At 69.6% G+C, this 57,099-nt stretch carries 49 protein-coding genes and 2 tRNA genes (1 of these 51 running past the window's edge); 12 read left to right on the top strand and 39 right to left on the bottom strand.

The genetic code is table 11. From position 1 onward, the window contains the following. The first annotated feature begins 253 nt into the window (after nucleotides 1–253). Together IEZ11_RS05925 and IEZ11_RS05920 are read left to right on the top strand one after the other, a co-directional pair. Complete coding sequence (locus IEZ11_RS05925) at nucleotides 254–1,522, top strand: ferric reductase-like transmembrane domain-containing protein (RefSeq protein WP_189261495.1); 1,269 nt, start codon at nucleotides 254–256, stop codon at nucleotides 1,520–1,522. Next, nucleotides 1,519–3,132 carry an NADH-quinone oxidoreductase subunit NuoF family protein gene (locus IEZ11_RS05920; protein WP_189261494.1) on the top strand — a complete coding sequence of 538 codons (1,614 nt, stop codon included), beginning with the start codon at nucleotides 1,519–1,521 and terminating at the stop codon, nucleotides 3,130–3,132. Before IEZ11_RS05925 ends, IEZ11_RS05920 begins: the two co-directional genes overlap by 4 nt. Before the next feature lie 190 nt (nucleotides 3,133–3,322). Here IEZ11_RS05920 and IEZ11_RS05915 read toward each other — a convergent pair. Further along, a tRNA-Ala gene (locus IEZ11_RS05915) sits at nucleotides 3,323–3,395 on the bottom strand. A 113-nt stretch (nucleotides 3,396–3,508) separates the two neighbouring features. On the opposite strand from IEZ11_RS05915, the gene IEZ11_RS05910 reads away from it, so the two are divergent. Then, entirely contained in the window at nucleotides 3,509–4,720 is a 1,212-nt protein-coding gene (locus tag IEZ11_RS05910) for a glycosyltransferase 87 family protein (RefSeq protein ID WP_373294835.1), read from the top strand. On the opposite strand, the gene IEZ11_RS05905 is transcribed toward IEZ11_RS05910, so the two are convergent. The 3 genes from IEZ11_RS05905 to IEZ11_RS05895 all read right to left on the bottom strand — a co-directional run bounded on the left by IEZ11_RS05905 (nucleotide 4,699) and on the right by IEZ11_RS05895 (nucleotide 6,647). After that, on the bottom strand, nucleotides 4,699–4,932 hold the full coding sequence (locus tag IEZ11_RS05905; protein WP_006136074.1) for a hypothetical protein: 234 nt from the start codon (nucleotides 4,930–4,932) through the stop codon (nucleotides 4,699–4,701). The genes IEZ11_RS05910 and IEZ11_RS05905 overlap by 22 nt on opposite strands. A 3-nt stretch (nucleotides 4,933–4,935) precedes the next feature. Beyond that, nucleotides 4,936–5,109, bottom strand: a complete 174-nt coding sequence (locus IEZ11_RS05900; protein WP_107483215.1) for a hypothetical protein — start codon at nucleotides 5,107–5,109, stop codon at nucleotides 4,936–4,938. A gap of 68 nt (nucleotides 5,110–5,177) precedes the next feature. Continuing rightward, entirely contained in the window at nucleotides 5,178–6,647 is a 1,470-nt protein-coding gene (locus IEZ11_RS05895; RefSeq protein ID WP_189261493.1) for an MFS transporter, read from the bottom strand. 123 nt (nucleotides 6,648–6,770) lie between these two features. Between IEZ11_RS05895 and IEZ11_RS05890 the strand changes: the two genes are divergently transcribed. Beyond that, a complete protein-coding gene (locus tag IEZ11_RS05890) occupies nucleotides 6,771–7,682 on the top strand; it encodes a helix-turn-helix transcriptional regulator (RefSeq protein WP_189261492.1) in 912 nt (303 codons plus the stop codon). Between the two features lie 61 nt (nucleotides 7,683–7,743). On the opposite strand, the gene IEZ11_RS05885 is transcribed toward IEZ11_RS05890, so the two are convergent. The 7 genes from IEZ11_RS05885 to IEZ11_RS05855 form a co-directional block, all read right to left on the bottom strand. Then, nucleotides 7,744–7,816 (bottom strand) — tRNA-Ala (locus IEZ11_RS05885). Between the two features lie 105 nt (nucleotides 7,817–7,921). Then, nucleotides 7,922–8,590 (bottom strand): histidine phosphatase family protein, encoded by a 669-nt coding sequence (locus tag IEZ11_RS05880; protein WP_189261491.1) that lies wholly within the window; start codon nucleotides 8,588–8,590, stop codon nucleotides 7,922–7,924. Further along, a complete protein-coding gene (rsfS, locus tag IEZ11_RS05875) occupies nucleotides 8,590–9,033 on the bottom strand; it encodes a ribosome silencing factor (RefSeq protein WP_189261490.1) in 444 nt (147 codons plus the stop codon). Before rsfS ends, IEZ11_RS05880 begins: the two co-directional genes overlap by 1 nt. 103 nt (nucleotides 9,034–9,136) lie before the next feature. Further along, on the bottom strand, nucleotides 9,137–10,879 hold the full coding sequence (locus IEZ11_RS05870; RefSeq protein WP_189261489.1) for an LCP family protein: 1,743 nt from the start codon (nucleotides 10,877–10,879) through the stop codon (nucleotides 9,137–9,139). A 16-nt stretch (nucleotides 10,880–10,895) separates the two neighbouring features. Then, on the bottom strand, nucleotides 10,896–11,588 hold the full coding sequence (gene nadD, locus IEZ11_RS05865) for a nicotinate-nucleotide adenylyltransferase (RefSeq protein ID WP_189261488.1): 693 nt from the start codon (nucleotides 11,586–11,588) through the stop codon (nucleotides 10,896–10,898). A gap of 69 nt (nucleotides 11,589–11,657) precedes the next feature. Beyond that, entirely contained in the window at nucleotides 11,658–11,822 is a 165-nt protein-coding gene (locus IEZ11_RS05860) for a hypothetical protein (protein WP_189261765.1), read from the bottom strand. 188 nt (nucleotides 11,823–12,010) lie between these two features. Beyond that, a complete protein-coding gene (locus IEZ11_RS05855) occupies nucleotides 12,011–12,172 on the bottom strand; it encodes a hypothetical protein (RefSeq protein ID WP_089106806.1) in 162 nt (53 codons plus the stop codon). A gap of 100 nt (nucleotides 12,173–12,272) precedes the next feature. Between IEZ11_RS05855 and IEZ11_RS05850 the strand changes: the two genes are divergently transcribed. Further along, entirely contained in the window at nucleotides 12,273–13,439 is a 1,167-nt protein-coding gene (locus IEZ11_RS05850; RefSeq protein ID WP_189261487.1) for a M48 family metallopeptidase, read from the top strand. 34 nt (nucleotides 13,440–13,473) lie between these two features. Here IEZ11_RS05850 and IEZ11_RS05845 read toward each other — a convergent pair whose 3' ends face one another. From IEZ11_RS05845 to proB, 5 genes are all read right to left on the bottom strand, one after another. Beyond that, a complete protein-coding gene (locus IEZ11_RS05845) occupies nucleotides 13,474–14,547 on the bottom strand; it encodes an SCO2583 family membrane protein (protein WP_189261486.1) in 1,074 nt (357 codons plus the stop codon). Between the two features lie 100 nt (nucleotides 14,548–14,647). Next, nucleotides 14,648–15,232: an SCO2584 family spore wall biosynthesis protein gene (locus IEZ11_RS05840; RefSeq protein WP_189261485.1), complete on the bottom strand. Its 585-nt coding sequence runs from the start codon at nucleotides 15,230–15,232 to the stop codon at nucleotides 14,648–14,650. A 214-nt stretch (nucleotides 15,233–15,446) separates the two neighbouring features. After that, a complete protein-coding gene (locus tag IEZ11_RS05835; protein WP_189261484.1) occupies nucleotides 15,447–16,733 on the bottom strand; it encodes a glutamate-5-semialdehyde dehydrogenase in 1,287 nt (428 codons plus the stop codon). A gap of 218 nt (nucleotides 16,734–16,951) precedes the next feature. Beyond that, nucleotides 16,952–17,380 (bottom strand): DUF8830 family protein, encoded by a 429-nt coding sequence (locus tag IEZ11_RS05830; protein WP_189261483.1) that lies wholly within the window; start codon nucleotides 17,378–17,380, stop codon nucleotides 16,952–16,954. A 124-nt stretch (nucleotides 17,381–17,504) separates the two neighbouring features. Next, nucleotides 17,505–18,626, bottom strand: a complete 1,122-nt coding sequence (gene proB, locus IEZ11_RS05825) for a glutamate 5-kinase (RefSeq protein WP_189261482.1) — start codon at nucleotides 18,624–18,626, stop codon at nucleotides 17,505–17,507. A 243-nt stretch (nucleotides 18,627–18,869) separates the two neighbouring features. Here proB and IEZ11_RS05820 point away from each other — a divergent pair, with 243 nt between their 5' ends. After that, nucleotides 18,870–20,276 (top strand): polysaccharide pyruvyl transferase family protein, encoded by a 1,407-nt coding sequence (locus IEZ11_RS05820; protein WP_189261481.1) that lies wholly within the window; start codon nucleotides 18,870–18,872, stop codon nucleotides 20,274–20,276. A gap of 16 nt (nucleotides 20,277–20,292) precedes the next feature. Here the strand turns inward: IEZ11_RS05820 and IEZ11_RS05815 are convergent, their stop codons facing one another. From IEZ11_RS05815 to IEZ11_RS05765, 11 genes are all read right to left on the bottom strand, one after another. After that, on the bottom strand, nucleotides 20,293–21,453 hold the full coding sequence (locus IEZ11_RS05815; protein WP_229712841.1) for a glycosyltransferase family 2 protein: 1,161 nt from the start codon (nucleotides 21,451–21,453) through the stop codon (nucleotides 20,293–20,295). 384 nt (nucleotides 21,454–21,837) lie between these two features. Then, nucleotides 21,838–23,889: a CDP-glycerol glycerophosphotransferase family protein gene (locus IEZ11_RS05810; RefSeq protein WP_229712818.1), complete on the bottom strand. Its 2,052-nt coding sequence runs from the start codon at nucleotides 23,887–23,889 to the stop codon at nucleotides 21,838–21,840. Nucleotides 23,890–24,041: 152 nt separating this feature from the next. After that, nucleotides 24,042–25,541 carry a bifunctional cytidylyltransferase/SDR family oxidoreductase gene (locus IEZ11_RS05805; RefSeq protein ID WP_189261480.1) on the bottom strand — a complete coding sequence of 500 codons (1,500 nt, stop codon included), beginning with the start codon at nucleotides 25,539–25,541 and terminating at the stop codon, nucleotides 24,042–24,044. Nucleotides 25,542–25,831: 290 nt separating this feature from the next. After that, nucleotides 25,832–27,061, bottom strand: coding sequence for a hypothetical protein (locus tag IEZ11_RS05800; protein ID WP_189261479.1), 1,230 nt, complete (start codon nucleotides 27,059–27,061; stop codon nucleotides 25,832–25,834). Between the two features lie 114 nt (nucleotides 27,062–27,175). Further along, on the bottom strand, nucleotides 27,176–28,726 hold the full coding sequence (locus tag IEZ11_RS05795; RefSeq protein ID WP_189261478.1) for an alkaline phosphatase D family protein: 1,551 nt from the start codon (nucleotides 28,724–28,726) through the stop codon (nucleotides 27,176–27,178). Nucleotides 28,727–29,021: 295 nt separating this feature from the next. Continuing rightward, a complete protein-coding gene (gene obgE / locus IEZ11_RS05790; protein ID WP_189261477.1) occupies nucleotides 29,022–30,461 on the bottom strand; it encodes a GTPase ObgE in 1,440 nt (479 codons plus the stop codon). A 126-nt stretch (nucleotides 30,462–30,587) separates the two neighbouring features. Beyond that, nucleotides 30,588–30,842, bottom strand: coding sequence for a 50S ribosomal protein L27 (gene rpmA / locus IEZ11_RS05785; protein ID WP_010041940.1), 255 nt, complete (start codon nucleotides 30,840–30,842; stop codon nucleotides 30,588–30,590). Nucleotides 30,843–30,856: 14 nt separating this feature from the next. Beyond that, complete coding sequence (gene rplU / locus IEZ11_RS05780; RefSeq protein WP_007381993.1) at nucleotides 30,857–31,177, bottom strand: 50S ribosomal protein L21; 321 nt, start codon at nucleotides 31,175–31,177, stop codon at nucleotides 30,857–30,859. A gap of 270 nt (nucleotides 31,178–31,447) precedes the next feature. Beyond that, nucleotides 31,448–35,593 (bottom strand): Rne/Rng family ribonuclease, encoded by a 4,146-nt coding sequence (locus IEZ11_RS05775; protein ID WP_189261476.1) that lies wholly within the window; start codon nucleotides 35,591–35,593, stop codon nucleotides 31,448–31,450. Nucleotides 35,594–35,869: 276 nt separating this feature from the next. Beyond that, nucleotides 35,870–36,634: a TIGR03936 family radical SAM-associated protein gene (locus IEZ11_RS05770; RefSeq protein ID WP_189261475.1), complete on the bottom strand. Its 765-nt coding sequence runs from the start codon at nucleotides 36,632–36,634 to the stop codon at nucleotides 35,870–35,872. 108 nt (nucleotides 36,635–36,742) lie between these two features. Further along, nucleotides 36,743–37,591, bottom strand: a complete 849-nt coding sequence (locus tag IEZ11_RS05765; protein ID WP_189261474.1) for a hypothetical protein — start codon at nucleotides 37,589–37,591, stop codon at nucleotides 36,743–36,745. Nucleotides 37,592–37,762: 171 nt separating this feature from the next. On the opposite strand from IEZ11_RS05765, the gene IEZ11_RS05760 reads away from it, so the two are divergent. Then, on the top strand, nucleotides 37,763–38,116 hold the full coding sequence (locus IEZ11_RS05760; RefSeq protein ID WP_189261473.1) for a DUF805 domain-containing protein: 354 nt from the start codon (nucleotides 37,763–37,765) through the stop codon (nucleotides 38,114–38,116). A 57-nt stretch (nucleotides 38,117–38,173) separates the two neighbouring features. On the opposite strand, the gene IEZ11_RS05755 is transcribed toward IEZ11_RS05760, so the two are convergent. From IEZ11_RS05755 to IEZ11_RS05730, 6 genes are all read right to left on the bottom strand, one after another. Next, the gene (locus IEZ11_RS05755) at nucleotides 38,174–38,638 is read right to left on the bottom strand and encodes a hypothetical protein (RefSeq protein WP_189261472.1); all 465 of its coding nucleotides are present in this window, start codon (nucleotides 38,636–38,638) and stop codon (nucleotides 38,174–38,176) included. Nucleotides 38,639–38,797: 159 nt separating this feature from the next. Further along, a complete protein-coding gene (locus tag IEZ11_RS05750; RefSeq protein WP_189261471.1) occupies nucleotides 38,798–41,530 on the bottom strand; it encodes a cation-translocating P-type ATPase in 2,733 nt (910 codons plus the stop codon). Then, nucleotides 41,527–42,570, bottom strand: a complete 1,044-nt coding sequence (locus IEZ11_RS05745; RefSeq protein ID WP_189261470.1) for a polyphosphate kinase 2 family protein — start codon at nucleotides 42,568–42,570, stop codon at nucleotides 41,527–41,529. The genes IEZ11_RS05750 and IEZ11_RS05745 overlap by 4 nt, the downstream gene beginning before the upstream one ends. A 170-nt stretch (nucleotides 42,571–42,740) precedes the next feature. After that, nucleotides 42,741–43,019 (bottom strand): DUF6400 family protein, encoded by a 279-nt coding sequence (locus tag IEZ11_RS05740; protein ID WP_189261469.1) that lies wholly within the window; start codon nucleotides 43,017–43,019, stop codon nucleotides 42,741–42,743. Nucleotides 43,020–43,106: 87 nt separating this feature from the next. Further along, entirely contained in the window at nucleotides 43,107–43,715 is a 609-nt protein-coding gene (locus IEZ11_RS05735; RefSeq protein ID WP_189261468.1) for a VOC family protein, read from the bottom strand. Nucleotides 43,716–43,840: 125 nt separating this feature from the next. Further along, the gene (locus IEZ11_RS05730) at nucleotides 43,841–44,590 is read right to left on the bottom strand and encodes an SDR family oxidoreductase (protein ID WP_189261467.1); all 750 of its coding nucleotides are present in this window, start codon (nucleotides 44,588–44,590) and stop codon (nucleotides 43,841–43,843) included. Nucleotides 44,591–45,164: 574 nt separating this feature from the next. Between IEZ11_RS05730 and IEZ11_RS05725 the strand changes: the two genes are divergently transcribed. The 3 genes from IEZ11_RS05725 to IEZ11_RS05715 all read left to right on the top strand — a co-directional run bounded on the left by IEZ11_RS05725 (nucleotide 45,165) and on the right by IEZ11_RS05715 (nucleotide 49,013). Further along, nucleotides 45,165–47,318, top strand: a complete 2,154-nt coding sequence (locus IEZ11_RS05725; RefSeq protein WP_189261466.1) for a SpoIIE family protein phosphatase — start codon at nucleotides 45,165–45,167, stop codon at nucleotides 47,316–47,318. 258 nt (nucleotides 47,319–47,576) lie between these two features. Continuing rightward, nucleotides 47,577–48,254 (top strand): GAP family protein, encoded by a 678-nt coding sequence (locus IEZ11_RS05720; RefSeq protein WP_189261465.1) that lies wholly within the window; start codon nucleotides 47,577–47,579, stop codon nucleotides 48,252–48,254. Nucleotides 48,255–48,506: 252 nt separating this feature from the next. After that, complete coding sequence (locus IEZ11_RS05715) at nucleotides 48,507–49,013, top strand: hypothetical protein (protein ID WP_229712817.1); 507 nt, start codon at nucleotides 48,507–48,509, stop codon at nucleotides 49,011–49,013. A 166-nt stretch (nucleotides 49,014–49,179) separates the two neighbouring features. Here IEZ11_RS05715 and IEZ11_RS05710 read toward each other — a convergent pair whose 3' ends face one another. After that, the gene (locus IEZ11_RS05710; RefSeq protein WP_189261464.1) at nucleotides 49,180–49,764 is read right to left on the bottom strand and encodes a 3'-5' exonuclease; all 585 of its coding nucleotides are present in this window, start codon (nucleotides 49,762–49,764) and stop codon (nucleotides 49,180–49,182) included. A gap of 207 nt (nucleotides 49,765–49,971) precedes the next feature. Between IEZ11_RS05710 and IEZ11_RS05705 the strand changes: the two genes are divergently transcribed. Beyond that, on the top strand, nucleotides 49,972–50,661 hold the full coding sequence (locus IEZ11_RS05705) for a DUF899 domain-containing protein (RefSeq protein WP_189261463.1): 690 nt from the start codon (nucleotides 49,972–49,974) through the stop codon (nucleotides 50,659–50,661). A 553-nt stretch (nucleotides 50,662–51,214) separates the two neighbouring features. On the opposite strand, the gene IEZ11_RS05700 is transcribed toward IEZ11_RS05705, so the two are convergent. From IEZ11_RS05700 to IEZ11_RS05690, 3 genes are read right to left on the bottom strand one after another with little or no spacing between them, the layout of a single operon-like run. Next, nucleotides 51,215–51,625 (bottom strand): arsenate reductase ArsC, encoded by a 411-nt coding sequence (locus IEZ11_RS05700; protein ID WP_189261462.1) that lies wholly within the window; start codon nucleotides 51,623–51,625, stop codon nucleotides 51,215–51,217. 23 nt (nucleotides 51,626–51,648) lie between these two features. Beyond that, nucleotides 51,649–52,389: an aquaporin gene (locus IEZ11_RS05695; protein ID WP_189261461.1), complete on the bottom strand. Its 741-nt coding sequence runs from the start codon at nucleotides 52,387–52,389 to the stop codon at nucleotides 51,649–51,651. Beyond that, nucleotides 52,386–52,763, bottom strand: a complete 378-nt coding sequence (locus IEZ11_RS05690) for an ArsR/SmtB family transcription factor (protein ID WP_189261460.1) — start codon at nucleotides 52,761–52,763, stop codon at nucleotides 52,386–52,388. Before IEZ11_RS05690 ends, IEZ11_RS05695 begins: the two co-directional genes overlap by 4 nt. Nucleotides 52,764–52,868: 105 nt before the next feature. Here IEZ11_RS05690 and arsM point away from each other — a divergent pair, with 105 nt between their 5' ends. Beyond that, nucleotides 52,869–53,768 (top strand): arsenite methyltransferase, encoded by a 900-nt coding sequence (gene arsM / locus IEZ11_RS05685; RefSeq protein ID WP_189261459.1) that lies wholly within the window; start codon nucleotides 52,869–52,871, stop codon nucleotides 53,766–53,768. Nucleotides 53,769–53,948: 180 nt separating this feature from the next. On the opposite strand, the gene IEZ11_RS05680 is transcribed toward arsM, so the two are convergent. Next, entirely contained in the window at nucleotides 53,949–54,560 is a 612-nt protein-coding gene (locus IEZ11_RS05680) for a hypothetical protein (protein ID WP_189261458.1), read from the bottom strand. Between the two features lie 353 nt (nucleotides 54,561–54,913). Continuing rightward, nucleotides 54,914–57,099: the final stretch of an HD domain-containing protein gene (locus IEZ11_RS05675; RefSeq protein ID WP_189261457.1), read on the bottom strand. The gene runs 2,782 nt beyond the window's last position; the window shows 2,186 of its 4,968 coding nt (coding positions 2,783–4,968); its start codon lies beyond the right edge, outside the window; its stop codon occupies nucleotides 54,914–54,916.

Below are 57,099 nucleotides of genomic sequence, written 5' to 3'. Positions count from 1 at the left end.
GAGTACCGCAGCGCTTGAGCAAGCTGCGACGCGCTTGCGTATCAATGGTTGACACGTGCGTCTGAGGCGACCACCGGGACGAGAGTTGAATCAGGTTCAAAAATTAGTTCGCGTAACGTCCGCTAAGGGACATCACAAGGGCCGCAGGCCCCTTTGGTAACAACGCAATAACTCAAACCTCGTACTGATCGGTATGGCGCCACTTAGGCTGCGGCACCGGGACCGCTTTCCCGAACTGCTCGGAGTTGCCCCCATGAACCCTCGTCGTAGTAACAGCTCGCTTCCCAAGCCAGGCCGTTCGGCCTGGGGGGTGGCATCCGCTGTCGTCCTGTTGCTCATACCCGTGGTCGTGCTGACCGGAGGCAGCCAGTTCCAACTGTTCCTGAACTTCGGTGCAGGCGTGCTCTCGCTCGTCTCGCTGAGCTGCTCGGTGATCTGGGGTCTGATCTCACAGGACCGCATCTTTCTCAACACCCGCCAGCGGATCGTCGGCCAAGCGGTGCACCGGACGACCGCGGTCGCCTCGATCGCGTTCCTGCTGGTCCACATCGTCACGAAGATCGCCCTGGATCACACCGTCGTGATCGCCGCGATCATTCCGTTCTCGCTCGGCTTCACCGGAAGCGCCGGCCTGATCGGGCTCGGTTCGCTGGCCGGACTCCTGATGATCTTCGTGGGTGTCACCGGCGCCCTCCGCAGCAACTTCGCCGCCCCCGCCGTCGTCGCGGCCCGCTGGCGGGCCATGCACATGCTGGCCTACCCGTCCTGGTGCGCCGCGCTGATCCACGGTCTGTACGCGGGCCGCGCGGCGAAGCCGTTCTTCATGATCTCGTACGACCTGTGCCTGGTCGGCGTGATGGCCGCGCTGGCGCTGCGCGCCGCCCCGCGCCCGTTCAAGCGGAGGGTCGCCGACCGTCTCGTCTCCGTCCTGGGAAGCCCGGAGCGCCCCGAGCTGGACGATCTGGACGCCAGCCGCGCCCGGAGGAGCGAGTCCGCGCTGTCGGGCTACGAGGCCATGCGCGAGCGCGAGCCGAGGTCGTCGCGTGCCGACACGGCGACCTCGCAGTCGAACCCGCTGTTCCCGTCCGGGGCGGCCGCCGCACCCGGCTCCGACCCGGCCTCCGGCTTCGCCGCCGCCTACCGGGCCACGTCCACCCCCGGCCAGCCCCAGTCGCCGTTCGCCGCCGGCCAGACCGCACGCATGGAGCGCGTGGACGGTCCGTCAAGCACCTCGGGCAGTTGGCCGATCCCGTCCCCGCCGCCGGTCGGCGAGGCACCCCGGTCGGCGTACGACCCGCTCCAGGACACCGGATACAACATCCCGGCCTATGGCAATCCGGGCGCCGGCGGCGCAGTCGGACGTGATGTGTACGACACGGGTGAGACGAATGCCCGGTACGGGACGTACAACTCGAATGACACGTACAACAGCGGTCCCGCCAACGAACCACCGCCCGGCGCGTCCTTCGACGCACCGGGTTCGGGCGAACCTTGGAACACGCCTTCCGGAGGCTATAGGTGAACGAGGCCCTGCCCGACGTCCCAGAAGTCCGCGTGGTCGGCCTTCCGCAGCTCACGTCGGGCTTCGACCTTGTCGAAAGACTCGATCTGCCCATGCACCTCAAGGTGCACGGGCCGCTTGAACCCTTGGGCGGGGAGCAGCTCGCGCAGCTCTCCGAACGCATCAACCTGAAGGGCCGCGGGGGCGCGGGTTTCCCCTTCCACAAGAAGCTGCGCTCGGTCGCCGAGGCGGCGATCAAGCGCGGCGTTCGGCCGGTCGTCGTCGTCAACGGCAGTGAGGACGAGCCGGCCTGCCGCAAGGACACGGTGCTGATCAACCGTGCCCCGCATCTGATCCTGGACGGTGCGCTGCTGTGCGCCGAAGCACTGGGTGCCCGCACGCTCGTGGTGGGGGTCACCCGGGAGTCCACGCAGCGCTCCATGGAGCAGGCGCTCGCCGAGCGCGGCCTGAGCAACGGCCGGCGTTCGGCGCTGAAGGCGTTCGTCCAGCGCAACCCGGTCCGGATGGTCACCGGCGCCGCCGCGTCGCTGATCCGCTCGATCGACGGCGGCCCGGCGGTCCCGCCCGGCCGCAAGACCAGCGCCTCGCAGAACGGTGTCGGCGGAGCGCCCACGCTGCTGTCGAACGCGGAGACGTTCGCGCAGCTGGCGATCGCCGCCCGCATCGGCCCGGAGCGTTACGGCAACACCGGCCTGTACGACGAGCCGGGCACCGTCATGCTGACGGTCTCCGGCGCGGTCGCCCGCCCCATGGTGATCGAGGTCCCCACAGGCGTGCCGCTGCGTTACGTCCTGCAGCTGGCCGGCGCCCCGCCGGTACCGCAGGGCGTGCTGACCGGCGGCTACCACGGCAGATGGATCGACGCGGCCACGGTCAACGAGGCGATCGTCTCCCGTAACTCGCTCGACGCGGTGGGCGGCGCACTGGGTGCCGGCGCCATCCTGCCGATCACGCAGGAGACCTGCCCGCTGGGCGAGTCCTTGCGGGTCGCCCAGTGGCTGGCGGAGGAGAGCGCGGGACAGTGCGGTCCCTGCTACCTGGGTCTGCCTGCGGCCGCGCGCGGCATGGAGGACATCCTCAACGGCGGCGGACCGGCCGCCCTGGAGGCGCTCAAGCAGGTCGCGAAGAACGTGAAGCGGCGCGGCGCGTGCTCGCACCCGGACGGCTCCGCGATGTTCCTCGAATCGACGATCAAGGCGTTCACCGACGACCTGGCCGCGCACGTTCTCGGAAACGGCTGCGGACGGCCCGTGGAGGGCGTTCTGCCCCTCTTCGAGGACGGCAAGATGCCCACGGGCATCCCGGGCGGCGGAGAGCCCGATGACAACGGCGCCGGCAGCCGGCAGAAGATCTACGTCGACTGGACGCTGTGCCGGGGCCACGGTCTGTGCGCGGACATCCTCCCGGAGGTCTTCGAGCTGGGCGCGGACGGTTTCCCGACGGTCGCGCAGGCGAAGGTGCCCCGGTTCGCGGAGGCCAAGGCGCTGCGCGCGGTGCGCCGCTGCCCGGCGCTCGCCCTGCGCCTGGAGGAGGACACGCGCGCGCAGGCACCGGCCAAGAACCTGCCGGTTCTCTCGCAGGGTCGCGGCCGCCGGGCACTGGGCCGCTGATCACGCCCTTCACGGCACGCAGGCGGGGCGGGTCACCCTGGTCGGGTGGCCCGCCCCACGCGCGCGAGACGAACGGAAGAACGCCGACCAACAAGACGATGCCGGCCAGAACGATGTCGCCCAAGCCGAAATCGACCGTGACAACGCCGAAGGCGGACCATCCATTTGGATGGTCCGCCTTCGACTTCTGTGGAGCTAAGGAGAATTGAACTCCTGACCTCCTGCATGCCATGCAGGCGCTCTACCAACTGAGCTATAGCCCCTTGTCCTGTTCCGCCCGGCTTCCCTGGCGGCGACGCCAACATTACACGGTCGAAGGGGTGCACCACCAAATCGTTTCCGTTCTGTGCGGATACGGACGCTAGTGTCGGACTTCGTGACCGTGATCGCGTTCTCCGAGACCCGGCGCCGGATGCCGGTGGCCCTGGGGGCGTGTCTCCTGTCGTTCACGGCGTTCTGGGTGGCCCAGCGGGCCGCGCACGTGTCGATGATCGACCTGATGGTCTACCGAGCGGAGGGGGCGACCGTCCGCGCGGGCGGCGATCTCTACGCGCTGCGTACGACGGCGGCTCATCTGCCGTCCACCTACCCGCCGTTCGCCGCGCTGCTGTTCACCCCGCTGACGCTGCTGGACGTCGCGAGCATGCGCACGCTGGCGACGGTCGGAAACCTCGCCCTGCTGCTGGTGTTCGTCGGGCTGTCGATGCGGCTCGTCGGGCACGCGCGCGTGGAGCGCGTTCTGTGGGTCACGGCGGCGGCGGTGTGGTGCGAGCCGGTGTGGACGACCGTGCGTTACGGACAGGTCAATCTGCTGCTGGCCGTACTCGTGCTGTGGGATCTGTCACGCCGCCCCGCCGAACGCCCGGACCGCTGGTCGGGAGTGAGTGTCGGGCTCGCGGCCGCGGTCAAGCTGACACCTGCCCTGTTCGCGGTGTTCCTGCTCGTCACGGGCCTGGCCGCGCGCCTCGGCGGGCGGGACGGCGGCCCGTGGCTGCGGCACGCGCGCGGGGCGGCGGCCGCCTTCGTGGGGGCGACGCTGCTCGCGGCGGCCGTCCTGCCGTACGACTCATGGCGGTTCTGGAGCGGGATGGTGTTCCGGACGGGGCGGGTGGGGCGGGCCGAGGAGACCGCGAATCAGGCCCTGCGCGGCGTTCTGGCGCGTTTGCTGCACACTCCCGAGCCGGGAGCCCTCTGGGTCGCTGCGGCAGCCCTGACGGCCGTCCTGGGGCTCGCGGTGGCGGTGACGGCGGAGTTGCGGGGCCGGCGGCCCTGGGCGGTGGCCGTCTGCGCGGTGACGGCGCTGCTGATCAGCCCCGTGTCCTGGTCGCACCACTGGGTGTGGTGCGTGCCGGTCGTGCTGCTGCTGTGGACGCGCGGGCTGCGCATGGCGGCCGCGGGCATGCTGCTGGTCTTCTGCTCGTACGCCCTGTGGTGGGTGCCGCACGGGCCGGGGCGGCCCGAACTTCACCAGGACGCCGTCGCCTTGACGCTGTCAGGGCTCTACCCGGTCACCGGGGCGCTGTTCCTCGTGCTCGCCCGGACATCGTTGCCGAGGCCGGGCGCCACTCAGGCCGTGACGAACGAGTAGAACCGCTTGAGCGTGCAGTGCTCTTCGAGGAGCCGGCCGTAGATCGGCTCGCCCTCCAGCTCACGGTAGGTCTCGATGGGGTCGCCTTTTATGATCAGCGCCCGCGCGCATTCCTCGCACCAGTACTGGTAGTCGGGGTTGATCGGCTCCATGTCGCGAACGATCGGGGTCCCGCTCCCGCACCAGTCGCACTTCCGCCTGTGTGCACCCATCGATCAGCTCCAGCTGTGGCCGCAGGCCGTGCACACGTAGGAGATCCCGCCGTTGTCGCCGAGCACTTGGGCGACATGCACGGAACCGCAGGAAGGGCAGAGCAGCCGGGTGATCGTGTCCCGTATCAACGCCGCACCGAGGAGGTGGCCGCCCTCCTCAAGGATGCTCGCAGGCATCGCTACTCCTCCCGTCGGGCCGCGCCCCCTTCCGGCCGTTTGATTCTGCCACGGCCGGGCCAATACGGTCAGCGACGCCTCAGTACCAGTCCGGACACGGCACCCGCGGCCGCCGTCGCGGCGAGCGCCCATGCGCAGGCTGACAGCGCCTCCGCAGAGGTATACGCCTGCGAGCCCCCAACTGACTCAAGCCGGTTCAAGAACAGTGTGCCGAACGCCGCGACACCGATGAGCTGCCCGAGCTGGGTGACGGTCGCGAGGAGTCCGCTGGCGTCCGCCGCGTCCTCGGGGCGCACGGTTGCAAGGGCACCGGTGAGCGTGGGACTGAACGCGAGCGCGAGCCCCGCTCCCACGCCCGCGTACGCCACATAAAGCTGCGCGCCCCCGTCACTACCACCGTGGAAGGCCAGGCCGACACCGGCCACGCCCAGCGCGGTGAGCCCGAACCCGACCGGTGCCAGCGCCCGCTGCCAGGCGGCCGGCCACCTGCGCCAGGTGAGAGCGACCACGCCGAAGACGACGGCGGTCGGCGCGAAGGTGAGACCTGCGCGCAGCGCGCTGTAGCCGAGGCCCCTCTGGACGTGCAGGGTGAGAGTGAAGAGGAACCCTGCGTTGACGGCCATGACGGCGAGGATGCGCAGCACGGCCAGGCTCATCCCGGGGTGGCGCAGCACCCGGGGCGCGACGATCGGGGCGCCGCCGCGCCGGGCCAGCCTCGACTCGTAGGCGCAGAACAACGCGAACAGGAGCACAGCGGCGGCCAGGGACAGCCAGGACCACAGCGGCCAGTTCTCCTCCTGGCCGAGCACCAGCGGGACCGTCAGGAGCGACACGGCGGCCCCCAGCAGGACCAGGCCGGGCAGGTCCAGGCCGCGGGCCCGCTCGGGACCGGATCCGGCGCCGAGCGGCAGAACGCGCCGGCCGAGGACGAGGAGCGCGGCGCCGACGGGCACGTTGACGAGGAACACCGGCCGCCAGCCGGTGCCGAACAGGTCGGCGCTGACCAGGGCGCCGCCGATGACCTGGCCGGCGGCGGCGCCGACCGCGAGGACCGCCGAGTAGGCACCGAGCGCTCGGATACGGGCCTCGCCGGTGAAGGTGCGCTGGATGATGCTGAGGACCTGCGGGATCATCACCGCCGATCCGGCGCCCTGCAGCAGCCGGAACACGATCAGCTCGGTGGCACCCTGGGCCAGGCCGCAGGCGAGCGACGCGGTCGTGAACAGGGCGAGGCCGGCCAGGTGGACCCGGCCGTGGCCGAGCCGGTCGCCGAGCCGGGCGCCGGTGATCAGCAGCACCGAGTAGGTGATCGCGTAGCCGGCCACGACCAGCTGCAGGTCGGCGCCGGAGGCGTGGAGTTCGGAGCCCATGGTGGGGGCCGCGACGTTCACGATGAAGACGTCCAGCACGGCCATGAAAAGGGCCGCGAGGACGACCGGGAGGAGCAGCCGGGGCCGGTTGTCAGTGCCGGGTGCTTCACTTTTCGCAGGGGTCGGAGCGGGTGCGGGACCTGGTCCCGTCCTGGATGGCGTCGTCATGCGTCCGAGCGTGGCGGCGGGCCGGTACGGGTGCCGAGAGCCCGCCGATGCTGGTACTGGCAGCACCTGGCAGGGCACGGGGACTGCGTTCACGATGGGGATGTGACGACGGGGGACGTGACGATGGCGACGACAGCACACCGGCGCAGGCCTGAGCTGGCCGCGTTCCTGCGCAGCAGGCGGGCCCGGGTGCAGCCGGCGGACGTAGGGATGCCGCCGGGGCTGCGGCGGCGTACGCCGGGGCTGCGGCGGGAGGAGGTCGCCCAGCTCTCCGGTGTGGGTGTGACCTGGTACACATGGCTGGAGCAGGGTCGGCCGATCAACGCGTCGGCGCAGGTGCTGGACGCGGTGGCGCGGACGCTGATGCTGGACCCGCCGGAGCGGGAGCATCTGTACCGGCTGGCGGAGGTGCCGTTCGCCCCGATACCGGAGGGGCTGTCCCGGTCGGTCGGCGCGGAGGTGCAGGGCATCATCGACGCGCTCGACCCGCTGATGGCGGTGGTGTACACCTCGCGCTACGACGTGCTGGCCACCAACACCGCGTACCGGGACCTGTTCCTGGTGCCGGAGACGGTGCGGATCGGCGTACCGAACGTGCTGTGGACGCTGTTCACGATCTCGCAGGAGGCCTGCCCGGTGGTGCACCTGCAGCGTGAACTGCCGGTGATGGTGGCGACCCTGCGTTCCTCCTACGGCAGACATGTCGGCGAGCCGGCCTGGGAGGACTTCATACGGGCGCTGTCCCAGGCCAGTCCGTACTTCGCCCGGTTGTGGGCGAGCGGAGCGGTGGCCCAGCCGGGGCCCCGGGTGAAGACGTTCCGTCACGAGGCGGTGGGCGAGCTGCGGATGACCTCGCAGTCGCTGTCGATCGACGGGATGCCCGAGGCGCGGATCGTGGTCTACACGCCGGAGGACGAACGGACGCGGGAGCGGGTGGCGTTGCTGCGGGAGCACAGGCAGCGGTTGTGGCCGGTGGCGGAGGAGGAGGCCACCGAGATCATCCGGGAGTGGAACACAAGAAATCCCGCCCTCTGAAGAGGACGGGAATCTCATTGCCGATCTTTGACAACTCGACAAGGTGTGGAGTGTCGATCTGTGGAGCTAAGGAGAATTGAACTCCTGACCTCCTGCATGCCATGCAGGCGCTCTACCAACTGAGCTATAGCCCCTCGCGTTCTTCCCGTCTTTCCGCTTGGCGGGCCGAACAAGAAGAACTTTAGCCTGCGACCTGCCGGAAAGTGAAATCCGGGGCCTGGTCGGTTGGCCGAGGATCGTCAGTCGTCGTCGCCGAGGACGGGCTCCGGGAGGGTGCCGGCGTTGTGCTCCAGGAGCCGCCAGCCGCGGGCGCCTTCTCCGAGGACGGACCAGCAGCAGTTGGTGAGACCGCCGAGGCTCTCCCAGTGCTGGGACTCCAGGCCGAGGAGGCGGCCGATGGTGGTGCGGATGGTGCCGCCGTGACTGACCACCACGAGGGTGCCGTCCTCGGGGAGCTTCTCGGCGTGCCGGAGCACGACGGGGGCGGCCCGGTCGGCGACCTCGGTCTCCAGTTCGCCGCCGCCGCGGCGGACGGGCTCACCGCGCTTCCAGGCGGCGTACTCGTCACCGTGCAGGTCGATGATCTCCTGGTGGGTGAGGCCCTGCCACACGCCCGCGTAGGTCTCCCGCAGGCCCTCGTCACGGATCACGTCGAGGTCGGTGAGAACGGCGAGCTGGGCGGCCGTGTCGGCGGCCCGCCGCAGGTCGGAGGAGACGATAGCGTCCGGGCCGAGGGAGGCGAGCAGGCGGGCCGCCCGGCGGGCCTGGCCGATGCCGGTCTCGGTGAGCTCGACGTCGGTGGAGCCCTGGAAGCGGCGCTCCACGTTCCAGGCGGTCTGGCCGTGCCGCCACAGGATGATGCGGCGACCGCGGCCCTTGCGGTCGGTCACCTCGCCCGTGGCGGTCATCACCACCCCCCGCCCGGCTCGCCGGCGTCGTCGGCGGCCTGGAGCTCGGCGTGCTCCGCAGCCTTGCCGCGGGTGGCCTTGGCGTCGGCCGGCAGCTCGATCTCGGGGCAGTCCTTCCACAGCCGCTCCAGGGCGTAGAAGACACGCTCCTCGCTGTGCTGGACGTGGACGACGATGTCGACGTAGTCGAGCAGGATCCAGCGGGCCTCGCGGTCGCCCTCGCGGCGGACCGGCTTGACGCCGAGTTCCTTCTGGAGGCGCTCCTCGATCTCGTCGACGATCGATTTGACCTGGCGGTCGTTGGGTGCGGAGGCCAGCAGGAAGGCGTCCGTGATCGACAGGACGTCGCTGACGTCGTAAGCGATGACGTCGTGGGCGAGCTTGTCGGCGGCCGCCTGTGCGGCGGCGGTGATGAGCTCGATGGAACGGTCGGTTGCGGTCACTGCGTGGCTTTCCTTCGGCGGTCGTTTGACACCAAGGGTCTCACGGACCGCCGGTCGCACCCCACGTGATTACCGCGTCACGTGGGGTGCGAGGGGCCGCCGCTCAGGAGGAGGACGGCTTGTAGTCCTGGCCGAGGACCACCGAGACGTCGGCGCCCGAGCCGACCGTGCCCTTCTGGACGGCGCCGGTGCCCAGGCCGAGGGTCTTGGCGACCTCGGTGGCGTTCTCCTTGTCGGCGGCGTCGGAGTAGAGCACCTTGGAGGCTGCCTGGGTGGTGGCGGCCGTACCGCCCTCCAGGAAGGTGTAGCCGCCGTTGACGAGGACCACGCGGGCCTTCTCCGTGTCGTCCTTGACGCCGGTGGCGTTCTGGACGGAGACGCGGACCGCGGAGCCCGCGGAGGGGCTCTTGGCGGTGCCGCCGAGGACGTCCTTGACCACGCTGGAACTGGTCTCGGCGCTCAGCGTGCCGTCGCTCTGCACGGGCAGCAGGGCGGTCTTGTAGTCGCCGCCCTTGGCGAGGTCGGCGAGTTTGGCGAGGAAGGTGCCGAGGTCCTTGTCGGTGAGGGACGGGTCGAGGATCTGCGCGAGGGTCTGCACGGTGGTCGTCGCGGCGGAGGCGTCGGACGACATCTTGCGCAGTACGCCCTGCATGACCTGCCCGAACCGCTCCAGCTGGGCGTTCTGGGCCTCGCCGGAGGCGCGGTAGGTGGCGTAGGCGACGGCGGCCTTGCCGCTGAGGGTCTGGTCCTTGCCCTGGTGGACCAGGGGAGCCTCGCCCTTCTTCTTGGTGTCCGGGTCAGGGACGTCGGCGTTGGTGTCGATGTCGATGTTGCCGACGAGTTCGACGAGGTTCTGCAGATAGGGGGTGTCGAGACGCCAGGTGCCCTCGATGTTGGTGCCCAGGACGGTGTCGAGCTGGTCGCGGGTCCCGGAGGAGCCGTCGTCGTCGACCGACTTGGCGAGGGTCGTGGTGCTGCCGTCGTCGTCGGTGAGGGCGAGGGAGTTGGGCAGCAGGACGGTGCTGCCCTGCTTGGTGGTGGTGTTGTCGACGAGCAGCACGGTCGAGGTGCCGCCACCGCCGGTGTTGTGCAGGTGGACGACGACCACGTCGCGTTTCTGGGCGGCCGCCGAGGTCGTCGTACCGCTCTTGGTGCCGGCGGAGGACAGGCCGGGGATCTTTCCGGCGTACCAGAGGTAGCCGACGCCGCCGACGGCGACCAGGGCGAGAACGACGACCAGGGCGATCATCCGGCTGCGGGCGCGACGCTTGGCCTCCTCGCGGCGCTCGGTGCGGTTCTCGGTGAAGTTCAGCCAGTCGATGACGTCCTCGGAGTCACCGTCCGGCTGCTCGACGAACGCGAACTGCCCGGTGTTGTAATCCCGTTCGCCTTCGCCTTGGCCGTCGGCCTGGCGGGGCTCGGCGGGTTCCCGGACCGGTCCGGCCTGCTGCGGGATGTGCGCGGTCTGCTCGGCGACCCGGGGCTGCCGGCCGCTGGTGGCCGCCTGCCCGTAGGGGTCGTAGGCCGTCTGGCCGCCGGTGCCGTACGGGTCGTATCCGTCGTACCCGTGCGTGGGCGGCACGGTCGGCTGCTGCCCGGTGTCGTAGACGGGCGCCTGCTGCCCGGTGTCGTACGCCGGTGCGGTCTGCTGCCCGCCGCCGGCGTACGGGTCGTAGCCGTAGCCCTGCCCCTGCCCCTGCCCCTGCCCCTGCCCCTGCCCGGTGTACGGGTCGTACGTCTGCTGCTGTTGCGCCGGGATCTGGCGGTACACCGGCTGTCCGTACTCGTCGTAGCCGACGAGTTCGTACTGGTCGCTTCCGTAGCCCGCGTCGTATCGGTCGTTCACCGGTGCTCCTCTCGGCTCACTCGCCGCGGTACAGCTCGCGCTTGTCGATGTAGCGCACGACTCCGTCCGGCACCATGTACCAGATGGGGTCGCCCTTGGCGACTCTCGCACGGCAGTCTGTGGAGGAGATGGCGAGCGCGGGAACCTCCACCAGCGAGACGCCGCCCTCGGGGAGACCGCGGTCGGTCAGATGGTGGCCGGGCCGGGTGCAGCCGATGAAGTGGGCCAGGGAGAAGAGTTCCTCGGAGTCGCGCCAGGTGAGGATCTGGCCGAGCGCGTCGGCGCCGGTGATGAAGAACAGGTCGGTGTCCGGGTTGAGGGCACGCAGGTCACGCAGGGTGTCGACGGTGTAGGTGGGGCCGCCGCGGTCGATGTCGATACGACTGACGGAGAACTGCGGGTTCTCCGCGGTCGCGATGACCGTCATCAGATAGCGGTCCTCGGCCGGTGAGACGGCGCGGGCGGTCTTCTGCCAGGGCTGCCCCGTGGGCACGAACACCACCTCGTCGAGGTGGAACTGGGCGGCGACCTCGCTGGCCGCCACGAGGTGACCGTGGTGGATCGGATCGAACGTTCCGCCCATGACACCGAGGCGGCGTTTGCCGGTGTGCGCGGGGACCGCCGGCGTGTACCGCGGGGTCGTCACCGTGTCGCCGGCGTACTCGGCCTCGTCATTCGCCGGACCGGTAGGCATGTCCTGCTCTCCCATGCGTGCAGACCCTACCGGCCCGGTCCGTGGGCCCCGCCCGGAGGACCGGTGCCGGGCCGGGCGTCCGGCTCAGCGGTCGCGGTTGAAGCGGGTGGTGATCCACAGCAGGAGCAGCAGGATGAGGAACGCGCTGCCACCGGTGACGAGCGGGTTGAGGCTGTTGTGGTTGCCGCCTCCCTCGCCCTCGGCGGCGAGGGTGACCAACTGGGCAGCGGTGCTGTGGAGATTCATCATCTGCGGCAGGACCTATCGCGTGTGGACGGGATAAAGATGTCGGCTCATCGTATGCGGGCGGCCCGGCGGCGATCACGCCGACTCCTCCGTTGGGCCGACGCTCACCGACCGGTGGCCGGCGTCCGGACGGCTCCGGTGTGCTCCTGCCGGCTCGTGCGTCACGGCGGACGGGGAACGATCCCGGCGGCTCAGTCGTCCTTCTGTTTGTACCCGCGCAGCAGGAACCAGGCGGTCAGTGCGCAGCCGACGAACATGACGACGATGACGACCCGGAGCAGATCGCCCGAGCTCTGGTGCTGGGCGGCGCTCGCGGCCTGGGTCAGCCAGGCGGCCGGGGGGTGGTGCTCCATGGGGACTCCTTCGGCTGTACTGCCCGCCCACGGTATCTCCGCCTAGGCTGGGCTCTGCTTCGGGGGCACACCGTGGACACTCACGTACCTGGGGGATGACATGTCCGACGACGGCCACGAGCAGAGCGGGCACGAGCGGGTGCCGAGCAGGCGGCGCAAGCGGTTCCCGGGGATCTCCTCGCGTGCGTACGAGCATCCGGCGGACCGTTCGGCGCTGGTGGCGCTGCGCAGGCTGAGCGGTTTCGACACGGTCTTCAAGGCGCTCAGCGGACTGCTTCCGGAGCGGAGTCTGCGGCTGCTGTTCCTGTCCGACTCGGTCCGGGTGTCCGACCAGCAGTTCACCCACCTGAACGACATGCTGCGGGATGCCTGTTACATCCTGGACCTGGAGAAGGTCCCGCCGATGTACGTGACGCAGGATCCGCAGCCGAACGCGATGTGCATCGGCCTGGACGAGCCGATCATCGTGGTGACCACGGGTCTGGTGGAGCTTCTCGACGAGGAGGAGATGCGCGCGGTCGTCGGCCACGAGGTGGGCCACGCGCTCTCCGGGCACTCCGTCTACCGCACGATCCTGCTGTTCCTGACCAGCCTCGCCCTGAAGGTCGCCTGGATCCCGCTGGGCAACCTGGCGATCCTGGCGATCGTCACGGCCCTGCGGGAGTGGTTCCGCAAGTCGGAGCTGTCCGCCGACCGCGCGGGTCTGCTGGTGGGGCAGGACCTGCGGGCTTCGATGCGCGGGCTGATGAAGATAGCGGGCGGCAACCACCTGCACGAGATGAACGTGGACGCGTTCCTCAAGCAGGCGGAGGAGTACGAGGAGGGCGGTGACCTGCGCGACTCGGTGCTGAAGATCCTGAACGTGCTGCCGCGCTCGCACCCCTTCACCACGGTCCGCGCGGCCGAGCTGAAGAAGTGGGCCGAGTCCCGTGACCACCAGCGGATCATGGACGGTCACTATCCGCGGCGCACCGAGGACAAGGACACCTCGGTCGGTGACTCGTTCAAGGAGTCCGCGGCGAGTTATGCCAGCGACGTGAAGAGCTCCAAGGATCCGCTGATGAAGCTGGTCACGGACTTCGCGGGCGGGGCGGGGGGTCTGGGCGGCCGGGTGAAGCGCGGCTTCGAGGGGTTCACGAGCGCGCCGCCGCCGAAGGACGGGGCACCGAAGGACTCGGCGCCGGAGGACTCGGCGCCGGAGGACGCATCGACGGACGAGGCACCGCCGCGGGACACTCCCCCGCAGGCCGAGGGCGACGGAGCGTAGCGGGCCTGCCGCTCAGACCTAGTGGGCCTGCCGCTCAGACCTTCGGCTCGGCCGCGGTGGCCAGTGTCCCGCACAGGGCGGTGGTGCCGTCCGTGGCGAACGGGTTCGTGCCCGCCGGGCCGCCCGCCTTGGCCGTCTGGCCGGCCAGCAGGGGACGCAGGTGGTCGGCGGCGTCCTCGGCGCAGGACAGGGGACCCGCCTGGACGTAGGAGACGACCAGCTGGGTCTGGTGCTGGCGCAGGTCGTCGCGGTCGAAGCGGAAGGTCAGCTCGCGGCGGACGGTGAACAGGGAGACCTGGGCGCCGCCGGCCGGGGTGCCGGTGGGCCGCAGCGCGTAGACGAAGGTGTGGTCGGCGCTGATCTCCAGGGTGGCCGGGTCGGTCTCGGTGGCCCGCAGGTTGCCCTGGACGCGGATCCTCGGGTCGGCGAGTTCGGCGCGGGTGGGGTCGAAACGGACCAGCCATCCGGTGGGGGCGTGCCGGCCGTCCGCCACGGGGTGGTCGACGCTCTGGTCGAACTGGTCGAGCTGACCGGGGTCGAGCAGCGCCCGCGCGGGCCGCACCTCGCTGCTGTCGAGGACCTCGGGGTAGAGCGAGGAGCGGACGAGGTAGTCCTTGACCGTGGTCAGAGCGGTGACCACCTGGCTGTCGGAGAAGTGCGCGGTGCTGTGCACGGTCGGCAACGGTATCCCCTCGGCGCCGACCTCGTACTCCGCTGCGGGGCTGTGCGCGTACAGGGCCTCGGCGTCGGCGGCACCGGGCACCTTGCCCTGCGGGGAGAGCGGGATGACGGTCATCCGCAGGGGTTCGACGGGCTGCTGGGCCTCGTCGGTGCCGTAGGGGTGGCGGACGCCCATGTAGATCGCGGTGCCGAAGGCGGCGAGGATCAGCATGACGAGGACCAGGGCCTGCCGGGTGAGGCCGCGGCGCAGGGGCGGGCGACGGCGTACGGCGGGCGCGTGGTCGGTCATGCGTTCGCGTGCGGAGGACTCCTGGAGGCGGGCAGCGCGGACGAACGATTCGTCGAAGACGACGGATCGGTACTCGTCCTCGCCACCCACGGGGCCGCCCTCGGGTGTCCCCTCAGGTGGGTCTCCTGGCCCGCCCATACTTTCAGAGTAGGTCTCGGGAGCCTCAGGTAAACGCCCAGCTACATGACAACTTCTGACAGGTTCTCACCAGAACTGCCATCAGGGCGGCCGTGGCCGCTCAGGGCGTGCGCGGGACCGCGGAGGCCGCCGACTTGGCGGGCTGGGAGTAGTCGGCGGAGACCGAGGGGGCCGCCGCGGTGCCCTGTCCCTGGCCGGTGGAGGGCGGCCTGGGCACCTGGTCGCGGCTGCCGCCCGAGGAGGCGCTGCGGTAGACCGCGGCGAAGGCGAGCGCGACCATGCCGATCCCCATGACGAGGGCGAGCACCCAGGCGACGGGACGGTGCCAGCGGACGTGTTTGCCGTACGTCCCGGCGGCGCCGTAGCCGTCTTCGAGCACGTCGGCGTCGTCCGGGTCGTCGAGTTCGCCGGAGTGCCGGAATCCGGGGCCGTCGGGGCCGTAGGCGTCGTCGTAGCGGTCGCCTCTGGCGTGGGCCCGGCGGGCCTCGGCCTCGGAGGCCTCGGCTCTGGCCTGGGCGGCGGCAAGGAGGCGTTCGACGGCGGTCGGCTCATGGACCACAGCCGCCTTCACGAAGGCCTCGTCGAAGACCACGGCGTCGAACTCTTCGTCCGACATTCCGTGATCATGGTCGTCGTCGGGCTCCCAGCCGTCAGGGAACGGCGTGCCCCCCACGTCCTCCGGCACGGAACCAGAGTAGACCTGGGGGGTCAATTTGGGCAGACGGTATGGAAATTCATAGGCCCGGTGAGACGCCTCTCACGCCGCCCCGGGACCCGTACGCCCCTCCGCGCGCCCGTACCGGCCGACCACGCCTTCCGCACCCCCTCACGGCCACCGGACGGCGCGCCACAGGGCCGTCCGGGATACGGCCGTCCGAGGTACGGCGGGCGTACGGACGTCAGCGGCGGATGTGGCCGTCGCCCGTGACGATGTACTTGGTGCTGGTCAGCTCCGGCAGGCCCATGGGGCCGCGGGCGTGCAGCTTCTGGGTGGAGATGCCGATCTCGGCGCCGAATCCGAACTGGCCGCCGTCGGTGAAACGCGTGGAGGCGTTCACGGCGACGGTGGTGGAGTCGACCAGCTGGGTGAAGCGGCGGGCGGCCTGCTGGGAGGTGGTGACGATGGCCTCGGTGTGCCCGGAGGTCCACAGCCGGATGTGCTCGACGGCCTTGTCGAGGGAGTCGACGACGGCGGCGGCGATGTCGTACGACAGGTACTCGGTCTCCCAGTCCTCCGGGACGGCCTCGACGACGGTCGCCTTGGAGTCCTTGGCGTGGGCGAGGACACGTTCGTCGGCGTGCACGGTGACGCCGGCCTCGGCGAGGGCGTCGAGGGCGCGCGGCAGGAACTCGGCGGCGATGTCCTGGTGGACGAGGAGGGTCTCGGCGGCGTTGCAGACGCTGACCCGCTGCGCCTTGGAGTTGATGAGGATGTCGATGGCCATGTCGATGTCAGCGTGGGCGTCGACGTAGACGTGGCAGTTTCCGGTGCCGGTCTCGATGACCGGGACCTTGGACTCCATGACGACGGTCTGGATGAGGGAGGCGCCGCCGCGCGGGATGAGGACGTCGACGAGGCCGCGGGCGCGCATCAGCTCGTGGACGGACTCGCGGCCCTCGCCGGGCACCAGCTGGACGGCGTCGGCGGGCAGCCCGGCACCGCCGACGGCGTCCCGCAGGACCCTCACCAGCGCCGTGTTCGACTCGTAGGCGGAGGCGGAACCGCGCAGCAGGACCGCGTTGCCGGACTTCAGGCAGAGGGCGGCGGCGTCGACGGTGACGTTCGGGCGGGCCTCGTAGATGATGCCGACGACGCCGAGCGGGACGCGGACCTGCCGCAGGTCGATGCCGTTGGGAAGGGTGGAACCGCGGACGACCTCGCCGACCGGGTCGGGCAGCTTCGCGACGTCACGGACGTCGGAGGCGATGGCGCGGACCCGCTCCGGGGTGAGGGTGAGGCGGTCGATGATCGCCTCGCTGGTGCCGTTCTCGCGGGCCTTGGCGATGTCCTTCGCGTTGGCCTCGACGATCTCGCTCGTACGGACCTCCAGGGCGTCCGCGACGGCGAGCAGCGCGTCGTCCTTCACGGCACGCGGCAGCGGCGCGAGGTCGGCGGCGGCGGCCTTGGCGCGGTAGGCGGCCTGGGTGACCGGGGACATGGCGTCGTACGGCGAGAGCGTGGTCATGAGGGAAGGGTAGTGCGCCCCGGTGGGCCGTCCACGATTCATCCCACACCGCGAGACGGGATCAAACAGGGACAATACCCGCCGGGATCAGCGGGTCCCGGTGGACCCGCGAGACCGCTGGACCAGGAGGGCCGGTGGGCCCCGGGAGCTCGGAGCGGTGGGACCCGGGGGCTCGGAGCGGTGGGACCCGGGGGCTCGGAGCGGTGGGACCCGGGGGCTCAGAACGGGTGGATGCCGACCGGTGTCGCGGGCGGCGGGCCGTAGCCCTCGGCGATCCGCTGATGGTAGGTCGTGCGGTCGATGACCTCCAGGCCGACGATCTCCCACGCGGGCAGGCCGGCGGTCTGACGGTGCTCGCCCCACAGGCGCAGGGCGACGGCGGCGGCGTCGTGGAGGTCGCGGGCCTCTTCCCAGTAGCGGATCTCGGCGTGGTCGCAGGCATAGCGGCTGGTGAGGAGGAAGGGGTGGTCGTGGGCCAGTTGTTCGAGTCCGCGGCGCAGTTCCGGCAGGGGGACCTCGGCACCGCAGACGCTGAGGGTGACGTGCCACAGGCGGGGCAGGTCCTTCGGCTCCTCATAGGTGTCCCCGGCCGCGACGCTCGTCAGAGCACCGCGGGAGGCCGCAGCACCAGGGCGCACTCGTCTCACGACGGCCTCCTTACAGCTGTGCTCGTGCGGAACGTGGTCCTGAGACAAAGTTGAGCAGGCCGCAAGGGTTCGTGTGGCGGTTTTACGGAACGTCCCCCACCGGGGGCCGTCGTTACGCCCCGTTTTACGGGTGCAGGATCACCAGGTCGTCCCTGTGTACGACCTCACGTTCGTACGCCGGGCCCAGCTCGCGCGCCAGCTCCCTGGTCGAACGCCCGATCAGCTGGGGGATCTCCTTGGCGTCGAAACTGACCAGCCCGCGGGCCACGGCGCGCCCCTGGGTGTCGCGCAGCTCGACCGGGTCACCGGCGCCGAACTCGCCCTCCACGGCGGCGATCCCGGCCGGCAGCAGCGATTTACGGCCCTGTACGACCGCGCGGACGGCCCCGTCGTCGAGGGTGAGCGAGCCCTGCGGGGTGGAGGCGTGCTGGAGCCACAGGAGGCGGTCTGCGGACCGTTTGCCGGTGGGGTGGAAGTAGGTGCCGGTGTCGCCGCCGGAGAGCGCGTCGGCGGCGTGCACGGCACTCGTGAGGACCACCGGGATGCCCGCGGCGGCGGCGATCCGGGCGGCCTCCACCTTGGTGACCATCCCGCCGGTGCCGACGCCGGCCTTCCCGGCGCTGCCGATCTCGACGTCCGCGAGGTCCTCGGGCCCCTTGACCTCCGCTATCCGCGAGGTGCCGGGCCTGCTCGGGTCACCGTCGTAGACGCCGTCGACGTCGGAGAGCAGGACCAGCAGGTCGGCGTGGACGAGGTGGGCGACGAGGGCGGCAAGGCGGTCGTTGTCGCCGAATCGGATCTCGTCGGTGGCGACGGTGTCGTTCTCGTTGACGACCGGCAGCGCGCCCATCGCGAGCAGCTTGTCGAGGGTGCGGGAGGCGTTGCGGTGGTGAGCGCGGCGGCTCATGTCGTCGGAGGTGAGCAGGACCTGTCCGACGCGGACGGCGTAGCGGGCGAAGGAGGCGGTGTAGCGGGCGACGAGCAGGCCCTGGCCGACGCTGGCGGCGGCCTGCTGGCGGGCCAGGTCCCGGGGGCGGCGCCGCAGGCCGAGCGGGGCGAGTCCGGCGGCGATGGCACCGGAGGAGACGAGGACGATCTCCCTCTCCCCGCCGCTGCGGCTCTTGGCCAGGACGTCGACGAGCGCGTCGACACGGTCCGCGTCCAGGCCGCCGGAGGCGGTGGTCAGCGAGGAGGAGCCCACCTTGACGACGATCCTGCGGGCTTCGCCGACGGCCTGCCTGGCCATTGCCACGTCCTGTCCCCACTTCCTTGCGCGTGGCAGCAATCTACGCGAAGGGGACGCGCGCGGGACGCGCCCGTCCAACCCCCGGACAACGGCATGGACGGAAGTGCAGGCGGCGATACATGCAGACAGCAAGTGATCACTTGACCACGCCCCGCACATGGCAAAAAGGTTGCACTGACTGCATATAGAAAATGAAGCAAACGCAAAGTTAGTTTGAAGTTTGTGTCATCTAAAGTTCGCAGCGTGAAGCGCATCCTTCTCAGATCAGGCAAGAGTCCCTACGACGTCGTCACCGTCGAGGAGGCTCTGCACCGGGACGTCATCGCCACCAACTCGGGCAACCTGATCTTCAGCGACGCCGCCCACAAGATCCTCGAGACGCCGGACACCGAGGTCGTCTCGAACGGCATACCCTCCGAGGTCTCCGCCGCCGCACGCATCAACAAGGAGTACGACGCCTTCGTCGTACCGCTCGCCAACGCCTTCCGTCCCTCCTTCGAGGGCTCGTTGAAGCGGATGACCCGACTGATCTCGAAGCTGAAGATCCCGGTGGTCGTGCTGGGTGTCGGCGCGCAGACCGGGGTGAGCTACAACCCGGAACGGCTGAAGCGGATCGAGCCGTCCGTGCGGGAGTTCTGCGCCGCCGTGCTGGATCGCAGCGCGTCGATCGGTGTACGGGGCGAGTTCACCGAGCAGTACCTGAGGGACATGGGCTTCAAGGACGTCGAGGTCATCGGCTGCCCTTCGCTGTTCATGCACGGTGAAAGCCTCCCCGTGCACAAGAAGGCGCTGGAGCTGACGCCGGAATCGCGGATCGCGATCAACGGCTCGCACAGCGCCGTCCGCACACAGGGCCTGGACCGGATCATCACGCGCACCCACGAGCGCTATCCGCACCTGCGTTTCGTCGGCCAGAACCTCAGTGACGCACGGCAGCTGCACTGGCGGGATCTGTCGGATCCCAACGCCGCGGTGACCGCGATCCCCACCCATCCGGACCATCCGATGTTCCGCGAGGACAAGGTGCGGGTCTACGTCGACCCGTTCACCTGGGTCGACGATCTGCGTTCCTTCGACTTCTCCTTCGGTTCGCGCATCCACGGCAACATCGCGGCACTGCTGGCCGGCACGCCGGCCACCGTGCTGTGCGGTGACTCGCGGACGCTGGAACTGTGCCGCTACTTCGAGATTCCGCACCGGCGGCTGGACCAGGCGGTCAAGGACCCCGAGTCGGCGGACCCGGCGAAGCTGTACGCGGAGGCCGACTTCGGCGGACTGGTGGGCGGTCACCGGGAGCGCTTCGAGCGGTTCACCGGGTTCCTCAGCAGGAACGGACTGCAGAACACCTTCACCCACGGCGACGGCGGAGCGACCTTCGAGGAGCAGATGCGGACACTGGCGTTCCCGGCGGGAATCCGCCCCTGGAACGACGTGGACATCGCCTCGCTCACCTCACGGTTCGGCTGGCTGCACAGCCGTATAGACGAACTGTCGCTGGACAACGCCCGGCTGGAGAAGGAGCTGTCGCGTGCCGGGGTCCGTGCCGCCAAGACGGCCGCCGCGGCCGCTGCGCAGCCGACCTCGGCCTACCGGCGGGCTCGCCGCGCCGTGGGCAAGCCGATCCGGCGGGCGCTGGGGTCTGGCGGGTAACCGCACGGAGTCCGGGTCAGGCGGCCGCCGCCTTCACGTCCCGGGTAGGCAGCGACCGCCGCAGCTTGCGCAGCGCGCGCCGCAGGAAGGTGTTGGCGGCCTCCTCCCGGTAGCCCTGGACGGCGCGGGCCTCGCGGGGTTCGGCGAGATAGATCCAGTCGGGGACCCCGGCCGCCTTGGAACGGAAGTGCGGGTAGCCGAGATAGACGCGGGTGCCGCGCTTCTCCAGGACCGGGGTGGGCTTCTTCTTGGCCCGCAGGAACTCGACGACGTCCGGGAGGAGCTCGGTACGCCGGACGGCCACCAGGTGCAGCTGGAGCCGCTCGTGGACCTTGAGGCGGCGGGCCACCTCGGAGTTCCAGTGCGCGTCCATCAGCGGCTTGACCAGCTCCAGCTTGTGCTTCCGTACCTCGTCGGTGTCCTTCAGGAACTTGGGTCCGAACTGCGGAAGCACCGTGACCTTGAACGGCCGGACCATGAGGCCGTCGCGCCGCGCCCCCGCCGGGACCATCTCGGCGATCAGGTTGATCAGGGCGCGCGCGGAGTCGAAGCGCAGGGTGTAACTGCCGCTCTTGGTGACGTGTTTGCCGTCGGCGCGCCCGACGAGGTAGTAGCAGGTGTGGTCGGCGACCACGGAGACGCCGTCGGCGCGCAGATAGGCCTCCATGGTGAACAGCGCGTCCTCGCCGGTCCACAGGGACTCGTCGAACCGCATGCTGTGCCTTTCCAGCAGCTCGCGGCGGAAGAGCTTCTGGGCACTGAGCGCGAACTTGATGTTGGAGGAGAAGACGTCGGTACGGCCGACGGTCTTGCCCCACATCGACTCCGGCGCCTTGCGGTTGATCCCCTCGACCTTGCCGAGGACGACGTCGGTGCTGTTCTTGTCGGCCATCGCGACCATGCGTTCCAGCGCCTCGGGGCCGAGTCGGTCGTCGGCGTCCAGGAAGAACACGTAGCGGCCGGTGGCCTTGGCGAGGCCGACGTTGCGCGGGCCGCTGGGGCCGCCGGAGTTCTCCTGGCGGATCACGGTCACCGGCATGGCGGCGCGGGCCGCGAACTCCTCCAGGTACTCCCCCGTGCCGTCGGTGGAGCCGTCGTCGACGGCGATGACCTCCATGCGGGCCGGGTCGAGGGTCTGGCGCTCGACCGAGGCCAGGCACTCGACCAGGTACGGCATCGCTTCGTACGCCCCGATGATCACGGTCACATCAGGCTGCGCAACGACGGTCACGTTTCCCCCTAGTCAATGGTGCGTTCCCCCTGCGTCATCTCGAACGCAATGTCTTAGATGACCGATCGACTCGACAGGTTGCCTTGGAGCACGCACTCAGTGGCCCAGCTCACATGACGAACGGATAGCCTGATGGTGTAGAGCGACTTGCACCGGACAGTACGGACGCACGGTAAGAGCTGCTCAACGCGATCAGCGAAGCGGGGGTAAGAAGAAGTCCGTGCATTACTAAGCAGAGGTAAGAGAACGCGTCGCGTCTGCAAAACCCGAACGGGCTCGGTCCCGGGGAGATCCCCGGGACCGAGCCCGTGAGCGGTGTCCTGACGGTCGTCAGCCGGCGGTCGCGGCCTCGGGGTCACCGGCCGCGATCCGGGCCTCCTGGCCCAGGTTGCGGGTCTCGGCCTTACGGGCGAGCGCGGCCACCGCGCCGTCGAACTGCTCGATGGAGGTCGGCTCGTCCGGTCCGAGCAGGTAGTGCTTGAGCTCGTCCCGGTCGGCGGCCAGCGGATCGGCCGACGGGTCGCGTACGGCGTCCAGGAGGCCGCCGAGTTCCTTGGCGCTGTTGGAGAGGATCACGGCGGCGCGCACGGCGGTGTTGGCCCGCTTGAACTCCTCCACGCCGACGCCGGCGGAGTCGGTGACGGCGTACGGCTTGCCACTCGCGATGAAGTCTGAGACCACGCTGGAGATGTCGGAGACCATCGCGTCGGAGACGTTGAAGCAGTCGTACAGGCGGGGTTCGGCGCCGGTGATGACGGCGTGCCGGTACGACGGCAGGGTCTGCCAGTAGAAGTCGTTCCAGTCGGCGCGCAGCCGGGCGATCTCCTCGTGCTTGCCGAGGTCGACGATGTCGTCCCGGCTTGCCTCGGCCTCGTCGCGCCTGTCGTCGCCGGTGCCGACCAGCTCGGCCAGGCGGGACTCGATGCGGGTCAGTTCGGCCTTCGCCGTGGCCTGGGCGTCCGTGTCAGCGGTGAAGCGGGCATCGGTGGCGCGGGCCTCGGCGGCCTTCTCGACGAGAGCGGTGACGCGCCGGTGTGCGGCGCCGGCCTCGGCGCTGACGGTACCGGTGAAGGGGTGCGGCTTGTAGAGGACGCGAACCGGCGGGTCGGCCTTGACCAGCGTCTTCACGATGTTCTCGCCCGCGAGCACGAGGGAGGTGTTGCCGGGGTCGCCGTCCCAGCCTTCCCAGGTGGGCGCGTAGAGCACGGTGGGGATGCGGCCGTCGGGGACGCCCTGCCAGCTCTGGATGGGGGCCAGCTGAGGGCGGCCGACCTCGACGATGTCGTCGTCGCGGACGCCGACGTCGGCGATGGCGTAGCGGTCGCGGCCCGCGCGGCCCGCGGTCCACACCTCGTCGTACGCCTTGCTGAACGGGTTGACGCTGGCCAGCTTGTCGCTGTCGCCGTGGCCGATGAAGACGTGCTTCATCGTGGGGACGCGCAGCAGGTGGATGTTCTTGCCGACGTTGGCCGCGTAGAGAGCGACGCGCACCGTGGAGAGGTCCATGTTCATCAGGTGCACGCCGCCGGGCACGCAGATGACGGGGACGCTGGTCGGGGCGAGGTTTTTCAGGATGACCCGCTCGCGCAGCAGGATCAGCGGGCGGGACTCCAGCTGTTCCATGGTCTCCAGCCACATGTTGACCTGGTAGGCGGAGTCCTTGGAGCCGGAGAAGTACAGCACGGTCCCGGGCTGGTAGTCGGCCAGCCAGTCGTCGACGGCGGCCAGCACGGTGTCGGCGTCCGGCGGGGTCTTGCGGCCGCGCACGTACGGCATCAGCACCAGCACGTAGAGGGAGCCCAGGGCGAGGGTGATCCCGATGCCGATGGCTCCGGCGATCGCGCTGTCCGTCACCGCCGAGATCAGCAGACCGACGACGGCCGCGAGGTCGAGGTGAAGCATCTTCTCGGCGGAGCGGTCGAGCAGACCGCGCGGCGGGGCGTCCGGGATGCGGATGCGGGACTTCAGGTCGACGTTGCGGGTGGCGACGGGCATCCGGCGGCGGTTGCGGATCAGAGTGACCAGTGCGCCGTGCGGGGCCTGAAGGCCGTAGAAGGCGATGAAACAGGCGACCGCGCCGTAGAAGATCAGGCCGTTCGAGAGGTTCATCCGGGCCAGCAGCAGGATCAGCAGCAGCTGCCGGATCAGGAAGCGGATGGACAGACCGGCTCGGACCTTGCTCAGGCGGTTGACGAGATAGCTGCCCTTGCGGTGCAGGTAGTGGTCCGCCAGGTACGTGACCGCGGCCGCGGCCGCGAAGGCGTAAACGCTCGGGACGAGCGCGGCGACCATGAGGACCGGGAAGCCGAGCATCATGAGTGCCGCCGCGGCCAGCTCGGCCGCGCTGCCCACCCGGGCGACGCGAATAGCGGTGGATATCACGGAGAACCTTTTGCTGACAAAAAGGCCTGAATTTGACCTTGCGGACGATCGGGAGGTGGTCGATCTGGGTTTTTACGGGTTCAGGCCCCTGTGAGTGCTCAGCGAACGCGCAACCACAGAGGCCTGAATTACAGATGACTAATGACTGCCGATTATGCCACGCCGTCCTGTCGGTCCAGGACACTGGCCAGGGCCTGCTCGAAGCCGGAGGCCTGGCCGGCGGCGGCCGTCGGGTCCTGCTGGCGGACGTCGATGACATGGCCGGTGAGCTCGGACAGCAGCACGTCGAGAGAGGTGCGGGCGACGGCTTCGGAGGAGAGCAGGGAGCCTGTCGGTTCCTGGCCGAACGCCTTCGTGCGCATCGGGGTGGCGGTGCGCTCGGGGTTGATGCAGTTGACGCGGACGCCGTCCCCGGCCCACTCGTCGGACAGGGCCTGGGTGAGGTTCACCATGGCGGCCTTGGTCGAGGAGTAGAGGCTGTACTCGGCACGGCCGCGGGTGTAGCTGCTGGAGGTGTAGAGCAGCAGCTGGCCCTTGGTCTCGGCGAGGTACTTGTAGCTGGAACGGGCGATCTGCACCGGCGCCAGGTAGTTGACCTTCAGCGCCTCTTCGATGGTGGCGTTGTCGGTCTCGGCGAGCTTGCCGATGCGCAGCACGCCCGCGGTGTTGACGACGTAGTCGATGCGGCCGGTCTCGGCGTACGCCTTGGAGAGCGCGTCATCGACTTCCTCCGGGTTCTCCACGTGGGTGCCGGTGGTGGAGCGGCCGAGGGCGTAGACGTTGGCGCCGTAGGACTCGGCGAGTTCGGCGATGTCCTTGCCGATGCCGTACGAGCCGCCGAAGATCACCGCGGTCTTGCCGGTGAGCAGCTCGCGGTAGTCCTCCTCGCCGTTCTGCTCGGGAGCGGCGGTGGAGGCGAGCTGGAAGAGCTTGTCGGCGATGAAGACGTCGACGGGCTGGGTGACCTTCATGTTGTACTCGTCGCCGGCGACGACGTGGATCGGCACGTCCGGCAGGTACTTGAGGACGACGGAGCAGTCGTCGGTGGCCTGGAAGTTGGGGTCGCCGGCGGCGACCTGGTAGGCCCTCTTGATCGTGGACAGCTTGAACGCCTGCGGGGTCTGGCCGCGGCGCAGCCGGGAGCGGTCCGGGATCTCGGTGATGAACTCGCCGTCCTGGCCGTGGGTGCGCGTGACGATGATGGTGTCGGCGGACGGGATGGCGACGTCGACGGCCTGGTAGCGCTCCAGCGCGGTGACGCAGTCGTCGATGACCCGCCGCGACAGCAGGGGGCGTACGGCGTCGTGGAAGAGGACGTTGAGGTCCTCGCCTTCGGCGAGGCCCTCGCCGAGGGCCTGGATGGCACGCTCGGTGGTCTCGTTCCGCGTGCTGCCGCCCTCGATGACCTTCTTGACCTTGGTGAGTCCGGCCTTGGCGACGATCTTCTCGACGTCCGGGACGTAGCCCGGTGCCATCAGCACGATGATGTCGTCGATCGAGTCGGCCTTCTCGAAAGTGGCCAGGGTGTGCTCGATGACGGCCTTGCCGGCGATCTTCAGCAACTGCTTGGGGATCGCCAGACCCACCCGCTGGCCGGTGCCACCGGCCAGGATCACTGCGGTGGTTCGGGGCTTGGCTATGCGCTGGGACACAGGTGACCTACCTTGGGGCATCAGGGAACCTCGAAATGGTCCCACTTCAGGTAACCGCTGTGCAAGGTGAGCGCCGTCCACTGCATATGTGCCCGCAACCTTTCATTCACCTTGTATCGCTGGTGATGGGCGCCGCCCGTCGGACGACTGGAAGAGTCCCGCGAATTTGCTGTGAGTAACTACACAGCTCATTCCGATTGCTGTGCGTGACACGACGCGCGTCTCAGTAGCACTACGCCGTGATGCAGGGACGGCTTAGCAGGGCTACGCCGTCCCCCTTTCCCGTCGTCTCACCGCCGCCGCAGCTTCTTCAGACATCGGTGCCCCAGGACCCGTACGAGTTCCTTGGACGATGTCTGGTGCACGGTGCGGGACTTCGCCTCGGCGGTGTGGCGTACCGGTGCCGCGGCCGCCGCGGCGAGCGCGCCGTAGAGCGCCTGAGCGGCGACCTCGGAGGTGATGCGGGCCTCGCCGGCGGGCGGTCCCGGCTGTGCGGGGACGGCGGGCAGGGCGTGGAGCAGGGCGGGTTCGCCGATGACGCGGACACCCATGGCGCCGATGCGCTCCACCATCTCGGCTCCGATACGGCCGGCGGCCTCGACGGCCCAGTCAGGGGTGGAGATCTTCACGTCGGCGGCGGTGGGGCTGCACGAGTTCTTCATATGCATGACGGCGCCGTTGCGGACGAGCTTGGAATACAGCTCGTCGGGGAGTCCATTGCCGCGGAATTCGACGTTGAGCTTTCGCAGCATTTCGGTCTCGGCGAGGGTGAGGGAGCGGTTCGCCGTGTCCGGGACGGGCTGGAGAAGCTTTTCGGGGAGTCCGAGGAGGGCCTCGAAGGTGCGCATCAGGCCGTCGCGGTCCCGGTCGTCGACCACGACGACGGTGACCCGGTCGGCGCCGGCGGCGCGGACCCAGCGTTCGACGAGCCGGTCGTGCCGGTGCCGGTGCCAGAAGCTGGGGTTGGGCTTCTCGTAGGGGGCCTTGCGGAGCATGTGCTCCAGCCAGTCCTCGTAGCCCATGCGCAGTCCGTTCTGCACGTACTGCTGCCACTGCGAGGGCATGATCCTGGCGAGCGGGCGGAGGGTGACGAGGACGTGGACGCGTTCGCCGCCGAGCTGTTCGACGATGCGGGCGACGGTCTCGTCGTCGGGGGCGTCGGCGAAGAACTCACTGCTGATCACCGAGGTACGGGAGCCGGTGGCCTCGACCTGCTTGAGCAGCCGCGTCCAGTGCTGCTCGGTGGGCACGACGTCGCCGATCATCGCGGGCCGGGCGCAGGCTGCGAGGGCGGCCTCCATCGGGTGCCGGGTGGACGCGGGGAACTCCACCCCGTGTCCGGGCAGCTTGTCCTTCGCGGCGAACAGGGCGCCCTGGATGGCCGTGGTCCCCGTTTTGTGCGGGCCGATGTGCAGCAGGCGGGTGCCGGCGGGCAGGGCGGCAAGGGGACCGGTGGGGCCTATGGGGTCTGCGGGGGCATTGTTCACCGGGGCTTGGCCTCTCGTACAGTCCGTCTCCATGGTTAACGGAAGGTAAGACGTTTATCTTAGGTTCACCTGAGAAGAGCCTGGGACACAGATGAGTCCCAGGCTCCTGTTACACAGACTTGACCTTTGGGGCGCCCGGTTCGTACGTCACACGACCTGTACGCCCGGTTCATCCGTCTCTACGCGCAGGGTGGCGAGCGTGCTCGCGGTGGCGTGCGGTGCGACGACGGTGTCGACGGCCCGCACGCGCGCGTCGATGCCGTCGCGGCGGATGTCGAAGAGGTGGTAGCCGCGGTGGGCGTCGATGACCTTCCAGTGCGGGTTGTCGGCCTTCAGCGGATCCCACTGGGCGTGGAACGCGGCCTGGTCCTGGTCGCCGTTGCTGGAGATGGAGGTGCCGACGAACTCGGCGCCGACGACGTCCGACGAGGGGTCCGCGAAGTCCTTCTTCAGGTCGCTGATCATGGTGAGATGGCGGTCGCCGCTGAGCACGACGGGGTTGCGGACGGAGGCGAACCCGTCGAGCAGGGCGTTGCGTTCGACCTGGTAGCCGTCCCAGGCGTCGTAGTACCAGAGTTTTCCGTCGCCGGGCAGGATGTCGGTCTCGGCCATCATGATCTGCGAGGCGATCAGGTTCCAGCGGGCCGGTGAGCCGTGCAGTCCGTCGAGGAGCCACTGTTTCTGTTCGGCGCCGAGCATGGTGAGGGCGGGGTCCTCGGCGGCGGCCTGGCTGGTGACCTGGTCGCTGCGGAACTGGCGGGTGTCGAGGACGTTGAGCCGGACGAGGCGGCCGAACTCCAGGCGGCGGTACATCTGGATGTGCGGGCCGTCCGGGATCGCGGTGGCCCGGACCGGCATGTGCTCGTAGTAGGCCTGGAAGGCGGCGGTGAGCCGGGCGACGAACGCGTCGTGGGACTGCTTGTCGGGGTCCTGGGGGATCTCGCCGGCCCAGTCGTTGTCGACCTCGTGGTCGTCGAAGGTGACCACCCAGGGCGCGTTGGCGTGCATGGCGGCGAGGTCGGGGTCGCTGCGGTACTGGGCGTAGCGGTTGCGGTACTGCACCAGGGTGTACGGCTCGCCGGTGCCCTCGTGGCGGCGGGGGCCGGCGGAGGACGGCGTGGACTCGTAGATGTAGTCGCCGACGAAGAGGACGACGTCGGGGTCCTGGGCGAGCATGTCGGCGTACGGGGTGAAGTAGCCGTGCTGCCAGTTCTGGCAGGAGGCGAGGGCGACGCGCAGGGAGCCGCCCCTGGCGTGCGGGTGGGGGGCGGTGCGGGTACGGCCGGTCGGGGAGATCCGTCCGCCGGAGCGGAAGCGGTACCAGTAGGAGCGGCCCGGATGCAGTCCTCGTACGTCCACGTGAACGCTGTGCCCGTACTCGGGCCGGGCGTAGGCGGTGCCGCGGCGGACGACCTTGCGGAGGCGCTCGTCCTCGGCGATCTCCCACTCGACGGGGACGATCTCGTCGGGCATGCCGCCGCCGTGCAGGGGGTCGGGGGCGAGCCGGGTCCAGAGCACGATGCCGTCGGGCAGCGGGTCGCCCGAGGCGATGCCGAGGCTGAACACACCTTCGGGCAGCGGGCTCTCGGCGGCCCGCGCGACGGACGGCAGCCAGAGCTGGGCGGATGCGGCGGCTCCGAGGACGGCGGCACCGGCGGTCAGAAAGCGGCGTCGGTCGGGCGATGGTGCTCCGGTCATGCGCGGACTCCCTTGCCACAGTGGCCTCTTGGACGGTCTGGCCTTCGGAAGCTCCCACGGCCGGACGGTCCACCGGCTGAACGCAGACCTGCGTGCACATGACAACTGGGCAGACAACGAAAGACCCGTTGCGACCGGGAACAGCTCCGGGCCGCAACGGGTCTTGCGAGTCTCAGGTCTTACGGGGCTTACGGGTTAGCCGGGTCTTGCGGGTCCCACGGCACCGACAGGTCCGACAGGTCCGACAGGTCCGACGGCAGATCAGCGCACCCCCGGGAACCGGGGCCCGTCGGCTCTACTCGAACGGGTCGAAGTCGCCGTACTCCCGCAGGGACTCGTCGCGTTCCGCCTCCCGGTCGCGGCGGCGCTGTACGGCGGGCCGCTGCTCCTCGAAGCGGTGGTCCTCGCCGCGCCGGCCGAGCATCTCGGCGCCGGACATCATGGACGGCTCCCAGTCGAAGACGACGGCGTTGTCCTCGGGGCCGATGGCGACGCCGTCGCCCGAGCGGGCGCCCGCCTTCATGAGCTCCTGCTCGACACCGAGGCGGTTGAGCCGGTCGGCGAGGTAGCCGACGGCCTCGTCGTTGTTGAAGTCGGTCTGGCGGACCCAGCGTTCGGGCTTCTCGCCCCGCACCCGGAAGAGGCCGTCCTCCTCCTGGGTGACGGTGAAACCGGCGTCGTCCACGGCCTTGGGCCGGATGACGATCCGGGTCGCCTCCTCCTTGGGCTTGGCCGCGCGGGCCTGGCCGACCAGGTCGCCGAGCGCGAACGTCAGCTCGCGCAGGCCCAGATGGGCGACCGCGGACACCTCGAAGACGCGATAGCCGCGGGCCTCCAGGTCGGGACGGACCATCTCGGCGAGGTCCTTGCCGTCGGGAACGTCGATCTTGTTGAGGACGACGATCCGGGGCCGGTCGCCGAGGCCGCCGTACTGCTTGAGCTCCTCCTCGATGATGTCGAGGTCGGAGACGGGGTCCCGCTCGGACTCCAGGGTCGCGGTGTCCAGGACGTGGACGAGGACGCTGCACCGCTCGACATGGCGCAGGAACTCCAGCCCGAGGCCCCGGCCCTGGCTGGCGCCCGGGATGAGTCCCGGCACGTCGGCGATGGTGTAGACGGTGGAACCGGCGGTCACCACACCGAGGTTGGGGACCAGGGTGGTGAACGGGTAGTCGGCGATCTTCGGCTTGGCCGCGGACAGCACCGAGATCAGCGAGGACTTGCCGGCGCTCGGGTAGCCGACCAGGGCCACGTCCGCGACGGTCTTCAGCTCCAGGACGATGTCCCCGAGGTCCCCGGGCACGCCGAGGAGCGCGAAGCCGGGTGCCTTGCGGCGGGCGCTGGCGAGGGCCGCGTTGCCGAGGCCGCCGCGGCCGCCCTGGGCGGCGACGTAGGAGGTGCCGTGGCCGACGAGGTCGGCGAGGACGTTGCCGTCCTTGTCCAGCACCACCGTGCCGTCGGGGACGGGCAGGACCAGGTCCTGGCCGTCCTTGCCGGCCCGGTTTCCGCCCTCGCCGGGCTTGCCGTTGGTGGCCTTGCGGTGCGGGGAGTGGTGGTAGTCGAGGAGCGTCGTCACGGACTGGTCGACAGTCAGGATGACGTCGCCGCCGCGGCCGCCGTTGCCACCGTCCGGGCCGCCGAGCGGCTTGAACTTCTCCCGGTGTACGGAGGCGCAGCCGTGGCCTCCGTTACCCGCGGCGATGTGCAGCTCGACGCGGTCCACGAAGGTGGTCATGGTGCAGTGCCTCCAGATACTTACGGGGTGATACCTATGTCAACACGCGAAAGGCGGACCCGCCTTCCCGATCGGGAAGTGAGGTCCGCCTCGCGAAACGTTCGGTCTGGGCCTTGAGAATCAGGCTCAGGCGACCGGGACGATGTTCACGACCTTGCGGCCACGGTGGGTGCCGAACTGCACCGAACCGGCCTGCAGCGCGAACAGCGTGTCGTCGCCGCCACGGCCGACGCCCGCACCCGGGTGGAAGTGGGTGCCACGCTGGCGGACAAGGATCTCGCCCGCGTTGACGACCTGACCGCCGAAGCGCTTCACGCCGAGGCGCTGAGCGTTGGAGTCACGACCGTTACGGGTGGACGATGCGCCCTTCTTGTGTGCCATCTCTCCTCAGTCCCTTACTTCGCAGCCGCGGGGATCTCAGTGACCTTGATCGCCGTGTACTGCTGGCGGTGGCCCTGACGACGGCGGTAGCCGGTCTTGTTCTTGTAGCGAAGGATGTCGATCTTGACGCCCTTGTGGTGGTCCACGACCTCGGCCTGGACCTTGATGCCGGCCAGGACCCACGGGTCGCTGGTCACAGCGTCGCCGTCGACAACGAGCAGGGTCGAGAGCTCGACCGTGTCGCCAACCTTGGCGGTGGAAATCTTGTCAACCTCAACGATGTCGCCGACAGCAACCTTGTGCTGGCGACCACCGCTGCGCACGATGGCGTACACGCGGATCTCACTCTCTCGCTCGGGAACGGCACCCCCGCAGTCCAGCCACCCTGCGAACGCGGGCGGCCTCTCCGGAACACCGTGTGCTCCCGAGGAAGAGGTTTACGGGGATGTGGCGCGTCCTCATATCCATGGACACGCCGACGGTCAAGGTTACGGGGCGGTGGCCGAGGGGGTCAAACCGGGCCCCGGGATGTGTGGGGCCGGTCACTCGGACCGGGTCCCGAAAGACGCGGGGCCGGTCACGTGGACCGGCCCCGCGCCCGGGCGTCAGCCCTCGTCGGAGGCGGTGGCGACCGTGGTGGTCTTCTTCGCCGTCGACTTGGCGGCGGCCGTCTTGGCGGTCTTGACCGCCTTCTTGGCCGTCGTCGTCTTCTTCGCCGCCGTCTTCTTGGCAACGGTCTTCTTGGCGGCCGTCTTCTTCGCCGCGGTCTTCTTGGCGGCCGTCTTGCGGGCCGTCTTCTTGGCCGGAGCGGCCTCCTCGCCGGCCTCCTCGACGGTGCCCTCGGCAGCCTCGGCGGGGGCCTCCACGGCCTCCACAGCCGCCGCCGGCGTCTCCGGTGCCTCTGCCGACGGTACGACCACCACGGCCGTCTCCTCCGACGCGCTCGGCGCGGTGGCCTTGCGGACCGCACGCCGGCGCGGACGGGCCGGAGCGGCGGGCTCGGCCGCCTCGGCCTCCGCCACCGCCTCGGGCGCAGCCACGGGCTCCTCCGCAGCGGCCGGGGTGCTCTCGGCGACGACGGTCACCACGGCGGCCTCGGCCCCCGCGGGGGAACCGGCGGGCGCCGACACCTTCCGGGTCGCACGCCGACGCGTACGGCCCGCGGGCGCGGCCTCCTCGACGGCCGGGGCCGCCTCGGCCACCACGGCCACCGGGGCCTCGGCGACCGGAGCCTCGACCACCGGGTCCTCGACGGCGACGGGCTCGGCGGGCGCCTCGACGGCGGGCACCTCTGCCACCTCCGCCTCGGCCTCGGCCTCCACGCCCCGTCGTGCCCCGCGGCGCTCCCTGGGCGCGCCGGCCGGAGCCGAGGCCCGGCGGCTCGCCCGGCGGCGGGTACGGCCGCGGCCGGCCGCCGCCTCCGCCTCGGCGACGCTGCTGTACAGCTCCTCGTCGGGCGCGAAGTCGGGCGCGGGCAGCGCGACGGGGCCGGCGGCCTCGGCCGCGACCTCCGCCGCCGTCTCGACCGCGTGGACGGCCGCGGCGTGCTCGACGGCACCGTCGGCCACGACCTCGTGCGTCTCGTGCACGTCGTGGTCGTGATCGTGGTCGTGCTCGTGCCCGTCGCCGCCGCGTCCGCGCTTCCTGCGCTTGCCGCCGCCACCGCCGCCGCCGGAGCTGGGCTGCTCCATGTGGACGATGACGCCACGGCCGTTGCAGTGCACGCAGGTCTCGGAGAAGGACTCCAGGAGGCCCTGTCCGACGCGCTTGCGGGTCATCTGGACGAGCCCCAGCGAGGTCACCTCGGCCACCTGGTGCTTGGTGCGGTCCCGCCCGAGGCATTCGAGCAGGCGGCGCAGCACCAGGTCCCGGTTGGACTCCAGGACCATGTCGATGAAGTCAATGACGATGATGCCGCCGAGGTCGCGCAGCCGCAGCTGGCGGACGATCTCCTCGGCCGCCTCCAGGTTGTTGCGGGTGACCGTCTCCTCGAGGTTGCCGCCCTGGCCGGTGAACTTGCCGGTGTTGACGTCGACGACGACCATCGCCTCGGTCCGGTCGATGACCAGCGAACCGCCGCTGGGCAGCCAGACCTTGCGGTCCAGCGCCTTGGACAGCTGCTCGTCGATCCGGTAGGTGGCGAAGACGTCGACCTCGGAGGTCCACTTCGACAGCCGGCCCGCGAGGTCGGGGGCGACGTGCGAGACGTAGCCGTAGATGGTCTCCCAGGCCTCGTCACCGCTGACGATGACCTTGGAGAAGTCCTCGTTGAAGATGTCGCGGACGACTCGGACGGTCATGTCCGGCTCGCCGTACAGAAGCGTCGGGGCGTTGCCGTTCTTCGACTTCTTCTGGATGTCCTCCCACTGCGCCTGCAGCCGTTCGACGTCGCGGCGCAGCTCGTCCTCGCTCGCGCCCTCGGCGGCGGTGCGCACGATGACGCCCGCGTCCTCGGGGACGATCTTCTTGAGGATGGTCTTCAGCCGGGCCCGCTCGGTGTCGGGCAGCTTGCGGCTGATGCCGGTCATCGAACCCTCGGGGACGTACACGAGGTAACGGCCGGGGAGGGAGACCTGGCTGGTCAGACGGGCGCCCTTGTGGCCGATCGGGTCCTTGGTGACCTGGACGAGCACGGACTGGCCGGACTTGAGGGCGGCCTCGATGCGGCGCGGGCCGTTGGCCATGCCGAGCGCCTCGAAGTTGACCTCACCGGCGTAGAGCACGGCGTTGCGGCCCTTGCCGATGTCGATGAAGGCGGCCTCCATCGACGGCAGGACGTTCTGCACCTTGCCCAGGTAGACGTTGCCGACGTACGAGGTGGCCTGCTCCTTGTTGACGTAGTGCTCGACGAGCACGCCGTCCTCCAGGACGCCGATCTGGGTGCGATCGCCGTACTGGCGGACGACCATCACGCGCTCGACGGCCTCGCGGCGGGCCAGGAACTCGGCCTCGGTGATGATCGGGACGCGTCGGCGGCCCTGCTCGCGGCCCTCGCGGCGACGCTGCTTCTTGGCCTCCAGGCGGGTCGAGCCCTTGATGGACTGCACCTCGTCGGACGGCTCGGAGGGCTTGCGGGGCTCACGGACCTTGACGACCGTGCGCTCCGGGTCGCCCTCGTCGGGCTCGGCGTCGGCGGAGGTGTCTCCGGCGCGCCGGCGACGGCGCCGGCGACGGCGGCTGCTGGAGGAGGACATGCCGGCCTCGTCGTGGGCCTCCTCGTCGTCCTCTTCCTCCTGCTCGGCGGTGTCCTCGGCGTCCTGCTCGGCCTGCTCGGCGGCGAGCTCGTCGGTGCCGTCGTCGGCGCCCTCGCCGTCGGCGGCGTCACCGCGACGGCGGCGACGGCCACCGCGACGGCGGCGACGGCGGGAACCGGACTCCTCGGCCTCGTCCTCACCGTCGGCGAGGTCCTCGGCGGACTCCTCCGGCTCCTCGGTCTCGTCCTCGGCGGCGGCCTCGGTGACCGGGGCCTCCTCGACGGCACCGCGGCGGCGGCGCCGACGGCGCGAACCGGCGTCGGCCTGGTCGGCCGGCTCCGTGGCGAACGCCGCGGAAGCGGAGACCGGGGCGGAAGCGGGGGCGGTCGTGGCCGCCGCGAACTCCTCGGGCTCCTCGGCGCTCGCGGCCACGGCGGCCGCTTCGGCGGCGGCGCGCTCCGGGGTCTGGAACTTCGGCTCGGCGAACACGGGCGCCTGGAAGACGGCGACGGAGGGGCGGGCCGGGCGGCGCTGCGGCTCCTCCTCGGCGGCGGCCGGGGCAGCGGGCTCGGAGAACCCGATGGCGGCCTGCCGCGCGACGCGGCGCCGGCCCCGGCGCGGAACCTCGGCCTCGGCGGGCTCGGCGACCGGAGCCTGGACGGGCTCGGCGGCCGGAGCCTCGGCGGCCGGAGCCTCGGCGACCGCGGGCTGCGGTTGCTCCGCGACGGGAGCGGCGGCCGTCTCCGCGGCAGCGGTCTCGGGCGTGCCGGCGGGCGTGGACACCCGGCGGGTGGCGCGACGGCGGGCACGCGGCGCGGGCGCGGCCTCCTCGGGCGTCTCGACGGCCTCGGGCGTCTCGACCGCCTCCACCGCCTCGACGGTGACGGCCGTGGTCGCGGCCTCTTCGGCCGCCTCGGCGGGCGCGGACACCCGGCGGGCGGCACGGCGACGGGCACGCGGCGCGGGCGCCGTCTCCTCGACGGTCTCGACGGCCTCGGCGGCCTCGGCGGTCTCGATCGCCTCAGCAGCCCCGACGGCCTCAGCAGCCGCTTCGGTCGCTTCGGTCGCTTCGGTCGCTTCCGTCACTTCGGCGGCCGGGGATCCGACGGGTGCGGAGGCACGGCGGGTGGCGCGGCGCCTCGTACGCGGGGCGGGCGCGGCCTCCTCGTCGCTGTCGGCGGCGGTCTCGGCCGCGGCCGTGCTCTCGGCGGGCTCGGTCACGGCGGGGACCGCGGTCCGAGTGGCCTCGGCCTCGGCTTCCGCGGCGGCCGGGGATCCGACGGGTGCGGACGCGCGGCGGGTCGCACGGCGCCGCGTACGCGGCGCGGGCGCGGCCTCCTCGACGGTCTCGGCGGCCTCGGCGGTCTCGATCGCCTCGGCGTCCTCTTCCGTCGCCTCGGCGGCCGGTATGGCCGGCGCCGCGGTCTCGGCCACGGCCTCGGTCCCGGCGGGCGGTCCCGCGGGGCGGGACGCGGCACGGCGACGCCTGCGCGGCGGCAGGGTGTCGCTGGGGGTGTTCAGTTCGGAGCCCTCGGTGGGCTCGGTCGGTTCGAGCATGCGGGCGTTTCTCCCGTCAGGCTCCCGGGCGCCGCGCCTGGTCCGGCGTCGATCGAATCGAGCGACAGCCGGTGACGTCCACGGCTCGCGCGATGCGCGGTGCCGCCGTGTGGGGCGCGGGCGCCGCACAGGAGCTCTCTGTGTCCTGTCTCGCCGGTTCCGTACGCCTTGTCGCGGACGGCCTGGCGAAAGTCTTCTGGTCGGTGCGCTGCCCGACCCAGGTGGCTCCCGAGTACGAGGGCGGCGCTACGACGTGCGTCCTTCGCGGGACCTTCCTTACGCCGACGCCGTCGCGGTGGCAGTCGGTTCGGCCTTCGAGAGGGCCTCGGCTGCCTCGCGGTCGGGCGCGAGCGGGTCGGTCACCGTGCCGGTCTCTTCATCGAGCAGCCCCTGCGCCAGCCTGGTCACCGCTGCGGGGACCGGCGGCGTCAGGTCGGCCACGGCGCGGAGACCGGACAGGACGTCGTCGGGTCGTACGGCAGGCGTCACGTGCCGAACAACCAGCCGCAGTATCGCACAGGGCTGGTCGGTCGGCCTATCAGCCGTTTCACTCTGTGTCTCAAGTTGCACGACCGCGGGGCGGGCGTCGAAGGTGCGGACGCCGTTCTTGGTCATGCGCTGGACCTCGACGGTCCCGGCGTCGTTGAACGCGGTGACGGCCTGTGCGGCCTGTGCCGGGTCCACGCCGGCCAGTCGCAGCTCCCACTCGGAGGCGGTGAGCCGGTCGGCCAGTCCGGACGTGTGTGCCTCGACCGCGTCGACGATGTCGAGCCCGTCGGGCAGCGACTCGTCGAGGAGGGCGCGCAGCAGCTCCGGGTCGCGGGGTGCGGCGAGCGCGATCTCCAGGTACTCCGCCTCGCTGCCGGTGCCGGTGGGTGCGGCATTGGCGTACGACACCTTGGGGTGCGGTGTGAACCCCGCCGAGTACGCCATGGGCACCTCGGCGCGGCGCAGCGCCCGCTCGAAGGCGCGCTGGAAGTCACGGTGGCTGGTGAACCGGAGGCGGCCGCGCTTGGTGTAACGCAGTCGGATGCGCTGCACCGCGGGTGCGGGCGGCGGGCCTTCGGGCTGTCGCTTGCCCAGTGTCGTCAGTCCTTCGTGGTTCTTGTGCGAGGGCCGTACCGCTGTCGGCCGTACGGCTGTGTGCTGCTATCCATCAAGAGTACGTGTGTCGCGGCCGCCGGGTTCCCGGCGCTCCACGGGCGCGGGCCGTCGCGGCTCGCCGAAGAGGGCGCGGCGCAGGTCGGCGCGGGCCTGGCGGACGGCACGGCCGATCGCGCGCGCGGCCTCGGCCACGGGGTGCAGTACGAGGTCGCGGACGAGGTGTCCGACCGGGGTGAGGACGGTCCGGTACACCCGTCGTGCGGGCTCCAGGAAGATCCACCGGAAGAGGGTCCCGAGCACCCGTCCGGCGGCCCGTGCGACGTACCCGGCGGCCCGCCAGGCGTGGCCGAGGGCCTCGCCGATCTCTCTGAGGACGATGCCGAGGAGCCGGCCGGACGGGGCGAGGATCCAGCGCCACAGGGCGAGGGCGGGCAGGACGAGGAGGACGCGCACCGTCCAGTACAGGGCGGTGCCGAGCATGCGGAACACCCATTCGACGGCCCTCGCGACGGGCGTGAGGAGCCACACGACCGCGTGGCCGATCGGGGTGAGCACGCGCGCGTGGAGCCACACGAGCGCATGGCCGATCGGCGTGAGCACGCGCGCGTGGAGCCACAGGAGGGCGTGGCCGAGGGGGGTGAGCAGGTAGCGGTACAGCCAGATCAGGGGGACGACGAGGAGCGCGTGGAGGATCCGGCCGATCGCGCGTCCCAGCGGGGCGAGGAGATATCGCCACAGGAACCGTGCGGTGGCGGTGAACGCGTCCCAGAGCAGGCGTACCGGGAGCACCACCAGGAACACGAAGATCCGCACGGGGATTCTGATCGCGACGACGAGGCATCCCTCGGGATGCTGCGGCTGTGGCGGCTGCTGGGGCCGTTTCTGCATGTCCATGGCCGGAGAGACGTTATCGCGTACCGCGCGGATGCAATCGGTCACCCTTGATCACCGAACGGCCGCGAGACGATAACGGTTGACCCGCTCACGCCAATATGAATGGAACCGGCCATGTCGTCTTGATTTGCTGTGCGCACTGTCAAGCCTTGATCCCCGGGGGGACGAGTAATGAACTGGTACCTGGACGTACTGAAGAAGTACGTGGTGTTCAGCGGCCGTGCGCGCCGTCAGGAATACTGGATGTTCACGTTGATCAACGTGATCATCGCGATCGTGCTCGCCGTCGTCGGCGGTGCCATCCACTTCGCCGCCCTGGCCGCGATCTACAACCTCGCGGTCCTGCTGCCCAGCCTCGGTGTCGCGGTCCGTCGACTGCACGACACCGGCCGCTCCGGCTGGTCGATCCTGGTCGGCATCATCCCGCTGGTCGGCTGGATCATCGTGCTCGTCTGGCTCGCCTCCGACGGCAAGCCCGAGGAGAACCAGTACGGCGCCAACCCGAAGTACGCGGCCGCCGTCTGACCTGACGACACCCCGAAGGCCCGCCGGACGGTTCCGGCGGGCCTTCGCCTGTGCGGTCTACGCGGCGGAGGACGACTTCCTGTTGCGTTCGGTCTGCAGGTGCAGGACCAGGAAGAGGACGCGCAGGAGGTCGTCGGGGAGGGCGTGCAGGTCCTCGGGCAGGACGATGCGGCGGGGCCGGCCGCCCAGCAGGTCGTACTCCACGCTGAGCGGGCCGACGCCGCGCACCCGGCTGCTGAGCCTGGGGTGGTCGATCGGGTACGGCCCGACGCGCCGCGGGATCCCGGCCCAGGCGGTGCAGTCGACGTCCCAGGTCCCGAACGTCCTGGGGACGCTGCCCAGTCGGCCGTAGCCGATCTCGATGTCGCCGATGCTGCGCAGCCGGCTGCCGAGCATGTCGTACTCCAGCGGATGCGGCCCGAGCGTACGGGGCCGGCCGCCCCACCGGCCGTAGCCGATCTCGACCTCGCCGATGCTGCGCAGCCGGCTGCCGAGCATGTCGTACCCGAGTTCCAGTTCCACTTCCGCCAACTCCCCCGCTGGTCCGCCGGTGTTCGGTTCCCCCGATTGTGCGGCCGGTGAGGTGCGGGCTTCCATGGCGGTCGTGTCACGGTTCTGCCGCCGCCCGGACGATCCGGTCCGCGGCGCATCAGGTCCGCGGCGCGTCAGGTCCGTGGCGCGTCATGTCCGCGGCGCCGGCCTGCCGTTCCAGCGGGCGAGGAACTTCCCGAGTTCCCACAGCGCAAGCAGTGCGAGTGCCGGGAGCAGCGTCCAGCCGAACTGGGCCAGGTTCAGTTCGGTCGTGCCGAGCAGCCTGCGGAAGGCGTCCATCTGGGTGACCAGGACCGCGAGGACGAACTCGATCAGCATGGCCCGGTTCATCTGCTTGCTGTCGAAGCTGGCGGTGGTGAGCACGGTGTCGCGTTCGCTGCGGCACTCCAGGGCGGCCACGATCAGGCAGAGCGCGAAGGACGTGAACGCCATCGACTGGCCGATCGCGACGCTGCCGTAGCGGGAGGTGCCGAGTTCGATCAGGCAGAGCAGGCCGATGGTGATCGCCAGGCCGGACAGTCCGACGGTGAGCATGACGCCCCGGGTGAGCACGTGCGCGCCGCGCGGTCGCGGGCGGCGGGCCATCAGGCCGGGGCTCTGCCGGTCGAAGCCGAGCGCGAAGCCGAAGGCCGCGTTGACGAAGAAGTGGATCCACAGCACCTGTGCCGGGGTGAACGGTTCCCCGGCGGCGATGTCGAACAGGGTCGCGCCGAGGAACGTCAGCACGAACACCACGAGCAGCACGAGAACGAACCGGATGTACTTGGTGAGGTTGTCGTAGATCTTGCGGCCCTGTTCGACGGCGAAGACGATCGTGGCGAAGTTGTCGTCGGCGAGGACCATGCGGCCGGCGTTCTTGGCGACCTCGGTGCCGGAGCCCATGGCGATGCCGACGTCGGCGGCCTTGATCGCGGGCGCGTCGTTGACGCCGTCGCCGGTCATGGCGACGACCGCGCCCTTCTTCTTCAACGTCTCGGCGAGCAGCACCTTGTGTTCGGGCGCGACCCGGCCGACGACGCCGATGCCGTCGATCCGGGCGAGCCGTTCGCTCTCCGGCAGGGCGGCGAAGTCCGCGCCGAGCACGGCCTCCCCGTCGATGCCCAGCTGCCGGGCGATGGCGGCGCCGGTGACGACGTCGTCGCCGGTCACCATGCGGACCCTGATGTGCGCGGCCTGCGCGTCGGCGACCGCGGCCTTCGACTCGGCGCGCGGCGGGTCGACCATGCCGACCAGGCTGGTCATCTGGAGGCCGGTGACGTGGCCGAGGAGGTCGCCGTCCGGGTCGAACGCCGCCGGGTCGAGGTCGCGGCGCGCCGCGGCCATCACGCGCAGGCCCTCGCCGCCCATCCGCTCGACGTGTTCCTGCGCCCGCTGCCGCAGCGCCTCGTCCCACGGGACCGATGACGCGCCCTGCCCCAGTGCGGTGGCGGCCCGGTCCATCACGGCGGGCGCCGCGCCCTTCACGAAGCAGCGCACGACGGGGCGGCCGGTCTCGTCGGTGGCCCGGTTGAAGGTGGCCATCAGCTTGTAGGAGGGGTCGAAGGGCAGTACGGCGAGCCGGGTCAGCCGTTCCCGGGTGTCGTCGACGTCCAGGCCGGCCTTGTGGCCGAGGACCAGCAGGGCGCCCTCGGTGGGGTCGCCGACGACCTTGCCGTCCACCAGCCGGGCGTCGTTGGCGACCAGGTACGGGAGAATCACGTCGGTCATGTCCGGGGCGCTGCCCACCGGGTGCCGGATCCTGCCCTCCAGGCTGTAGCCGCTGCCGGAGACGGTGTAGCGGTCGCCGACGTCGACGACCTCCACGACCGTCATCTGGTTCATGGTGAGCGTGCCGGTCTTGTCGGAGTTGATCGCCGAGGTGAACCCCAGTGCCTCCACCGACGGCAGGTCCTTGACGATGGCCCGGCGCCGGGACAGGTCGACGGCGCCGATCGACAGGATCGTCTGGGACACGGTGGGCAGGGCCTCCGGGATGGCGGCGATCGCCAGCGAGACGGCGCTGACGAACAGCGCGTCCCAGGCCGTGCCCCGGCCGCGGCCGAGCACGAACATCAGGATCATCGTCAACCCGGCCGTCCCCGTGATCCACAGGGTGAGCCGGTCCATCTCCCGGGTCAGCGGCGAGGCCTCCCGGCGGGTGCTCGACAGCATGCCCGAGATCCGGCCGACCTCGGTGTCCGCGCCGGTGGCCGTGACCACCACCGTGCCGCTGCCGTGGGTGACGGGGGTGTTCATGAACGCCATGTTCCGCCGCTCCCCCGGCGGCAGGTCTGCGTCGGTGAGCGTGACCGCCTCCTTCGCGGCCGGCACGCTCTCCCCGGTCAGCGCCGACTCGTCGATCTGGAGGGCGTTCGCGGTGACGACACGGCCGTCCGCCGGCACCTCGTCGCCGGCCGCGAGCAGCACCACGTCACCCGGTACGACCTCCTCGGCCGGGATCTTCGACTCGGTGCCGTCCCTGCGCACCCGGGCGGTCGTCTTCATCATCGACTTCAGCGCGTTCATGGCGCTGTCCGCCTTGCCCTCCTGGCGCATCCCGGCGACCGCGTTGACGACGGTCAGGACGAGCAGCAGGATCCCGGTGCTCCACTCCTTGATGACGAGTGAGACGACTGCGGCGGCCACCAGGACCAGTTGCATGTAGCTGCGGTACTGGGCGAGATAACGACGCCAGCCCGGCAGCGGCTTCTCCTCGGGCAGGGCGTTCGGGCCGTGCGTCCGCAGGAGTTCCGCGGCGCGGGCGGTGGACAGTCCGGTGGCCGGGTCCACCTCGAACGCGGCGGCCACCTGTTCCGGCGAACGCGCGTACCAGGTCCTGCCGTCGGCGGCCCGGCCCTGCGGTTCGTCCGTCCGCGCGGTCATGAGGACGCCTTCTTGTCAGCGGACCTGTTTTTCGTCCGGTTTTTCGTCCGGTTTTTCGTGCTGTTTTTCTTCTCGTTTCTCTTCTCGTTCTTCTTCTTGTTTTTGGTCTTCTTCTTGTACGGGTCCGGGGCGGCCCCTGCGGGTGCCTCCGCCTCCAGTTCCTTCCTGACCTCGGCCAGTTCGCGCCGGGTCTCGTCTGTGACCTGGGGATATTGCGGGTCGATGTCCATCAGGGTGTGCACCAGGACGGCGGCCGCGCACACCCTGGCGAACCACTTGTGGTCGGCGGGAACGACGTACCAGGGCGCCCATGGCGTACTGGTGGCGGACAACATCTTCGAAAACGCCCGCTGATAGTCGTCCCAGTAGGCCCGTTCGCGTACGTCGGCGGACGAGAACTTCCAGTTCCGCTCGGGTACGTCGATGCGTTTGAGGAAACGGGTGCGCTGTTCTTCCTTCGACAGGTTCAGGAAGATCTTCACGATCCTGAAGCCGTTGTCGGTCAGGTAGCGCTCCCAGTCGTTGATCTCGCGATAGCGCCGCTTCCACACGTCGGGGCCGCGGGCCGCGTCGGGGAGCTTCTGGCGGCGCAGGTTGTCCGGGTGCACCCGGACCACGAGTACTTCCTCGTAGTGGGAGCGGTTGAAGATGCCGATCTCACCGCGGCCGGGCAGGTTCCGGGAGTAGCGCCACAGGTAGTCGTGGTCGAGTTCGTCGTTCGAGGGGACCTTGAAGCCGACCACGCGCACGCCCTGCGGGTTCACTCCGCTCATGACGTGGCGGATGGTGCCGTCCTTGCCGCCGGCGTCCAGCGCCTGCAGACACAGCAGCACTCCGTAGGTGTCCTGGGCGGCCAGCCGCCGCTGGCAGTCGGCGAGCTGCTCGATCCCGCCGCGCAGCAGTTCGACGCCGTCCTTCTTCTTGCGGACGCCCGCCCGGAAACCGGGGTCGAAGTCCTCGGCCAGCCGTACCTTGCTGCCCGGCTCGACCCGCAGCGGCTCGATGAACTCCGCGATGCGGTCGGCTCTGTCGTCACCCATGGCCCACCCGCCCTTCAACGGCCAGCCCAGGCTCCCGCCAGGCCACCCGGGGCGTCCTCACCCTTCACGGGTGGTTCGGGTCGTACAACTGCGGACCGCGGATCACCTGTTCACGGTGACCGTCACGGCGTCACGGCGTCATGGCGTCATGGCGTCACGGCGTCACGGCGTCATGGCGTGGCCCCGCTGCCGTCCGCGCCCCCCTCGCCGTTCCCGCGTCGCGGGAGGACACCGGCGGCGAGGAGGGTGTCGTAGAGCCGCTGCTGTTCCGGATCGAGGCCGGAGTACAGCAGGTCGTACGCCTCCTCCTCGCCCCGCACCATCGCGACGGGGTCCCAGTCGTCGCCGAGCGCCGCCATGACGTGCGCACGGCGGGTCAGCTCGTGACTCGTGAGGTCGACGGAGAACTCGACGGGCTCGCTGGAACGGGAGGCATCTTTGTCGGACATATAACCGAATTTAGGTACGCCGGATGGCTGACGACAAGACCTCGTGGGACACATCACAGCAGGTCGGAGGGCATGCCTGCGCCCGGCTCAGGAGGGCGGTTCGGTTCCGGCCTGCTCGCTCACCAGGTACCGCGCGTACCAGTCCGGCCAGTCCGGGTCCTCGGCGCCGATGCGCGCCTCGTGCTCACCGTGCGCCGCCGCGGCCCGGCGCAGGGCGTGTGCCAGGTCGTCGGCCGAGGAGAACGTGGTGGCCGCGGGGTCGAGCCGCCCCGGGAGCCGGGCGGTGACCTCCTGGAGGAGCCAGCCGTTGCCGTCGGGGTCGCTGAACGACAGGAACGAGCCGTAGCTGCCGTCGGGGCCGGCCACCCGGGCATCGGCGCCGGCGTGGTGGAAGACCCCGCCCGCGTCGTGGAACACGTCGCTCGGGCGGGCGCCGTGCTGGGCGAGCTCGTCGTGGGCGGAGTCGATGTCGTCGACGATCAGGTGCAGGCCCTGGGCCGAGCCCGGAGTCTGCTCGGTGACCGAGGAGCCGAAGATGACCGACGCCGGGGAGCCGGGCGGGGTCACCTGCACCACCCGGAAGCCCCCGTCGCCGGCGACGTCCGCGTCGAGCCGCCAGCCCAGCGTGGTGTAGAAGTCCTTGGCCCGGTCGACGTCGGCCACCGGCACCACGACGACCTCCAGTTTCATGTCCATGGCTTGCGCCTCCCGTCTCGCAGGGAATCGGGGCAGTGGGGAAAACGGGGACAGCGGGAAAGCAGGGAAAGCAGGGAAAGCGGGGAAGGTCGGGGAAGCGGGAAGGAGGCAGGGCGTGCGGGCGGTCAGTGGGCGAGCAGTTGCTGGCCGCCGTCGATGTCGTAAGTGGCGCCGGTGAGGGCGTCGTTGACCATGATGTGCAGGGCGAGAGCGGCGACGTCAGCCGGGCCGACCACTCGGCCGATGGGCAACGTCTTGCGCAACTCCTCTCGCCTCGCCTCCAGTTGGTCCCCGAGGAGGGTGGCCGACAGCGGGGTGTCCACGAATCCGGCCGCGATGAGGTTGACCCGGACCGGGGCGACCTCCAGTGCCAGGTTGGCGGTGAGCGCCGGCAGCGCGGCGGTGACCGCGCTCATCACGGCCATTCCGGGCGCGGGCCGCCGGCCGCCGGTGCCGCCGATGAACAGCAGGGTCCCCCCGGCCCTGACCTTCTCCCGGCCCGCCCGCGCCACCGCCAGCATCATCGCGATCCGCCCGCCGAAGTCCCGGGCGGCGTCGGTCAGATCGAGCTCGCTGAGAGGGGTGTACGACGGGCCGCCCGCCGTCACCATCACGTGGTCGACCCGCCCGGGCAGCTCCGCGAGGAAGCGTTCCAGGTGTCCGGTGTCCTGGGCGTCGAGCACCGCGGTGCTCAGCGGGCGCAGCTCGTCCGCGGCCCGCCGCAGACGCTCGGCGTTGCGTGCCACGAGCACCAGGTCACCGCCCGCGGCCCGCACCTGCCGTGCCGTCTCAAGACCTATGCCGGCGCTGCCGCCCACCACGACGACCGTCTGTCCGGCCAGTTCTCCGTGCGCTCCGCTCGACCCACCGGGCATGACCGCCTCCGCGTCCGCGGACACCGCCCAACTCGTGGGCCCTGCCCGCCATTACCCACCGAGAGGCCTCGGCGTCCCGGCCGAGGCGCCGGAAGCGTCGAACGGCAGCCTGCCTCCGAACCTTGCGAGGACACGGTTCTCCGCGAGGAGCACCGCGCTGCCGCGACGCGCGGAGGGGACGGTCGGTGCCGCCCGAGCTCTCCGCCACGGCCACCCGACTCCGAACCCTCAGTCTGTCACCCACCCGGCGGAACGGCATCCGGGCTCAAGGCCCCGGGCGCAGGACGCGGAAGTCAGGACGCGGAAGTCCGGACCCAGGGCTCAGGGCCCGGGGCTCAGGGCCCGGGGCTCAGGACGCGGGGCTCAGGACGCGGGGCTCAGGACGCGGGGCTCAGGACGCAGAGGTCGCAGGCCTCAGGTCTCAGAGGTCGCAGAGGTCGCAGGGATCTCAGAGGCACCAGGAGGCCATCCGGTCGCCGGGTCGGAAATGCCGGGGTAGACCGTAAGGAGGAACGCCTCGGAGCGGCTAGCGGCGGGCCGCCGCCGTCGGGCGGCGACGCTGGAGGTGACTGGCATGGCGGACCCAGGCGGAGGCAGCGGTGCGGGCGACGCCGGCGCGGTGATACTGGACGCCCTGTTCACCCAGTCCCCGGTCGGCCTGGCCGTACTGGACAACGATCTTCGGGTGCTGCGGGTCAACACCGCCACGCCCGCCATGCAGGGCATACCCGCAGACGAGGTCGTGGGACGCCGTTTCCCGGGTTCGCACCACGTCGTCGAGGAGGACGCGGCCGAGGCTCTGGTGCGCGAGGTGCTGGACACCGGTGCGCCGGCCCGTGGCCGGGTGCTGCGCGCGCGGCCGCCCGCCCACCAGGGCCACGAACGCCAGTACGAGCTCTCGGCGTTCCGCCTGAACGGCCCGCGGGGCGAGGTGCTCGGGGTGGCGCTGACCGTCGTGGACGTCACCGACCGGGAGCGGGCCCGCAGGCGACTGGACATCCTGGACACGGTGCGGGAGCGGGTGGGCAACACCCTGGACGTGGTGGTGACCTGCCAGGAGCTGACCGAGGTGCTCGTGCCGGCGTTCGCCGACGTCGCGGTCGTGGAGGTGGTGGACTCCGTCATCCGGGGCGACGCCCCGCCGGCCTCACCGCCGCCGCCCGGCACGGCGCTCCGGCGGGCGGCCTTCCGCAGCGTGGCCGGTCCGAACCCGCCCGAGGCCCACGCCGTGGGAGACGTACGGGCGATCCCCGCCCCGACCCCGTTCAGCCAGGCGCTGGCCGACCTCCTGCCCCGGGCCGTCGTCCTCGGCCCCGGCCTGCCGTGGCTGGCGACCGACCCGGCCCGCGCCAGGGCGATCCGCGCGTCGGGCGCCCATGCCCTTCTCGCCGTCCCCCTGGCCCTGCGCGGCAGCGTGCTCGGGCTGGTGAGCCTGTACCGCAGCCGGACACCGGAACCGTACGACGAGGCCGATGTCGCCCTCGCCCGTGACGTCGCCCGCCACACCGCCCTGTGCGTCGACAACGCCCGCCGCTACACGAGGGCGCACGCGGTCGCCGCGACCGTCCTGCAGCGGATGCTCCCGCTGCACCCCGCCTCGCACACCGGTCTGGAGGCCGCGGGCATCGCGTACCGGGGGGACACCGGGGCCTGGTACGACACCATCGCGCTGTCGGGCGCCCGGACCGCGCTGGTCGCCGGGGCGGTGTCCGGCCGCGGCATCCACGCGATGGCGGCGATGGGGCAGTTGCGCACCGTCGTCCGTTCCCTGGCGGCCATGGACCTGGACCCGGAGGATCTCCTGGCCCGGCTCAACGACACCGCGATGTTCCTGGCGGCCGAGCGGGCCGCGCTGCCGCAGGCCGAACGGGGCCGGCGCGGGCCGGGCACGGCCAGTTGCGTGTACGCCGTGTACGACCCGCTCTCGCTGACCTGCACGGTGGCGACGGCCGGCCATCCGGCGCCGGTCGTCGTACGCCCCGACCGGACCGTCACCCGTCCGGAGCCGAGCGGTCCGTCGCTGGGCAGCACCGACAGGTCGCCCTTCGCCGCCGCCCGCGTCCGGCTCCCGCACGGCAGCGTGATCGCCTTCCCCGGCACACCCGGCCTGGGCGCGATCCTGTCCGGCGCCGGGAGCACGCTGCACACGGCACCCGACTACGCGGACCGCCCGTTGCAGAACCTGTGCGACGACATCCAGTACAGCCTGGCGGCCGGCCCGAACCCGGGCACGATCCCCGGCACATACCCGTACTCGAACCCCGATCCGGACTCCGATCCGGACTCCGATCCGGACTCCGACGACTCCGTACCCGTCCTGCTCCTGGCCCGCACCCGCTCCTTCCCCGCGGACCGCGTCGCCACCTGGCGCCTGGACCACGAACCCACCGCCGCCGCCACGGCCCGCAAATGCGTCAGCGGCCAGCTCGCCGCCTGGAAGGTGGGCGACGAACCCGCGTTCAACACCGAACTCATCGTCAGCGAACTCGTCACCAACGCCCTCCGCTACGGCAGTCCCCCACTGGAGTTGCGCCTCATCCTCGATCACTCGCTGACCTGCGAGGTCACGGACTGCGCCACCACGGCGCCCCGGCTACGGCATGCCCGTGCCACCGACGAGGGCGGCCGCGGCCTGTTCATCGTCGCGCAGCTGGCGGAGGCCTGGGGAGCCCGCTACTCGGCCGACGGCAAGACCATCTGGACCGAACAGAGACTCACCCCGGCCTGACCGAGCCGGCCGGAAGGAACGGCGACGAGCAGCTCACGAGGACAGACTCGCCGGAGCGCAGGAACATGGAATACGGGCCTGACAGAGTGACGGCGATCGGCAGTCGGCAGTCGGCAGTCGGCAGTCGGCAGTCGGCAGTCGGGAACAGCTGACCGGACCGACTGCGGGACGGCGTCGGCCGATGAGAACCGGAGGACCCGGGCACCCGGCGGACGGAGAGGCTGTGGCCCCGGTTCCGGGCCCCACCTGGAGGCAATGATGGGCAAAGTTCTCGGTGACGTACTGGGCCTTGCGGCCGGTGTCGCGGTCAGCCCGCTCCCGATCATCGCGGTGATCCTCATCCTCGCCACACCCCGGGGACGCCTCAACGGAGTCCTCTTCACCGTCGGTTGGATCCTCGGGCTCTCGGCACTGGGCGCGGTCATGCTGGCGATCGCCTCCCCCGCGAATGCCTCCGCCCACAATCACCCGGCCACCTGGGTGGGAGCCCTCAAGCTCGCCCTGGGCCTGTTCCTCGTCGTCTTCGGCGCCCGGCAATGGCACCGGCGCCCGAAGGATCCGTCGGAGGCGCGGCTGCCGAAGTGGATGAGCGCGATCGACGGCCTCACCCCGGTCAAGGTCTTCGCACTCGGTCTGGCCCTGGCCGCGCTCAACGCCAAGAACGCTCCGCTGACCATCGCAGCGGGCGCCGCGATCGGCTCGGCAGGCCTGCCGGTCGGGCAGCAGATCGCCGCGCTGGCGATCTTCGTGGTGATCGCCACCCTCGGTCTGCTGGCCCCGCTGGCGGTCTTCCTGCTCGGGGGAGAGCGAGCCAGGACCACGCTCGGCAACTGGAAGGACTGGGCGGCCCAGCACAATGTCGCCGTGATGGCGGTCCTGTTCTTCGTCCTCGGACTGAAGCTGCTCGGGGACGGCATCGGCATCCTCATCTCCTGAGAGCGGCACGCCGTCGCGGACCCGCCGCGGACCCGCCGCAACTCCCTCGACCGAGGCCGGGGCGCGCTCTAGGCTCCTACGGTCCCGCCCTCCCACCGCGAAGGGCGGGCTGAGGCGTGCCACCGACGGGCGGACGGGGGAAGGATCGCCGTGGGGGAACCTGAGGAACGCAAGGAACCCGGGGAACCGCGGAATGCGGGGGAACCGCGGAATGCGGGGCAACCGCGGAATGCGGGGGAACTGGCGGAGCTCGTGGAATGGGTCGCGCTGATCGACGCATGCGTCGAACCCCTCGCGTACCCGCCGGTGGATCTCGGCGACCCCGACTGGATCCGGAAGATGCGGGAGCTGCCGAGTCCGCTGGACGTGGCGGGGATCCGGGCGGAGGCCGAGGCGGCGCTGCGGGACGTGCTCTCCCGCTACGAGGAGGGCGACGAGGACGTACGGGTCTCGCTGCGAGCGCTCCTGGAGCGGTGTCGCCGGTTCGGCCGGGAGACGACGCTGCCCTTCGAACCGACCCCCCACGGCTTTCGGCAGTGGCTGCTGCGGATATCGGTCGAGGATCAGGGCCTCGACACCCGGGACATGATGGTCGACCTGAACGATCTGTGCGGGAGGGCCCGGCACGCCGGGGTCGCCATCCGGCCGTTGCTGCTGGAGGTGGCCGGACTCTCCAGCGACGTCGACAAGTACGGGATGGGTTCCACGCGGTACATCCTGCTCAGGGCGGCGGGGCGGGAGCCCTGCGGGCTCTGGTGAGCGTGGCCGGGGGTGGCAGGGCCTTCGCCGGACATCCGCCGAGCCGGGAACCGGGAGCCGGGCGGGCGCGGATGCGAGCACAGATGCGAGCGCGGGCGCGGATACGAGCACGGGCGCGGATACGAGCACGGATGCGGATACGAGCGCGGGCGCGGATGCGGGCGCGTCAGGTGGGGTGTGGTGCCGCGGCCGGCCAGTGGCCCCGGTCGGAGAGGTGGAGCACGAGGGCCGCGATGTTCCAGGCGTCGTCCTCGCCCCGGTGGTGACGGCCTTCGAGCGGTCGCCCGGCGATCTCCAGGGCCTGTGCCATGCCGGGGCGCTTGCGCAGACCGTACGCCTCGGTGAAGACGGCCTTGGCGTTGGTGTGGTGGCGGCCGAAGGGGTAGGGCGTCCGGGTGGCCCGGCACTGCCGGGTGAACTGGTGGCGGTCGTAGTCGCCCCAACTGGCCCACGGCCGCACGCCCGCGCGATGCTCGGCCGCCAGCAGCCGGCATGCCTCGGTGAAGGTGACCCCCTGGTCGATCTCGGGTTGGGTGAGGCCGGTCAGTTCCGTGCAGAACGCGCTGACCGTGGACCGGGCGGGCCGCACCAGGATCCGGTGCCGGGCGAGGCGCTCACCGGCGTCCAGGTCGATGACGGTCAGCCCGATCTCGATGATCTCGCTGACCTCGCCGGGCGGCTGCGAACCGTCCCAGCAGGTCGCTTCGACGTCCACGACGTTGACGAGACCCCCGGCCGAGCTGCTGTCCATGCCGGAAAGCGTAGGCAGGCACGGCGCCCGGGGCACACGATTTTCGGGTGGCCCCGACACCGGCCCGCGGACCGTCGGAGGCGGCGGCCTCTCGCCGGTCGGGCGGACGTCCGGCGACGCGTTCTCGGTCCGGCCGATGAGTTCCGGAGCCCTGTGCGGTCTGCCTCCGCACAAGCCGAAGCCGCGCACGAGATCTGTGAGGGAACCATGACCGACCATGCGCTGCCACCCGTCGTCGACGCCGCGACCTGGGAACTCCGGCTCGACGCGCTGCGTGCCCGGGAGAAGGCCGCGACGCGGGAGCTCGACGCCGTCGCCGCCGAGCGCCGCCGTCTGCCGATGGTCGAGATGCCCGACTACACGCTGGAGGGCGAGGACGGCCCCGTCCGGCTGGCGGACGTCTTCGAGAACAAGAGGCAACTGATCGTCTACAACCACATGTGGTTCACCGGCAAGGAATGGCAGTGCCCGGGGTGTACGGGGTTCACCTCGCAGTACACCCGCCTGGAGTTCCTGGACAACTACGACGCGCGGTTCGTCGTCGTCACCCAGGGCCCGATCGAAGAGGCGCTCGCCTACAAGCGGCGGGTCGGCAACAGGATGGCGTGGTACTCGACCGCGAACAGCCCCTTCGGGTCCGACGTCGGCGCACCGCCCGACGGGGGATTCGCGGTCAACGTGTTCCTGCGCGACGGCGACACCGTCTACCGCACCTGGCACACCGACGGCCGGGGCACCGAGCAGCTCAGCCACAGCTTCGCGCTGATCGACCTGCTGCCGTACGGACGCCAGGAGGAATGGCAGGACTCGCCCGAGGGCTGGCCCCAGTCCCCCACCTACAGCCGGTGGTCGACGTCCGAGGACATCGCCGCGCTCTACGGCCCGGCTTCCGGCTGAACCCGTCGAAGCCGACGAGCGGACGGCCCGGGCGGCTCGTCGCCCGGGTTCGTCCCGACGCCCGTACCCGCCCGCCGCCGGCGTGTGAAGCCCCGGCTCGGCCCGATGTCGGCGGCGGCTACCGCTCCGGCCATGCGCCGTACCGCTTCGGTGATCGGTTCGGGTGGGGTGGGGTGGGGTGGGGTGGCCAGGTTCATTCGGGCGGGTCGCTCGCCGCCGGTTCCGAAGGACGGACCGGAGTTGCGGGCGACCTTTCCGTGTTCGAGGAGGACGGCCGCGTAGTCGTCGCCCAGGCCCGGGTCCCGGCAGTCCAGCCGGGCAAGGCACGTGCCCTCCCCGGGCGCACAGGGCAGGGCTCATGAGCCTTTCGCAGGCGGACAACAGCGAGCCCGACCGCGTATCTCGCCCACCTCGGTGCGCAGGACCGCTCGACCGGCGCCGGACCCGCGTTCCTGACCGTCAGCGGCAGCAACTTCTTGCCGGTCGGGCCGAGTCGCACGGCCGTGTCCGTCCGCGGGCTGTCGCGCACAGCAACTGCCGAGCCGTACGTTGTTCAACCGGTCAGGTCGTTCACCAAGGCGCGGATGCGGCGTTCGATGTCGTCCCGGATCGGGCGGACGGCATCGACGCCCTGGCCGGCCGGATCGTCGAGTTGCCAGTCGAGGTATCGCTTGCCCGGGAAGACGGGACACGTGTCTCCGCATCCCATCGTGATGACGACGTCGGACGCCTGCACGGCTTTCGCCGTCAGGATCTTCGGGGTCTCGGCGGAGATGTCGATGCCGACTTCGTGCATCGCCTCCACCACGGCCGGGTTGACCGTGTCGGCAGGGGCGGAGCCGGCCGAGCGGACCTCCACCCTGTCCCCGGCGAGGTGGGCGAGGAAGGCGGCAGCCATCTGGGAACGCCCGGCGTTGTGGACGCAGACGAACAGAACGGAAGGGCGCGGAGTGGAGTCGCTCATGACGGAAGTTCCTTGGAAGGGGTTCAGCGAGGGGAAACAGCGGGTTCGGCGTCGTCCTGCGGCATGACGGCACCGGTTTCGGCGGGTGCGACGGGCCCGAAGACCAACGCCACCAGGCCCAGGCCGGCAGCGGCACCCACCAGTTGTGCCGCGACGAACGGCGCGACGGAGGCCGGGGCGATCCCGGCGAAGGTGTCGGTGAACGTCCGGGCGATGGTCACCGCGGGGTTCGCGAACGAGGTGGAAGAGGTGAACCAGTAGGCGGCCCCGATGAAGGCCGCCACAGCCCCTGGAGCGAATCGCCCGCGACCTGTCCGGTTCAGACCGAAGACCAGCAGAACCAGCCCGGCAGTCGCCACGACTTCCCCCAGCCACAGGTGTCCGGCGAAGCGGTCGTGCGTGGACCACTTCACCAGGGGCTCGGCGAACATGGCATCGGCCAGGACCGCACCGGCGACGGCCCCCGCGACCTGCGCCAGCACGTACGCGGTCACGTCCGACAGGCTCGGCCCGCTGCCGCTCCTCCGGTCGGTGAACCATGCCGCGAGGGTGACAGCCGGGTTGAAGTGCGCACCTGAGACGGGCCCGAGGAGCGCGATCAACACGCCCAGGGCGAAGACCGTGGACATCGAGTTGGCGAGCAGTTGGACGCCCACGTCACGTGAGAGTTCCGTCGCCTGGATCCCGGAGCCGACGACCACGGCCACCAGGGCAGCAGTACCCACCGCTTCGGCAGCGACGCGACGGCCGAGAGGCGGCTTCACGCGGAGGCCTTTGCCGCCTGCGGCACGGCCAGGAAGCCGGCCAAGCGGTCGAGAGCCGTCGGCAGGACCCAGTAGTAGACCCAGGTGCCGCGTCGCTCGCAGTCGATGAGCCCAGCCTGTCGGAGCAGCTTCAAATGGTGCGAGATCGTGGGCTGCGACAGATCGAAAGCAGGGGTCAGTTCACAGACACAGACCTCGCCGCCCTCCCGCGAAGCGATCATCGACATCAGCCGCAGACGCACTGGGTCACCCAGGGCTTTGAAGACCTTCGCCAGATCGGCCGCCTGCTCTTCGTCCAGGGGTGCCGTGGCCAGCGCCCCGCAGCAGGCGCCATCGCCGTCCTGGCCGAGGATCTTCAGCTCTTGTTTCGACATACCTCTATGTTGACGTTCTTCGATCCAAGGCGCAAGGTTGCATCAATGAACGTCAATACAAGCCGTTCCGGGGCACCGCCATGCCCTGTCATCCAGGAGTGACTCATGCCTGACCAGTCCACAGACCTGCGCGAGACCGTCCGTCGGCGTTACGCGGCAGCGGCCGTCAAGGTCACCGAAGGAAGCACCGCCTGTTGCGGATCGGAACCCGTCGAGATCGACGAGAACTTCGGCGCCGCCCTCTACGCGGCCGACGACCGCGACACGCTCCCCGCCGAGGCCGTGGCCGCCTCGCTCGGCTGCGGCAACCCCACCGCCGTGGCCAAACTGCACGAAGGGGAACGCGTCCTCGACCTCGGTTCCGGAGGCGGCATCGACGTCCTGCTCTCCGCCCGACGCGTCGGCCCGACGGGCAAGGCGTACGGACTCGACATGACCGAGGAAATGCTCGCCCTGGCCCTGGCCAACGCCGCAAAGGCGGGCGCCACGAACGTCGAGTTCCTCAAAGGCACCATCGAGGACATCCCCCTGCCCGCGAACACCATCGACGTCGTGATCTCCAACTGCGTGATCAACCTGTCCACGGACAAGGCGGCGGTGTTCACGGAGACGTTCCGCGTCCTGAGGCCCGGCGGCCGTCTCGGCGTGTCCGACGTCGTCGCGGACGATTCCCTGGCACCCGAGCAGCGAGCCGAGCGCGGCGACCACGTCGGCTGCATCGCCGGCGCCCTTTCCTTCGGCGAGTACCGCGAAGGCCTCACAGCGGCAGGCTTCACCGACGTCGAGATCACTCCGGCCCACGGCGTGGCCGACGGCATGCACTCGGCGATCGTGCGCGCCACCAAGCCCACCACAGTGCCCGCGGCCGAAGCGGCCGAGGAGACCAGGTCCGCCGACGCCTGTTGTGGCGTGAACGCCTGCTGCACCCCGGCCGAGACCTCCACCGACCCGGCCGTCACGGTCACAGCCGCCAAGGCCGCATCAGGCTGTGGCTGCCAGGGCTGAGGGACCCCGAGGAGGCCCGGCAAGCCGTCCGTCACCCCCAGGATCGGTGCAGGGATCAGACCCGCTCCACTCAGCCCAGCGACTACCTCGCCCTGCGCCGCCCCAGCCGGCACATCCGCGATGCGCCTCGATGGCTCACTGACTCACTGACTCACTCACCTCAGTGGCCGAACGCGCTCGCTACGAACATGATCTAACAGCGCGGATCGACGTTACTTGAGATGTGCTGAGCGTAGCCCGTCCAAGATATCTTACATCTACCTGAACAATCCCGTCTTTAACCTTGAAACTCCTTGCACACAAGTGCCTTCCCTGATCACCGCGATACTCGATGATAACCGACGCCCCAGTGGCACTTGTGGGCTCTGCGTGCGTCCACGTACCTGCCAACGCGACAACGATCAGCGTTACTCCAACAAGAGAGAGGAGCCGTGCAAAGCGCAGAAATCTACTGATCGAATCAACACGTCGAGACACCGCCTTGAAAACTTCATCGCCGCTAAACCATATCGAGTTGCCGGGATCACCGAATGACGCCCCAGTCGCGAGGAGAGTTGAGGCAACTAGGCAGAAAAATCCGGAAACAAGAAGCGCAGTCACTGCATACAGCCATCCGGGAGGCAAATCGGCAAGGTTGTCTCGCCCTTTAAGGAAGAATATAACGCCAATGAGCCCCGTCAGGGCACCCAATCCGTTTCGCCATCCCTCGGCCGAGCGCTGAGCAACCGCCAACTGCTCGGCTTGCAGCAACTGCCCTAGTTGCGCAAAACGCTTCTTCGTGATGTCAGCCATCGTCAATCTTCCAATCCCGTGCTGAAAAAGCTACGGTACGGAAACATCCCAAAACGCGCCGCAACCCGAGTCCGGAGAATCCGACGGCCTATTCGGATGCAGAAACCCACAGGAGCAGTAAACCGTAACTAGACCTTGCAACTCTTTGGGCTTTTTGGAGAGCCAAGACTTGGCAGGACCCAAAGGACCGCGAGATACAGTGAACACAGTAGATCCGCTGCACCCAGGGCAGACTCCGGAAACTTTATACCAAAGACCGTCTGGCGAACGAAGGATGGAGCTTCCGCTATCTACGAGTTCCAACTCCTCGAAATTTTTCAAGTTATGCACGATTTGTATCACTCCGACGCTTCTCAGGCATTTATGGTGAACTTGGAAAAAATTCGAGAGTAGAGTTTGAATCTCTCCAAAATGAATGGGACATCCATTTCTACCTCACGCGCGGCTGCTTCTATATGATCCATAGTGACGCAGCCTTGCAATAGTCCCTTCCATCCACAGAGATCCGACGACAAAATTACAACATCATACCAAGTCGGAACGAGATCCTCTTGTACTTCTTCTACATCCATGATCAGGCCCAACGGAATATATACGGCAAGCCGAGACCAAGCGGCGGCCAACGTCCAGCCGAATCTGGCTGCTACAGAGACCAACAAAAAGTAGTCAACAATCACCGAATCCGCTTGGTACTCGCTGAATATGATAACGTCACAGTCGTCCGGCCGATGAGTCTCCCAGGCTACTCCCTCTCCTCGAATGACATTGCGCCAGCCAATAAAGTCCCGACTCGCCAACGATCTTACGATGCTCGCAAATGATGTCACTCCGTCATAGCGAGATGCTGTTACTAGGTGCCTCAGCGGCGGGCATCCCTCTGCGCCCGACCTAGCCCACCGCCAATATTCCAGCATGCAATCCAACTTAATGTCACCCATGAAGTCGTGATAGCGAAATGTCGGCGTAACGTTAGCGGGTGGTGCCGCAGTAAATTCCTCCCCCAAGATTTCTCCGATTGCCTCTCGTGCGCGCTCCAACGACTGAAAGCCTTGAGAAGAGACGATCAGTTCGAATATCTCTCGCTGTTCTGGCGTGTCGGCGTTCAAAGAGAGCTTAGATGCGCTGGCGTTAATGAATGCCTTAACAGCATCGTTCGACCCTGCCCGCCATCGATCAACCATGCTCGGAGCCCGGCTGTCCACGAATCCGAGGTCAGCCAAAATCTCGAGGCGTTGGGCCACGAACTCGGCCTCATGTGGTGCGTTGCGCACTGGTTTGATGAGTTGGGGTAGACGCAGTGAATCGGTGTGTCGGTCAGAGCTCAGAATCGCGGCGTCGAGGGGATGAAATACCAGACCTGCGACCTCGGAAATCTCAGGCAGCTTGACTCGCAACAGATCAGCGTAAGGCTCAATTTTCGACACCACATCCTCAACTGTCGTGTGCAGATGGCCGGCGGCCGCTACAAGATCCTGCAGGGACACCTCACCAGTAATCCAGGGGGATTGCCTGTCGAAGTTTTTAGACAGCACAAGGAGAGTGTCTGCAAGCATGCCTTTAACGTATTGGAGCCCGAGCCGACTACGCATATAGGGAGATGCCTCCCATGGCCACTTCGCCAAAGCTTCGCTTATGTCACGAATGGAAATGGAGCCCGTGGCCGGATGTTCGTCACCGCTTTTCCTGTCGACCAGACCCAGAGCAAGAATATCGAGAGGACACAATGAGTCGATGCCAGATGTGATGACCGAAGTCAGACCCGACACAAGTCCAAGTTTCTCATATCGCTTGAAGCGTTCAATAAGGCGGGGGAGATCTAGAAGATCGTTACGTGACTTTCTTGCGAGTCCTATGAGGACTATTTCACGATGGTGGGGTCGGCTCAAATCCAATCCCAAGAAATCGTGCAGGAGTTGAGCGTCAAGCCGATCAGGATAGTAATCGTACAAAGATTCCAAATGTGCCGGGCTTGGAACCTTAATGCCGCAGATCGCTAGGGGGCGAAGACGTCTCAACGCTTCTCCCAATGAGAGATTCTGGGCAACAGCCTCCCAAATCGAAGCCTTAACAAATAGTCTGGACTGCTGACCAATTCCATCAGCATGGGGAACAGATGCGGCCCAGCACCCCAACGTGGGATAGCCAACAATGGAGTCAGGTTCCACGTCGTATCTTCTGGGCAAGGGGATTCCATGCTCGCGGAGCAACCGAATCCTCCAAGCCCCGACCCCGTTGAGTCCTCGATTCGATTTACCGCCGCTCACATGTTTATCTATCCGTGCGACACCAATCTCCCTGATCGAAAGTTCAACAATATGGCCAAGATCTCCAATATAAGTGCATGAATGGTTTACAGCAAGAAACTTCTCCACGAGCTCTCTTGTCATGTTGTGACCTGAATCGCAGAAATTCCACAACCAATTGAGGCTGGCCTTGTCCCATCCGACAAGAGCGTCCGTTGAGCGCTCCATCATGTCGGCGATCCATGCCTTCTCTACGGAGAGCATACTGTTTCTATTTGCGCTCAACGCTGGCCGAT

This window comes from Streptomyces fuscichromogenes (assembly GCF_014645815.1).
GTDB lineage: Bacteria > Actinomycetota > Actinomycetes > Streptomycetales > Streptomycetaceae > Streptomyces > Streptomyces fuscichromogenes.
The sequence above is the reverse complement of the archived record's forward strand: the minus strand, read 5'-3'. Positions and strand labels throughout refer to the sequence as shown.

Bases quoted from the DNA above. Each gene is read 5' to 3' on its own strand.
- IEZ11_RS05925 (WP_189261495.1), top strand. From the start codon at position 254: ATGAACCCTCGTCGTAGTAACAGCTCGCTTCCCAAGCCAGGCCGTTCG.
- IEZ11_RS05905 (WP_006136074.1), bottom strand. From the start codon at position 4,932: ATGGGTGCACACAGGCGGAAGTGCGACTGGTGCGGGAGCGGGACCCCG.
- IEZ11_RS05900 (WP_107483215.1), bottom strand. From the start codon at position 5,109: ATGCCTGCGAGCATCCTTGAGGAGGGCGGCCACCTCCTCGGTGCGGCG.
- IEZ11_RS05895 (WP_189261493.1), bottom strand. From the start codon at position 6,647: ATGACGACGCCATCCAGGACGGGACCAGGTCCCGCACCCGCTCCGACC.
- IEZ11_RS05890 (WP_189261492.1), top strand. From the start codon at position 6,771: ATGGCGACGACAGCACACCGGCGCAGGCCTGAGCTGGCCGCGTTCCTG.
- IEZ11_RS05880 (WP_189261491.1), bottom strand. From the start codon at position 8,590: ATGACCGCCACGGGCGAGGTGACCGACCGCAAGGGCCGCGGTCGCCGC.
- nadD (WP_189261488.1), bottom strand. From the start codon at position 11,588: ATGGGAGAGCAGGACATGCCTACCGGTCCGGCGAATGACGAGGCCGAG.
- IEZ11_RS05860 (WP_189261765.1), bottom strand. From the start codon at position 11,822: ATGATGAATCTCCACAGCACCGCTGCCCAGTTGGTCACCCTCGCCGCC.
- IEZ11_RS05855 (WP_089106806.1), bottom strand. From the start codon at position 12,172: ATGGAGCACCACCCCCCGGCCGCCTGGCTGACCCAGGCCGCGAGCGCC.
- IEZ11_RS05850 (WP_189261487.1), top strand. From the start codon at position 12,273: ATGTCCGACGACGGCCACGAGCAGAGCGGGCACGAGCGGGTGCCGAGC.
- IEZ11_RS05845 (WP_189261486.1), bottom strand. From the start codon at position 14,547: ATGGGCGGGCCAGGAGACCCACCTGAGGGGACACCCGAGGGCGGCCCC.
- IEZ11_RS05835 (WP_189261484.1), bottom strand. From the start codon at position 16,733: ATGACCACGCTCTCGCCGTACGACGCCATGTCCCCGGTCACCCAGGCC.
- proB (WP_189261482.1), bottom strand. From the start codon at position 18,626: ATGGCCAGGCAGGCCGTCGGCGAAGCCCGCAGGATCGTCGTCAAGGTG.
- IEZ11_RS05815 (WP_229712841.1), bottom strand. From the start codon at position 21,453: ATGCCGTACCTGGTCGAGTGCCTGGCCTCGGTCGAGCGCCAGACCCTC.
- IEZ11_RS05800 (WP_189261479.1), bottom strand. From the start codon at position 27,061: ATGGAGACGGACTGTACGAGAGGCCAAGCCCCGGTGAACAATGCCCCC.
- IEZ11_RS05795 (WP_189261478.1), bottom strand. From the start codon at position 28,726: ATGACCGGAGCACCATCGCCCGACCGACGCCGCTTTCTGACCGCCGGT.
- obgE (WP_189261477.1), bottom strand. From the start codon at position 30,461: ATGACCACCTTCGTGGACCGCGTCGAGCTGCACATCGCCGCGGGTAAC.
- rpmA (WP_010041940.1), bottom strand. From the start codon at position 30,842: ATGGCACACAAGAAGGGCGCATCGTCCACCCGTAACGGTCGTGACTCC.
- IEZ11_RS05775 (WP_189261476.1), bottom strand. From the start codon at position 35,593: ATGCTCGAACCGACCGAGCCCACCGAGGGCTCCGAACTGAACACCCCC.
- IEZ11_RS05765 (WP_189261474.1), bottom strand. From the start codon at position 37,591: ATGGACATGCAGAAACGGCCCCAGCAGCCGCCACAGCCGCAGCATCCC.
- IEZ11_RS05760 (WP_189261473.1), top strand. From the start codon at position 37,763: ATGAACTGGTACCTGGACGTACTGAAGAAGTACGTGGTGTTCAGCGGC.
- IEZ11_RS05750 (WP_189261471.1), bottom strand. From the start codon at position 41,530: ATGACCGCGCGGACGGACGAACCGCAGGGCCGGGCCGCCGACGGCAGG.
- IEZ11_RS05745 (WP_189261470.1), bottom strand. From the start codon at position 42,570: ATGGGTGACGACAGAGCCGACCGCATCGCGGAGTTCATCGAGCCGCTG.
- IEZ11_RS05740 (WP_189261469.1), bottom strand. From the start codon at position 43,019: ATGTCCGACAAAGATGCCTCCCGTTCCAGCGAGCCCGTCGAGTTCTCC.
- IEZ11_RS05735 (WP_189261468.1), bottom strand. From the start codon at position 43,715: ATGGACATGAAACTGGAGGTCGTCGTGGTGCCGGTGGCCGACGTCGAC.
- IEZ11_RS05730 (WP_189261467.1), bottom strand. From the start codon at position 44,590: ATGCCCGGTGGGTCGAGCGGAGCGCACGGAGAACTGGCCGGACAGACG.
- IEZ11_RS05725 (WP_189261466.1), top strand. From the start codon at position 45,165: ATGGCGGACCCAGGCGGAGGCAGCGGTGCGGGCGACGCCGGCGCGGTG.
- IEZ11_RS05720 (WP_189261465.1), top strand. From the start codon at position 47,577: ATGGGCAAAGTTCTCGGTGACGTACTGGGCCTTGCGGCCGGTGTCGCG.
- IEZ11_RS05710 (WP_189261464.1), bottom strand. From the start codon at position 49,764: ATGGACAGCAGCTCGGCCGGGGGTCTCGTCAACGTCGTGGACGTCGAA.
- IEZ11_RS05705 (WP_189261463.1), top strand. From the start codon at position 49,972: ATGACCGACCATGCGCTGCCACCCGTCGTCGACGCCGCGACCTGGGAA.
- IEZ11_RS05700 (WP_189261462.1), bottom strand. From the start codon at position 51,625: ATGAGCGACTCCACTCCGCGCCCTTCCGTTCTGTTCGTCTGCGTCCAC.
- IEZ11_RS05690 (WP_189261460.1), bottom strand. From the start codon at position 52,763: ATGTCGAAACAAGAGCTGAAGATCCTCGGCCAGGACGGCGATGGCGCC.
- arsM (WP_189261459.1), top strand. From the start codon at position 52,869: ATGCCTGACCAGTCCACAGACCTGCGCGAGACCGTCCGTCGGCGTTAC.
- IEZ11_RS05680 (WP_189261458.1), bottom strand. From the start codon at position 54,560: ATGGCTGACATCACGAAGAAGCGTTTTGCGCAACTAGGGCAGTTGCTG.